The 55,798-nt window shown below is 75.4% G+C and carries 53 protein-coding genes and 1 pseudogene (2 of these 54 cut by a window edge); 31 read left to right on the top strand and 23 right to left on the bottom strand.

All coding sequences use genetic code 11. The features are described 5' to 3' along the window. The 3 genes and pseudogenes from AB0O91_RS15845 to AB0O91_RS15855 all read left to right on the top strand — a co-directional run. Positions 1–72: pseudogene (locus AB0O91_RS15845) on the top strand (glycosyltransferase family 2 protein) (its annotated part extends 606 nt beyond the left edge of the window); the annotation flags it as partial. Further along, a complete protein-coding gene (locus AB0O91_RS15850; protein WP_363432773.1) occupies positions 46–735 on the top strand; it encodes a DUF2064 domain-containing protein in 690 nt (229 codons plus the stop codon). The pseudogene AB0O91_RS15845 and the gene AB0O91_RS15850, both read left to right, overlap by 27 nt. Next, a complete protein-coding gene (locus AB0O91_RS15855; protein WP_363432618.1) occupies positions 732–1,385 on the top strand; it encodes a class I SAM-dependent methyltransferase in 654 nt (217 codons plus the stop codon). Before AB0O91_RS15850 ends, AB0O91_RS15855 begins: the two co-directional genes overlap by 4 nt. Positions 1,386–1,465: 80 nt before the next feature. Here AB0O91_RS15855 and AB0O91_RS15860 read toward each other — a convergent pair whose 3' ends face one another. The 8 genes from AB0O91_RS15860 to AB0O91_RS15895 form a co-directional block, all read right to left on the bottom strand. Continuing rightward, positions 1,466–2,149, bottom strand: coding sequence for a cytochrome b/b6 domain-containing protein (locus AB0O91_RS15860; protein ID WP_363432621.1), 684 nt, complete (start codon positions 2,147–2,149; stop codon positions 1,466–1,468). Further along, on the bottom strand, positions 2,133–2,846 hold the full coding sequence (locus AB0O91_RS15865) for a molybdopterin-dependent oxidoreductase (protein WP_363432623.1): 714 nt from the start codon (positions 2,844–2,846) through the stop codon (positions 2,133–2,135). Before AB0O91_RS15865 ends, AB0O91_RS15860 begins: the two co-directional genes overlap by 17 nt. Before the next feature lie 53 nt (positions 2,847–2,899). Beyond that, positions 2,900–4,282, bottom strand: coding sequence for a glycosyltransferase 87 family protein (locus AB0O91_RS15870; protein WP_363432625.1), 1,383 nt, complete (start codon positions 4,280–4,282; stop codon positions 2,900–2,902). Beyond that, positions 4,266–5,120, bottom strand: coding sequence for an S-methyl-5'-thioadenosine phosphorylase (locus AB0O91_RS15875; protein ID WP_363432628.1), 855 nt, complete (start codon positions 5,118–5,120; stop codon positions 4,266–4,268). Before AB0O91_RS15875 ends, AB0O91_RS15870 begins: the two co-directional genes overlap by 17 nt. A 73-nt stretch (positions 5,121–5,193) precedes the next feature. Next, positions 5,194–5,748, bottom strand: coding sequence for a hypothetical protein (locus AB0O91_RS15880; RefSeq protein WP_363432631.1), 555 nt, complete (start codon positions 5,746–5,748; stop codon positions 5,194–5,196). Positions 5,749–5,753: 5 nt separating this feature from the next. Beyond that, positions 5,754–7,040, bottom strand: coding sequence for a molybdopterin-dependent oxidoreductase (locus AB0O91_RS15885; RefSeq protein WP_363432776.1), 1,287 nt, complete (start codon positions 7,038–7,040; stop codon positions 5,754–5,756). Between the two features lie 314 nt (positions 7,041–7,354). Continuing rightward, entirely contained in the window at positions 7,355–7,894 is a 540-nt protein-coding gene (locus AB0O91_RS15890) for an EF-hand domain-containing protein (protein WP_363432634.1), read from the bottom strand. Positions 7,895–7,973: 79 nt separating this feature from the next. Then, positions 7,974–8,528: a hypothetical protein gene (locus tag AB0O91_RS15895; RefSeq protein ID WP_363432636.1), complete on the bottom strand. Its 555-nt coding sequence runs from the start codon at positions 8,526–8,528 to the stop codon at positions 7,974–7,976. A 241-nt stretch (positions 8,529–8,769) separates the two neighbouring features. Between AB0O91_RS15895 and AB0O91_RS15900 the strand changes: the two genes are divergently transcribed. The 3 genes from AB0O91_RS15900 to AB0O91_RS15910 all read left to right on the top strand — a co-directional run bounded on the left by AB0O91_RS15900 (position 8,770) and on the right by AB0O91_RS15910 (position 11,667). Next, the gene (locus AB0O91_RS15900) at positions 8,770–9,996 is read left to right on the top strand and encodes a phosphodiester glycosidase family protein (protein WP_363432639.1); all 1,227 of its coding nucleotides are present in this window, start codon (positions 8,770–8,772) and stop codon (positions 9,994–9,996) included. A 111-nt stretch (positions 9,997–10,107) separates the two neighbouring features. Then, complete coding sequence (locus AB0O91_RS15905; protein WP_363432642.1) at positions 10,108–10,656, top strand: pyridoxamine 5'-phosphate oxidase family protein; 549 nt, start codon at positions 10,108–10,110, stop codon at positions 10,654–10,656. A gap of 54 nt (positions 10,657–10,710) precedes the next feature. Continuing rightward, complete coding sequence (locus AB0O91_RS15910) at positions 10,711–11,667, top strand: transcriptional regulator (RefSeq protein WP_363432645.1); 957 nt, start codon at positions 10,711–10,713, stop codon at positions 11,665–11,667. A gap of 69 nt (positions 11,668–11,736) precedes the next feature. On the opposite strand, the gene AB0O91_RS15915 is transcribed toward AB0O91_RS15910, so the two are convergent. From AB0O91_RS15915 to AB0O91_RS15930, 4 genes are all read right to left on the bottom strand, one after another. Next, positions 11,737–12,699 (bottom strand): hypothetical protein, encoded by a 963-nt coding sequence (locus AB0O91_RS15915; RefSeq protein WP_363432647.1) that lies wholly within the window; start codon positions 12,697–12,699, stop codon positions 11,737–11,739. 87 nt (positions 12,700–12,786) lie between these two features. Beyond that, on the bottom strand, positions 12,787–13,278 hold the full coding sequence (locus tag AB0O91_RS15920; RefSeq protein ID WP_363432650.1) for a hypothetical protein: 492 nt from the start codon (positions 13,276–13,278) through the stop codon (positions 12,787–12,789). A gap of 127 nt (positions 13,279–13,405) precedes the next feature. Beyond that, entirely contained in the window at positions 13,406–13,918 is a 513-nt protein-coding gene (locus AB0O91_RS15925) for a VOC family protein (protein WP_363432653.1), read from the bottom strand. Further along, entirely contained in the window at positions 13,915–15,141 is a 1,227-nt protein-coding gene (locus AB0O91_RS15930; RefSeq protein ID WP_363432655.1) for an MFS transporter, read from the bottom strand. Before AB0O91_RS15930 ends, AB0O91_RS15925 begins: the two co-directional genes overlap by 4 nt. Before the next feature lie 181 nt (positions 15,142–15,322). On the opposite strand from AB0O91_RS15930, the gene AB0O91_RS15935 reads away from it, so the two are divergent. The 5 genes from AB0O91_RS15935 to AB0O91_RS15955 are packed head-to-tail and all read left to right on the top strand — an operon-like array spanning position 15,323 to position 21,669. Further along, entirely contained in the window at positions 15,323–17,305 is a 1,983-nt protein-coding gene (locus AB0O91_RS15935; RefSeq protein ID WP_363432658.1) for a hypothetical protein, read from the top strand. Further along, the gene (locus AB0O91_RS15940; RefSeq protein WP_363432661.1) at positions 17,302–18,114 is read left to right on the top strand and encodes a protein phosphatase 2C domain-containing protein; all 813 of its coding nucleotides are present in this window, start codon (positions 17,302–17,304) and stop codon (positions 18,112–18,114) included. The genes AB0O91_RS15935 and AB0O91_RS15940 overlap by 4 nt, the downstream gene beginning before the upstream one ends. Next, the gene (locus AB0O91_RS15945; RefSeq protein ID WP_363432663.1) at positions 18,111–19,340 is read left to right on the top strand and encodes a Gfo/Idh/MocA family oxidoreductase; all 1,230 of its coding nucleotides are present in this window, start codon (positions 18,111–18,113) and stop codon (positions 19,338–19,340) included. The genes AB0O91_RS15940 and AB0O91_RS15945 overlap by 4 nt, the downstream gene beginning before the upstream one ends. Beyond that, positions 19,337–20,740 carry a UDP-glucose/GDP-mannose dehydrogenase family protein gene (locus tag AB0O91_RS15950; protein WP_363432666.1) on the top strand — a complete coding sequence of 468 codons (1,404 nt, stop codon included), beginning with the start codon at positions 19,337–19,339 and terminating at the stop codon, positions 20,738–20,740. The genes AB0O91_RS15945 and AB0O91_RS15950 overlap by 4 nt, the downstream gene beginning before the upstream one ends. Further along, complete coding sequence (locus AB0O91_RS15955) at positions 20,740–21,669, top strand: NAD-dependent epimerase/dehydratase family protein (protein ID WP_363432669.1); 930 nt, start codon at positions 20,740–20,742, stop codon at positions 21,667–21,669. The genes AB0O91_RS15950 and AB0O91_RS15955 overlap by 1 nt, the downstream gene beginning before the upstream one ends. Here AB0O91_RS15955 and AB0O91_RS15960 read toward each other — a convergent pair. Together AB0O91_RS15960 and AB0O91_RS15965 are read right to left on the bottom strand one after the other, a co-directional pair. Further along, positions 21,594–22,331 carry a LuxR C-terminal-related transcriptional regulator gene (locus AB0O91_RS15960; protein WP_363432672.1) on the bottom strand — a complete coding sequence of 246 codons (738 nt, stop codon included), beginning with the start codon at positions 22,329–22,331 and terminating at the stop codon, positions 21,594–21,596. The two genes, AB0O91_RS15955 and AB0O91_RS15960, sit on opposite strands and share 76 nt — an antisense overlap. Then, positions 22,328–23,017, bottom strand: coding sequence for a copper homeostasis protein CutC (locus AB0O91_RS15965; RefSeq protein ID WP_363432675.1), 690 nt, complete (start codon positions 23,015–23,017; stop codon positions 22,328–22,330). Before AB0O91_RS15965 ends, AB0O91_RS15960 begins: the two co-directional genes overlap by 4 nt. 202 nt (positions 23,018–23,219) lie before the next feature. Between AB0O91_RS15965 and AB0O91_RS15970 the strand changes: the two genes are divergently transcribed. Then, entirely contained in the window at positions 23,220–24,299 is a 1,080-nt protein-coding gene (locus AB0O91_RS15970; protein WP_363432677.1) for a methyltransferase, read from the top strand. Between the two features lie 48 nt (positions 24,300–24,347). Here the strand turns inward: AB0O91_RS15970 and AB0O91_RS15975 are convergent, their stop codons facing one another. Further along, a complete protein-coding gene (locus AB0O91_RS15975) occupies positions 24,348–24,944 on the bottom strand; it encodes an isochorismatase family protein (RefSeq protein WP_363432679.1) in 597 nt (198 codons plus the stop codon). 72 nt (positions 24,945–25,016) lie between these two features. On the opposite strand from AB0O91_RS15975, the gene AB0O91_RS15980 reads away from it, so the two are divergent. Beyond that, positions 25,017–25,976, top strand: a complete 960-nt coding sequence (locus AB0O91_RS15980; protein WP_363432680.1) for a helix-turn-helix domain-containing protein — start codon at positions 25,017–25,019, stop codon at positions 25,974–25,976. Positions 25,977–26,051: 75 nt separating this feature from the next. Here AB0O91_RS15980 and AB0O91_RS15985 read toward each other — a convergent pair whose 3' ends face one another. Continuing rightward, positions 26,052–28,049, bottom strand: a complete 1,998-nt coding sequence (locus tag AB0O91_RS15985) for an alkyl sulfatase dimerization domain-containing protein (protein ID WP_363432683.1) — start codon at positions 28,047–28,049, stop codon at positions 26,052–26,054. 616 nt (positions 28,050–28,665) lie between these two features. Between AB0O91_RS15985 and AB0O91_RS15990 the strand changes: the two genes are divergently transcribed. The 6 genes from AB0O91_RS15990 to AB0O91_RS16015 all read left to right on the top strand — a co-directional run bounded on the left by AB0O91_RS15990 (position 28,666) and on the right by AB0O91_RS16015 (position 34,569). Then, on the top strand, positions 28,666–29,748 hold the full coding sequence (locus tag AB0O91_RS15990) for a substrate-binding domain-containing protein (protein ID WP_363432685.1): 1,083 nt from the start codon (positions 28,666–28,668) through the stop codon (positions 29,746–29,748). 97 nt (positions 29,749–29,845) lie between these two features. Further along, on the top strand, positions 29,846–31,432 hold the full coding sequence (locus AB0O91_RS15995) for a sugar ABC transporter ATP-binding protein (protein ID WP_363432687.1): 1,587 nt from the start codon (positions 29,846–29,848) through the stop codon (positions 31,430–31,432). Then, positions 31,432–32,460 (top strand): ABC transporter permease, encoded by a 1,029-nt coding sequence (locus tag AB0O91_RS16000; protein ID WP_363432690.1) that lies wholly within the window; start codon positions 31,432–31,434, stop codon positions 32,458–32,460. Before AB0O91_RS15995 ends, AB0O91_RS16000 begins: the two co-directional genes overlap by 1 nt. A gap of 100 nt (positions 32,461–32,560) precedes the next feature. Continuing rightward, complete coding sequence (locus AB0O91_RS16005) at positions 32,561–33,064, top strand: hypothetical protein (RefSeq protein ID WP_363432692.1); 504 nt, start codon at positions 32,561–32,563, stop codon at positions 33,062–33,064. Then, positions 33,061–33,450 carry a transcriptional regulator gene (locus AB0O91_RS16010; RefSeq protein WP_363432694.1) on the top strand — a complete coding sequence of 130 codons (390 nt, stop codon included), beginning with the start codon at positions 33,061–33,063 and terminating at the stop codon, positions 33,448–33,450. Before AB0O91_RS16005 ends, AB0O91_RS16010 begins: the two co-directional genes overlap by 4 nt. A 78-nt stretch (positions 33,451–33,528) precedes the next feature. Then, positions 33,529–34,569 carry a glycosyltransferase family 4 protein gene (locus tag AB0O91_RS16015; protein ID WP_363432696.1) on the top strand — a complete coding sequence of 347 codons (1,041 nt, stop codon included), beginning with the start codon at positions 33,529–33,531 and terminating at the stop codon, positions 34,567–34,569. A gap of 58 nt (positions 34,570–34,627) precedes the next feature. Here the strand turns inward: AB0O91_RS16015 and AB0O91_RS16020 are convergent, their stop codons facing one another. Then, a complete protein-coding gene (locus AB0O91_RS16020) occupies positions 34,628–35,860 on the bottom strand; it encodes a glycosyltransferase (protein ID WP_363432698.1) in 1,233 nt (410 codons plus the stop codon). A 248-nt stretch (positions 35,861–36,108) separates the two neighbouring features. Continuing rightward, the gene (locus AB0O91_RS16025) at positions 36,109–37,107 is read right to left on the bottom strand and encodes a LacI family DNA-binding transcriptional regulator (protein WP_363432700.1); all 999 of its coding nucleotides are present in this window, start codon (positions 37,105–37,107) and stop codon (positions 36,109–36,111) included. A gap of 268 nt (positions 37,108–37,375) precedes the next feature. Between AB0O91_RS16025 and AB0O91_RS16030 the strand changes: the two genes are divergently transcribed. The 7 genes from AB0O91_RS16030 (at position 37,376) to AB0O91_RS16060 (ending at position 47,019) form a co-directional block, all read left to right on the top strand. After that, positions 37,376–38,671, top strand: a complete 1,296-nt coding sequence (locus AB0O91_RS16030) for an extracellular solute-binding protein (RefSeq protein WP_363432702.1) — start codon at positions 37,376–37,378, stop codon at positions 38,669–38,671. Between the two features lie 4 nt (positions 38,672–38,675). Beyond that, the gene (locus tag AB0O91_RS16035; RefSeq protein WP_363432704.1) at positions 38,676–39,638 is read left to right on the top strand and encodes a sugar ABC transporter permease; all 963 of its coding nucleotides are present in this window, start codon (positions 38,676–38,678) and stop codon (positions 39,636–39,638) included. A gap of 4 nt (positions 39,639–39,642) precedes the next feature. Beyond that, positions 39,643–40,515: a carbohydrate ABC transporter permease gene (locus AB0O91_RS16040; protein WP_363432706.1), complete on the top strand. Its 873-nt coding sequence runs from the start codon at positions 39,643–39,645 to the stop codon at positions 40,513–40,515. Continuing rightward, positions 40,512–42,416: a DUF5107 domain-containing protein gene (locus tag AB0O91_RS16045; RefSeq protein WP_363432708.1), complete on the top strand. Its 1,905-nt coding sequence runs from the start codon at positions 40,512–40,514 to the stop codon at positions 42,414–42,416. The genes AB0O91_RS16040 and AB0O91_RS16045 overlap by 4 nt, the downstream gene beginning before the upstream one ends. 132 nt (positions 42,417–42,548) lie before the next feature. After that, positions 42,549–44,771 carry an RICIN domain-containing protein gene (locus AB0O91_RS16050; RefSeq protein WP_363432710.1) on the top strand — a complete coding sequence of 741 codons (2,223 nt, stop codon included), beginning with the start codon at positions 42,549–42,551 and terminating at the stop codon, positions 44,769–44,771. Between the two features lie 298 nt (positions 44,772–45,069). After that, positions 45,070–46,311 carry a chitinase gene (locus AB0O91_RS16055; protein WP_363432713.1) on the top strand — a complete coding sequence of 414 codons (1,242 nt, stop codon included), beginning with the start codon at positions 45,070–45,072 and terminating at the stop codon, positions 46,309–46,311. A gap of 231 nt (positions 46,312–46,542) precedes the next feature. Continuing rightward, on the top strand, positions 46,543–47,019 hold the full coding sequence (locus tag AB0O91_RS16060) for an SPW repeat protein (protein ID WP_363432716.1): 477 nt from the start codon (positions 46,543–46,545) through the stop codon (positions 47,017–47,019). Positions 47,020–47,090: 71 nt separating this feature from the next. Here the strand turns inward: AB0O91_RS16060 and AB0O91_RS16065 are convergent, their stop codons facing one another. Together AB0O91_RS16065 and AB0O91_RS16070 are read right to left on the bottom strand one after the other, a co-directional pair. Beyond that, entirely contained in the window at positions 47,091–47,801 is a 711-nt protein-coding gene (locus tag AB0O91_RS16065; RefSeq protein WP_363432718.1) for an SDR family oxidoreductase, read from the bottom strand. After that, positions 47,798–48,769 (bottom strand): oxaloacetate decarboxylase, encoded by a 972-nt coding sequence (locus tag AB0O91_RS16070; protein WP_363432720.1) that lies wholly within the window; start codon positions 48,767–48,769, stop codon positions 47,798–47,800. Before AB0O91_RS16070 ends, AB0O91_RS16065 begins: the two co-directional genes overlap by 4 nt. Positions 48,770–49,143: 374 nt before the next feature. Between AB0O91_RS16070 and AB0O91_RS16075 the strand changes: the two genes are divergently transcribed. Then, positions 49,144–50,088, top strand: a complete 945-nt coding sequence (locus tag AB0O91_RS16075) for a glycerophosphodiester phosphodiesterase family protein (RefSeq protein WP_363432722.1) — start codon at positions 49,144–49,146, stop codon at positions 50,086–50,088. 90 nt (positions 50,089–50,178) lie between these two features. On the opposite strand, the gene AB0O91_RS16080 is transcribed toward AB0O91_RS16075, so the two are convergent. Then, positions 50,179–50,814 (bottom strand): hypothetical protein, encoded by a 636-nt coding sequence (locus AB0O91_RS16080; RefSeq protein ID WP_363432723.1) that lies wholly within the window; start codon positions 50,812–50,814, stop codon positions 50,179–50,181. Positions 50,815–51,254: 440 nt separating this feature from the next. On the opposite strand from AB0O91_RS16080, the gene AB0O91_RS16085 reads away from it, so the two are divergent. The 3 genes from AB0O91_RS16085 (at position 51,255) to AB0O91_RS16095 (ending at position 54,217) form a co-directional block, all read left to right on the top strand. Then, entirely contained in the window at positions 51,255–51,935 is a 681-nt protein-coding gene (locus AB0O91_RS16085; protein ID WP_363432725.1) for a YoaK family protein, read from the top strand. 212 nt (positions 51,936–52,147) lie between these two features. Next, the gene (locus tag AB0O91_RS16090; protein WP_363432728.1) at positions 52,148–52,789 is read left to right on the top strand and encodes a universal stress protein; all 642 of its coding nucleotides are present in this window, start codon (positions 52,148–52,150) and stop codon (positions 52,787–52,789) included. A gap of 135 nt (positions 52,790–52,924) precedes the next feature. Next, positions 52,925–54,217, top strand: a complete 1,293-nt coding sequence (locus tag AB0O91_RS16095; RefSeq protein ID WP_363432730.1) for an MFS transporter — start codon at positions 52,925–52,927, stop codon at positions 54,215–54,217. Between the two features lie 219 nt (positions 54,218–54,436). Here the strand turns inward: AB0O91_RS16095 and AB0O91_RS16100 are convergent, their stop codons facing one another. Both AB0O91_RS16100 and AB0O91_RS16105 read right to left on the bottom strand, forming a co-directional pair. Further along, positions 54,437–54,925 (bottom strand): universal stress protein, encoded by a 489-nt coding sequence (locus AB0O91_RS16100; RefSeq protein ID WP_363432732.1) that lies wholly within the window; start codon positions 54,923–54,925, stop codon positions 54,437–54,439. Positions 54,926–54,928: 3 nt separating this feature from the next. Further along, positions 54,929–55,381 carry a universal stress protein gene (locus AB0O91_RS16105; protein ID WP_363432735.1) on the bottom strand — a complete coding sequence of 151 codons (453 nt, stop codon included), beginning with the start codon at positions 55,379–55,381 and terminating at the stop codon, positions 54,929–54,931. A gap of 315 nt (positions 55,382–55,696) precedes the next feature. Here AB0O91_RS16105 and AB0O91_RS16110 point away from each other — a divergent pair, with 315 nt between their 5' ends. After that, positions 55,697–55,798: the 5' end (the start) of a universal stress protein gene (locus tag AB0O91_RS16110; protein ID WP_363432737.1), read on the top strand. 444 nt of this gene lie beyond the right edge of the window; the window shows 102 of its 546 coding nt (coding positions 1–102); the start codon lies at positions 55,697–55,699; the stop codon falls past the right edge of the window.

The raw sequence follows: 55,798 nt of genomic DNA on the forward strand, positions 1-55,798 counted from the left end.
AAGGTCACCGGCACCCTGCGCGGCACCCGCCAGGCGGTCCGCGACATGCGGGCGGTGCTGGCCGCGCCGCCGCCCACCCTGCTGGTGATCGCCAAGGCGCCCGTCCCGGGCCGGGTGAAGACCCGGCTCACCCCGCCGTTCACCCCCGCCCAGGCGGCCGACCTCGCCGGGGCCGCGCTCACCGACACCCTGCACACCCTCGCCACCGTGCCGGCCGGCCGCCGCCTGCTGGTGCTGGACGGCGAGCCGGGCCCCTGGCTGCCGCCGGGCTGGGAGGTCGTCCGGCAGTGCGGCGGCGGCCTGGACCGCCGGCTGGCCGACGCCTTCGCCCACGCCGCCCGGCGGGCCCCCGACGCGCCCGCGCTGCTGGTCGGCATGGACACCCCGCAGCTGGCCGCCGCCACCCTGTCCGAGCCGCTGTCCGCCGCCCGGCGGCCGGGCACCGACGCCTGGTACGGCCCGGCGGCCGACGGCGGGTTCTGGGCCCTGGGCCTGGCCCGGCCGACCCCGCAGCTGGCGGCCCGGCTGCTGCACGACGTGCCGATGTCCACCCCGGGCACCGGAGCGGCGCTGCTGGACCGGCTGGCGCGGGCCCGGCTGACCGTGCACCGGCTGCCCGAGCTGACGGACGTGGACACCGCGGACGACGCCCGGCGGGTCGCCGCCGAGGCGCCCGGCGGCCGGTTCGCGGCCCGGCTCCGCGACCTCACCACCGCGCCGGAGGTGGCGAGTTGACGGTCGCCGCACCCTGGGTGGACGACCCCTTCGCCGAGGCCGTCCGGACCGGCCGCGGCCCGCTGTGGCTGCGCCGTGAGGACGGTCGGCGGCTGCACCTGGACATCGAACGCTGGTGCGCGCCGGCCGACGGCGCCGACCACAGCCTGCTGCTGCGCTGCGCGGGCCTGGCCGCCCCCGTGCTCGACCTCGGCTGCGGCCCCGGCCGGCTGGTGGCCGCGCTGCTCGCCCTCGGCGTGCCCGCCCTCGGGGTGGACGTGACCGGGGCGGCGGTGGACCGCACCGTCGGCCTCGGCGGCCCGGCGCTCTGCCGTTCGGTCTTCGACCGGCTGCCCGCCGAGGGCCGCTGGGGCGCCGCCCTGCTCGCCGACGGCAACCTCGGGATCGGCGGCGACCCGGACGCCCTGCTCCGCCGGGCCCGCCAACTCATCGCCCCGGACGGGCTGTTGCTGGTCGAGGTGGAGGCGGAGGAGGTCGACGAGCGGACCGTCGTGCGGGTGGAGGGAGCGGACGGCCGGCTCGGCCCGGCCTTCCCGTGGGCCCGCCTCGGCCTGCGCGCCGCCCTGCGCCGGGCCCGCGCCGCGGGCCTGGTCGAGGCGGAGCGCTGGACCTCGTACGGGCGCCGCTTCCTCGCGCTGCGCCGGGTGTGAGGCCGGGCGGGCCGCTCACGGCCCGCCGGCCCCCTCACGTACGGCCCGCCGGCCCCCTCACGTACGGCCCGCCGGGCCGCTCACGGCTCGTCGGCGGCCACCGCCCGCGGCTGCCGGTCCGCCGCCGGCCGGGGCTCCTCGTCCGTCGCCGGTCGCACCGCCTCCTCGGGGGCCAGCCACTGCGGGTGCTCCCGCTCGGCCCAAGCGCGCTCGACCAGGCCGGTGCGCATCCCGAGCCGCGACTCCCCGTCCCGCCAGGCCATCCGGACGTGCCCGGCGAGCACGACGGCGATGGCCGCGGCCAGCCAGTCGTGCACGAAGGTCGCGCCGGTGCGCCAGTCCGGCGGGGCCAGCCGGGTCAGCCACATCAGCAGCCCGGTGCCGACGATCACCAAAATCGCGCCGAGCGTCCACTGGGCGTACAGCTTCTGGCCCGCGTTGAACTTCCCGGCCGGGCGGTACGCGGCCCGGGCCCGCACGGCCCGCAGCCACTGCCCGTCCACCGGGGTGAAGCGGCTCAGTCGGGAGACGTCCCTGCGCACCGCCCGGGAGGCCAGCCCGAGCAGCAGCGGCACCGGCAGCGCCAGGCCGCACCACACGTGGACGGTGACCACCAGCGGCCGGTTGCCGACCAGTTGGGCGAGCGGCGCGAGGTAGAGGCAGGCCGCCGTGGCCAGGCAGACGCCCATCAGCACGGCGGTGGAGCGGTGCACCCAGCGCGCGGCCCGGGTGAAGCGCAGGACCGGCTCAACTCGTCGGTGCATCGGCCCGCCCGTTCGAACGGCCGACCCAGGCGTCGACGTCGTACCCGTTGACCTCCCAGTACCCCGGCTGGACGGCGTCGGTGACGGTGATCCCGGAGAGCCACTTCGCCGACTTGTAGAAGTACATCGGCGCGACGTACAGCCGCACCGGCCCGCCGTGCTGGTGGCTGATCGGCTTGTCCTGCATGCTCAGGGCCACCAGGACGTCGTCGCGCCGCGCCTGCTCCAGGGTCAGGCTCTCGCTGTACGCGCCGTCGAAGCAGTCGAAGCGCACCGCCCTGGCGCCCGGCCGCACCCCGGCGGTGTCGAGGAGGTGCGCCAGCGGCACGCCCTCGAACGGGGTGTCCGGCACCCGCCAGCCGGTGACGCACTGGACGTCCTTGACCAGTCGGCGCTGCGGCATGGCCCGGAGGTCGGCCAGCCGGTGGGTGGCCGGGCGGTCCACCAGGCCGCCGACGGTCAGCCCGTAGGTCGTCGCGTCCCGCTCGGGGACGGAGGTCACCACCGAGTAGTACCGGAAGCCGTTGTTGCCGGGCAGCAGGCCGCTGAGGCCGCTCGGGTCCCGCTCGGCCAGGCTCGACTCGGCCCGTTGCAGGGCCGGGCCGGCGGCGACGCCCACCGCGCCCAGCCCGAGCAGCCCCAGCACGACCCGTCGGCCCACCGGAGTCCCCTTGGGGTGTTCCACTTCTTTCGTCACGCGCCGATTCGAGCAGGTCGGACCGGGCCGCGGCCAGTCCCGGGGGCGTACCGTCAGGCTTTCGTCATCTCTCGTGGCCCGGCGGCGCGCACCGGTTCCGCGCCGAGCAGCCCGCGCAGCCCCGCCACCACCAGGACACCGGCGAGGGCTGCCCCGTACGCGGCCCGCTGGACGTCCTCGCCGCCCGCCAGGTACAGCACCTGCCCGGCCGCCGGCACGGCCAGCCACTCCCAGCGCCCGTCCAGCGCGACCAGCGCCACCACCAGCAGCCCGTACCAGGGGTAGCTGGGCGCCACCACCAGCAGGGCCGTGCCGGTCACCAGCAGCGCGCCCTGCCACGGCCGGGCCGGGTCGCCGCGGCGCAGCACCCACAGCACCACCGCCGCCAGCACCACGGCCGCCGCCCACGGGGCCCACCGGTCGGGCAGCAGCACCCGCAGCAGGCCGAAGCGTTCGAGGTGGCCCTGTTCGTAGCCCTCCTCCCGCAGGTAGCCGGGCAGATAGCCCAGGACGCCCGGGCCGGAGGCGACCACGTAGGGGACGTACACCAGCACGAAGGTGCCGAGCGCGGAGCCGAGCAGCAGCAGGTCGTGCCTGGTCGGCCGCCGGGCCAGCAGCCCGGAGACCGCCCCGGGCAGGGCGAGGGCCGGCAGCAGTTTGGTGGCGACCGCCGCGCCGAGCAGCGCTCCGCCGGCGCCGGCCCGGCGGCGGGCCGCGCAGCCCAGCCCGGCCACCATCAGCAGCGCCCCGAGGGTGTCCACATGGGCGTCGTTGACCGCCCAGACCGTCACCCCCGGGCACCAGGCCCAGAGCGCCGCCCGGCGGCGGCGCCCGCCGACGGCGAGCAGCACGCCGGTGGTGGCGACCGCCAGCAGCGCACCGCCGGCCTGCACCCCGCGTACCCCGCCGCCGAACGGGTGCTGGACCAGGAACCACGCCTCCGCGACCGGTGGGTAGATGGTGTGCACGGCGGGCCGGTTGATCCGGACGCAGTCCCCGGCCGCGGTCCGCCGCTCGTCCCAGCCGGCGCAGTCGCCGCCGACCGGGAAGAGGCCGGGATCGCGCAGCCGCAGCAGCGCCGGGTCGTCCGGGGTGTGGGCGTACGGGGAGATCCCGGCCGCCTGGACCCGCCCGTCCCACACGTACCGGTAGGCGTCGTCGCTGGTGCGCGGGGGCGCCAGCAGCCCGGCCCCGGCGACCAGGAAGCTCCCGGCCAGCACCAGCGGCACCACCCGGCGGTCGGGCACCCGGCGGAGCGTGAGCAGCGCGAGCCCGAAGGCCACCGCGTCCAGGAGGTACCAGGCGTTCAGCCGCGACCGGTCGCCGAGCGTCCCGCCGACGGTCACGGTCGACGCGAGGAGGACCGTCAGGACGGCGAGGGCGAGCGCGCAGGGCAGGGTCCGGGCGGGCGCGGCCCGGTCAGGCGCCCGGGACACCGGGCAGCCCGGTCGCCAGACCGTCCAGGGCGTGCGGGCAGGCGCACTCCCGTTCCAGGGGCATCGCCTCCAGTGCCTTGAACAGCACGGTGCGCAGCCGGTCGACGTTGCGGGCGAAGACCTCCAGCACCTCGGTGTGGGTCACGCCGTCCCCGCTCTCCACTCCGGCGTCGTGGTCGGTGACCAGCGCCAGGGAGCTGTAGCAGAGGCCGAGTTCGCGGGCGAGGACGGCCTCCGGGTGGCCGGTCATGCCGACCACCGACCAGCCGTTGGCGGCGAACCAGCGAGACTCGGCCCGGGTGGAGAAGCGCGGGCCCTCGATCACCACCAGCGTGCCGCCGTCCACGGGCTCCCAGGCGGACTCGAGCGCCGCGTCCAGCAGGACCCGCCGCCCGGCCGGGCAGTACGGGTCGGCCATCGACACGTGCACCACCCCGGGCACCGAGCCGTCCGGCAGCGGCTGCCCGTCGTAGAAGGTCTGCACCCGCCCGGAGGTGCGGTCCACGAACTGGTCCGGCACCAGCAGCGTCCCCGGCCCGTACTCCGCCCGCAGGCCGCCCACCGCGCACGGCCCCAGCACCTGCCGCACGCCGAGCGAGTGCAGCGCCCACAGGTTGGCGCGGTAGTCGATCCGGTGCGGCGGCAGCCGGTGGCCGCGCCCGTGCCGGGGCAGGAACGCCACCCGGCGACCGGCCACCTCCCCGACGAACAGCGCGTCGCTGGGCGGACCGTAGGGGGTGTCGACCCGCACCTCCACCACGTCGTCCAGCAACGCGTACAGCCCGGAACCGCCGATCACACCCAGCTCGGCCCGCGGGGCGTCCTGACGCACCGTCATGTGCACCACCTCTCTTCAGGGGAACGCCCGACCACTGTAGGAGCGGGCCGGGACGGATCGTCCAGGTACGGCCTTACGAATCGCGAACGTCGCGGCTGTGGCTGTGGCTGTGGCCCCGGCCGCGCCGGGGCGGGCGGGCCCGGCGGATCCTGAACGCCAGGGCGACGGCCGAGAGCCCGAAGAGCACCCCGGTGACGGCGAGCCACCGCCCGAGGTAGACCCCTTCGGAGAGCCCGGTCGCCCCCGGGTACGGCACGGAGAGGTCGAGGATCAGCGGGAACCAGACGAGCAGCAGCAGGCCGGACAGGACTGCCGGCACCCGCAGGTGGTTGATCCAGGTCCGCGGTGCGCTCCCGGCCGGCGCCCGGCGGCGGCGCAGCACGGACCGGGCCGAGAGGTCGGCGATCGAGTAGAGCGGGAGCAGCACCAGGTCGTGGGCGACGGCCGCGCCGACGAACCAGACCGCCACCGCGAGCGGGCGTTCGACGACCAGCCGCTGGACGGCGTAGCCGGTGAGGGCGAGCGAGGCGAGCAGCGCGAGCAGGTGCAGCGGGCCCGCGCCGTACCAGGCGGCGAAACGCCGTCCCCGGCCCGTCGTCCCGTCCGTCGTCTCCGGTGTGTCCGGCATGTGCCTCACGTCCTGAAGGTCAGTCGGCCGACCCACTTGGTGTTGTTCACACCCGGGTTGGCGGGGACGATGATCCGGGCCGGGTAGCCGTGGTCCAGCCCGAGGTCGACGCCGTTGACGTGCAGGGCCAGCAGCGAGAGCGGGTCCCGGATCTGGTTGCCGCGCAGCACCACGGAGGAGTACGGGCCGGGCGGCTGCACCGAGTCCACCAGGACGTCCGCCGCGTCGGGCACCCCGGCCAGGGCCGCGAGGTCGGCGAGCCGCAGCCCGCTCCAGTGCTGGTCCTCGGTGGACCAGCCCTCCACGCAGGCGATCGGCAGCAGGGCCGGCCACTGCGGCATCGCCAGCAGCTGCTCCCGGGTGAACACCCGCACCGGCCCGGCCCCGTACAGCTCCAGCCGCCAGTCCGGGCCGACCATGGCCGGTGAAACGCCCACGGACGCCGCCGTCTTGTTGACCTGGAAGCCGTTCGGGCCCTTCTCCGGCGCCCGGTTGTGCGGCGCCAGCAGCGCGGTGCCGCGCAGCCGGCCGCCGATGCTCTGGCCCGCGGTGACCACCAGCAGGGCCAGCGACCCCGCGCCCACCAGGGCGAGCGCCCCGCGCCGGGCGATCGTCGGCGCGGCGGGGGCCGTCGCCACCAGGCCGTCGGCGTCCGGGGGTTCGGGCCGGGTGCCGGCCACGCCGGTGCGCAGCTCCCGCCAGAACGGGCGCGAGCGCAGGGCGCGGACGAGCCGGCCGGACTTGAGCCCGACATGGACGGCGAACGCGGCGATGAACACCCACGCCCCGTAGAAGTGCAAGGTGTAGAAGGACCCCGGGAAGACGTAGTGGAGCTGGATGTTGAGGATCCCGGTCACGAACTCGAAGACGGCGCCGCCGACCAGCATCAGCAGCGACAGCCGCTCCAGCCCGTGGGCCGCGCTGCGCACCGGCGGCCACGCGAACAGCTTCGGGATCACCGACCACAGTTTGGCGAGCACCACCGGCACCAGGACGACGCCGAGCGTCACGTGCACGCCCTGGGTGAGCCGGTAGAGCCAGTAGGGCCGGGTCGGCCAGTCGAACAGGTAGAAGCCCAACAGGCCCTTTTCCGGGGTCTGGTCGTTGAGCGGGCCCAGGTCGGGGTTGTAGGCGGCGTAGGACAGCGCGCCGGTGACGAACAGCACCGGGATCCCGACCAGCAGCACCAGCCCGAACACCGAGGTCAGCCACGGGCCGCGGATCGGGCTGCGCCAGAACCCCGGCCGGAACGGCCCGGGTGGGGCGGGCAGCCGCCCGAGTCCGCCCGCCACCGCGGCCGGCAGCGCTGCCGCCGCCCGGCCGAACCGCCGAACGGACCCCCTCAACCCTCGTTCCCTCCCCGGCAGTTCACTCGCGCGCTTCGCCGCCACCGCCGACCACCTCCGCCCGTCCGGAAACCCCTGCCGCACGCCGGGGGCTCTCCGCACCACCGCACCAGGCCAGTTGGCCGCGACTCGCGGGACAGCCAACCACCCGGCCCGGACCCCTCCCCCGGACACCACACCCGACCGGGCCCCGGATCACCCGGACGGCGGTGTCCCACCCGGGGGTGGCGACCCTCCCCCGCCCTCCGGCCCCGGCCGCGTCAGTAGAGGACCGTGCCCATCGGCGAAGGGGCGCCGGTGACGTAGGCCCGGATCGCGGCGAGGTACTCGTCGCGCCGGACGTACCCGTCCTCGTCGGTGTCGAGGAGGTCGAAGGCGGCGCGGGCATTCTCGGGCCGGTTGCCGAGGACCTCGCGCAGGGTGGCGAACTCCTCGCGGGTGACGGCCCCGTCGCCGTCGCCGTCACCGAGGTCGAACAGCGCGGCGAGGGCGTCCTTGCAGATGTCGTCGAACTTCTCGCCGTCGACCCAGCCGTTGTACTGGTCGAAGGTCAGGAAGCCGTCACCGTCGGCGTCCATCGCGGCCCAGGCCTTCTCACCGGTGACGCGGGCGGCGATCACCAGCGGGTCGTCGTCGGCGCGGCCGCTGGCCTGCTGGGCCCAGTCGATGCGCACGAAGTAGTCGTGCCGGGAGACGGTGCCGTCGCCGTCGGTGTCGAGCATCGCGTAGATGCGGGCCCGGTGGGCTTCGAGCTCGGGGTCGGGGGCGGTGGTGTTCGGCTGCTGCTGGTCGAGGGACATGCGGGGCCCTTCAGGGGTCGACGGCCCGGTCATCCGGTGGGATGCGGGCGGGGTGTGCGGGGAGCGGGTGGGCGGGGGCTCAGTGGGTGAGGCGGACGATGTTGGTCGAGTCGACCTTCTTCTCGCCCGCCGGGGTGCCGCAGCCGGTGCCGGTGCTGGTGCCCACCGAGTGCAGGACGTCACCGGCGAAGCGCGCGCTGTCCTTGCTCACGCTGCCGCTGGAGACCAGGGAGGCGGTGCCCTGCACCTTGGTCACGTCCGTGGCATCGGACCGGAGGATGGAGGTGGTGCCGTCGGACCAGTGAACCGTGGTCGTGGAAGTGTCACGGTGCTCGTCCCCGGTGCACTCCTCCCCGGGCGCGGTGATGGTGTGTTCGAAGGTCCCGGTGCCGCTGGGGATCCCGGCGGCGTCGACGCAGGTGAGGGTGCCGGTCATCCGCAGGGTGTCGGGCTGGGTGGCGTTGCCGCCGTTCGGGTCGACGGCGGTGTCGAAGGAGCCGTGCGAGAGCTGGACGCAGGTGGCGTCCACGGTCCCGGAGCCGGCACGGGTGGCGCGGACGGCGTCGGTGGGGGCCGCGCCGGCCACCAGGAACGGGGAGGCGGCCAGCAGGGCGGCCAGCAGAACGGTCTTCATCAGGGTGCCTTTCCTCCGGCGGGCCCGATCCCGACCCGCGGTGTGCGCAGCGAGCGGTCGCCCCGTCGGCGGGTGCGGGCCGGACGGCCCCGCGGTGCGACCGACGGTTCAACGATCTTGGAGTTGCGGAGGACACTGCGGGAGCGCGGTGGATCGCCGACGGTGTACAGCGGCGGAAGAGTGGGTGAAGCCGGGCCCGCACGGCAGCGGGCCGGCTGCGGCAGGCCCGAACATGACAGGCATGGATCGTCTCCTGCGGTGCGTCGTCGCCCTGGTGCTGGCCGTGGTCCCGGCCGGCCTGCTCGCCCCGTCGGCCCGGGCCGGGACCGACGGGAAGTGGGCGCCGCTCGCGCCCGGGGTGGGCTACCGGGAGCTGACGGTCCGTACCCCGCACGGCGAGGCGCGGGTGTACGCCGTCCGCGCCGACCTCCGGCAGCCGGGGGTGCGGGCGGACCTGCTGTTCCCCGGCGCGGTGGCCGCCCGGGCGCCGCTGACCCGGCTGGCCGGGGCGCGCGGCGCGGTCGCCGCGGTGAACGGGGACTTCTTCGACATCTCCGAGGAGCAGCACCCGGGGGTCGAGGCCACCGGGGCGCCCTCCGGCCCGGCCGTGTACCGGGGCCGGGCGCTGAAGGCCGCGGTCCCGGAGGCCCAGCGGTTCGGCGAGCGGCCGCCGCCGGGCGACGACGACCGCGACGTGTTCGGGGTGGGCGTGGACGGGGTGGCCCGGCTCGACCGGCTGGAGCTGGACGGCCGCCTGTGGACCCCGGACGGCGACCACCCGCTCGGCGGTCTCAACCAGTACGCCCTCCCGGTCGGATCGATCGGCGCGTTCACCGCCGACTGGGGCGGGGCCTCCCGGGCCCGGGCCGTCTGCGGGAGCGACACGTCGCGCGCGGACCCCTGCAGCACGGACACCTGGGAGGTGACGGTCCGCCACGACCGGGTGGTGTCGGCCTCCCCGACCCCGGGCGGCGGCCCGATCCCCGAGGACAGCACCGTGCTGCTCGGCCGGGAGGCCGGCGCCCGCGTGCTGGCCGGGCTCCCCCTCGGCACACCCGTCGTCGTGACGCACCGCCTCGCCGCGACCCGGCCGGTGCCGCTCGCCTTCGCCCTGGGCGCCTACCCGGTGCTGCGCGGTGGACGTCCGGTGCCGGGGCTGGACACCACCCGCGCCGAGCCGCGCACTGCGGTCGGCCTGGCGGGCGGCGGGCGGGTCGTGGTCCTGCTCTCCACCGACGGGCGCGAGGGCACCTCCACCGGTCTGACCGTCGCCGAACTCGCCCGGGTGGTCGGCGACCTCGGCTGCCGGGACGGCGTCTTCCTGGACGGCGGGGCCTCCGCCACCCTGGCCGCCCGGGACCCGGCCACCGGGGTCCTCACGGTGCGCAACCGCCTCGACCACGGCCGGGAACGGCCGGTCCCCAACGGCATCGGCCTCTTCGCCGGGACCGACCGGCCGTCCGACTGATTCGGCGGAAAGACGACAGCAGGTGTCGGGTATCCCCGGGAGAGTGGGGTCGCCGGTCCGTGCCGTGGGGTTGCGGGCCGGGACGGACGACCACACGGACAAGGACCCGACATGCGCGAGACACCCGATGACCTCCGGCGGCTGCAGGCCCTGCTCGACGCCTCGCGGGCACGGTCGACGGCACACCTGCGGTCGATCATCAGCGACGACCGGACACTCACCGCCGAGCAGCTCACCGGTGTGCTCACCGGGATGTGCACGCTCGCGCTGTCGACCGTGACGGCGAAGGGCGAGCCGCGGATCAGCGCGGTGGACGGGCACTTCCTGCGCGGGAGGTGGCACTTCGGGACGGCGCGCGGGGCCGCCAAGGCCCGGCACCTGGCGGCGCGGCCCGCCGTCAGCGCGGCGCACCTGCGCGGGGAGGACCTGGGGGTGTTCACCCACGGCACGGTGGAGGTGCTCAACCCCCTGGACGGTGAACCGGCGGCGGACTGGCCGGAGTTGCTGGCGTACTTCCAGGAGTTCTACGGCGCGGACGCCTTCGACTGGGAGCGGGACGTCGTCTACTACCGGCTGCACCCGTCGTGGACGGCCGTGTTCGCACCGGACCTCGACCGGCTGACCGGTACGGCCGAGGGGCCGGCGGGCGGACGGGGCTGACGTGCCGCGAGAATGGCCTCGTCACACGGCGGGAAGCGGACGGAAGGGGACGGCGTGCGGGCGAGTCGGACGATCGCGCTGCTGCTGCTCCTCCAGTCCCGGCGCGCGCTGACCGCCGCGGAGCTCGCCGCCGAGCTGGAGGTCTCCGAGCGCACCGTGCAGCGGGACGTCGCCGCGCTGGCCGAGGCCGGGGTGCCGGTGTTCGCCGAGCGCGGCCGGGGCGGGGGCTACCGGCTCGTCGACGGCTACCGCACCCGCCTCACCGGCCTGGAGCGCGCCGAGGCCGAGGTGCTCCACCTGGCCGGACTCCCCGGCCCGCTGCGGGACATGGGCCTGGCCGGTCCGGCCCTGGCCGCCCGGCTGAAGGTCGCGGCCGCCCTGGGCGAGGCCCCCGCGGCGGCGGCCCGGAGGTTCCACCTCGACGCCCCGGCCTGGTTCCGGGAGGCCGGGCCCCCGCCGCTGCTCGCCGAGGTGGCGCGCGCCGTGTGGGAGGAGCGGGTGCTGCGCGGCCGGTACGCGGCGCGCGGCGGCACCCGGGAGCGGCGGTTGGAGCCGTACGGCCTGGTGCTGAAGGCCGGGCAGTGGTACCTCGCGGCGCGCGGCCCGACCGGCCGGGTCGGCTCGTACCGGGTCGACCGCTTCGAGACCGCCGAGGCCGGCGCGGAGCGGTTCGAGCGCGACCCGGAGTTCGACCTGGCCGGCTACTGGGCCGCGGCGGCGGCGGAGTTCACCCGCTCGATGCTGCGCGAGCGGGCCGTGGTGCGCCTCAGCCCGCTCGCCGTCGAGCAGTTGCCCGTCCTGCTGGAGGCGACCGCCGCCGCCGACGCCCTCGCCACCGCCGGCCCGCCGGACGCCGAGGGCTGGGTCACCGTGACCCTGCCGGTCGAGTCCTGGGAGATCGGCTACCTCGAACTCCTGCGCCTCGGTCCGGAGGCCGAGGTGCTCCGGCCGCCGGAGCTGCGGGCCCGCCTGGCCGCGGCGACCCGCCGGGCGGCGGCGCTGTACGACTGACCGGCCAGCCGTCGGTCAGGACCGGGGGCCGACCGGCCGGCCTTCAGGATCGGGGCCGATGGCGGTCGGTCAGGACCGGGGGGCCGCGGGCGGCGCGCCGTCGACGGCGGCGCGGTAGAGCGCCCGGGTGGCGGCGCCGAAGTGGGCACTGTAGGACACCTGCGGGGTGTTGCCGCCGGTGTGGTAGCCGCCGATCAGCCCGATCACCGCCCAGCCGTCGAACCAGGGCAGCAGCATCGGCCCGCCGCTCGTCCCGCTGGTGAAGGCGTCGCAGGCGATCCGCGGGAAGGTGCCGGGCTCGGCCGGGTCGTCGCTGGCCCACGCGGTGGTCCAGCTCCAGCAGCCGAGCGGCTTCTCCGCGCCGGCCGGGTAGCCGATCATCCGGACCGGGGCGTGGACGTCGCCGGTGCCGGTGAGCAGCCGGACCCCGCCGGTGGCGTCCTCCAGGAGTTCGCCGTCCCGGTCGGGGCCGGTGACCGCGAAGGCGACGTCGTACTCGGCGCCCGCGTGCGGGCCCAGGTCGTAGTACTCCTGCGCGACGTACACCCCGTCGGCGACGACCGGGAAGATCCCGAACGGCTTCAGCCCGTCGTGGTACTGCGGCACGAACCCCAGGTGGCGCAGCGGGGAGCGGCCCGCGTACCCCTTGAGGCAGTGGCCCGCGCTCAGCACCAGGTCCCGGCCGGGGCTGCGGACCACCGAGCCGCTGCAGGTGCGGCCGGCGCCGGTGGCATCGGTCCAGAAGAACGCCCCGGCCTGCGGGATGCCGTCGAAGCTGCGGCTCGGCGGGATGAACTCCCCCGGCCGCGGCCCGTCCGCCGTGGGCGCGGGGGCGACGGCCGTCGGTGCGGCGCGGTCCTGGTCGGCGGGCAGCGCGGCCGCCATCCGGGCGGGGGTCCAGTAGGCGCCGAGCTCGGTGGCGGCCGCGGCGCCCGCCGGGGCCGCGGCGGAGGCGGCCGGGGCGAGGCCGGCGGACAGCAGGGCGGCGACCGCCAGCACGGCGGCCTGGCGGATCCTTCTGATCCCGGGCATCGTCAACTTCCTCTCACGACGGCGAGGTTGGCATGACCATCGTCACCGCCGGCGCCGGGCCGCGCCCGAAGAGCGGCGGAAACCGGTTCAGTCCGTACGTCCGCCGCGCTGCCGCGTCCAGCGCCGGAGACGAGCCAGGCTCAGCTCGACGGTGTTGACGGAGTCCCGGATCCGGTCCCGGTGCCGGCCGTGGCCGACCAGGTCGCTGAGGTGGTCGCGGACCTCCGCCACCAGGTCGCCGATCAGCACCAGGATGGTCGCGGTGGTGACCTCCTTGCCGGTCACCGAGCCGATGGCCCAGTCCGCCTCGGCCCCGAGCTCGACGAGCAGCACCACCAGGATCAGGACGACCCAGATCGCGGTCCGCTTCAGGAACACGACCAGGTTGACGCTCTCCAGCCGCACCGCGAGCCCGGTGCTCGCCAGCAGCACCACGCCCGCGGCGATGGCCAGCGCCCGCCACGACTGCCCTCCCATGTCGAGCGCGAGCGCCAGCACCACCAGGACCCACGCGGTGCCCTGGATCAACGCCCGCTCGGTGTACGGCGGTGCCGCGGCGTGTTCCCCGACCGTTGCCATTCCGATCCCCCCTGACTGCCCGACGGTTTCCATCGGTGAGTGCAACGCCCGGGGTGCCGGTCGGACAGCGCCGCCGGTGTCAGGATGCCGTCAAGCCGGGCGCGTGCCCGTCGGAACGCGCCCCCGCTCAGCGCTGCTGCGCGCCCCCGGTGCTCTGGTCGGCCGCCGTCGGCGGGGCGTAGAGCTCCAGCTGCATGCCCCAGGGGGCGGTGAAGTAGACCCAGCGGGTGCCCGCCACCGGGTGGCCGGCCTGGATGGTCTGCGGCTCGCCGAGGACCTCGACGCCCCGGGCGCGCAGGAACGCCGCCGCGGCGTCGACGTCGGAGACCCGCAGGGCCAGGTGGTGGCCGCCCCAGTCGCTGTTGGCGGGCAGCGTGCGGCGCTGTCCGGGCGCCTGGTACTCGAACAGTTCCAGTTCCAGGCCGTCCGGGAGGCGGACCACCGCCACGTCGGCGCGGGCGCGCGGGTGGACGCCGAGGTGGCGGCGCATCCAGTCGCCGTCCCGGTCCTCCACCGGCCCGGCCCGGTAGAGCTCCCGGCCGCCGATCAGGGTGGTGAAGAACTCGACGGCCCGGTCGAGGTCCGGCACGGTGTAGGCGGCGTGGTGGGCGCCGAGCAGGCCCGGCAGGGTGGCGGTCACGGCTGGAGCTCCGGGGTGGTCGCAGGGGCGGGGACGGGCGCGGGCGCGGGTTTCCGGGCCCGGTGGATCAGCGCGGCCAGCACGGCGGCCAGCACCAGCAGCAGCGGCACCAGCAGGTACCCGACGCTCGGGTTGATCCGGTCGGACAGCGCGGCGAGCAGCATCGGGGCGGCACCGAACGCCGTCCCGGAGGCGTAGCCCATCCGGCTGGACGCGGCGTCGACGCCGTTGGTCGCGGTGGACAGCACCAGCACGATGGCCATCGGGAACTGCAGGGCCATCCCGAGCCCGCACAGCACCAGCCCGGTCACCGCGACGGCGGGCACGGTCGAGGCCCAGAACAGGGCGAAGCCGACCGCGGACACCCCGAGCGAGCCGATCAGCACCACCGGCGCGGCGAACCGCAGGGTGAACCGGGCGCCGAACAGCCGGCCCACGAAGATCCCGACCACCAGGGCCGAGCCGGCCGCCGTCGCCCCGGCGGGGCTCACCCCGGCGTGCCCCTGGAGGTAGTCGGACTGCCACTGGGTCAGGCACATCTCCACCCCGGCGACCGCGACGATCACACCGAGCGCGGCCAGGAACAGCGGCAGGCTGCCCCCCGGCGCGGGCTCTCCCCCCGGAGCCGGCCGCACCGGGGGCGCCGGTTCGGCGGCCGGTGACGGCCCCTCCGGCAGCGGGGTGCGCAGCACCCGGCCGAGCAGCACCACCGCCAGCACCAGCACCGCCGTCAGCGCGATCCCCGGGCGCCAGCCGAAGCCCGCGTCGACCAGGGCCGCGGTGACCAGCGGCGCCAGCAGTCCCATGCCGGACATCGCGGCGTTGGCCTCGCTGATCGCGGCCGGCCCGGCCGCGCCGTGGTGGTCGCTGAGCGAGGGCCAGATCGCGGTCAGCGTCAGGCAGCCGCAGAACGCGGTCAGCAGCGTCGCGCCGAGCGTCTGCACGGTGCCGTGGGCGAGGGCCAGGGCGAGCGACCCGACGGCCACACTGCCGATCGCCCCCCAGAGGGTCCGGCCGCGCCCGAACCGGGCGACGAGCCGGGGGAACAGCGGCGCGCACAGCAGCATCGCCACCGAGAAGGCGGTGCCGTGCAGGCTGGCGACGAACCGGCTGGTGTGCTGCTCCTCGCGCAGCAGCGGCACCAGCGGGCCGAACCCGTAGAGGAAGTACCCGTACGCGGCGATCTGCGCGTAGAGCAGCCATGTGGTGGCGTCCCTGGTCATTCGAGGCATTGGCCGAAGCTAACCGGCGCCGGCGGCGGGTGTCTGTACGCCGCTGTGGTACCCGGACGGGTACCACAGCCGACCGCCGCTTCGGCCGTGCCGCCGCCCGCGCCCGCCGTGCCAGCATCGCCCTCCTGACCGAGCGGCAGGCCCGAGCGGCAGACCACGGAGGGAGCCCGGGATGGACGCGGTACACGTGAGCGGAGCGGTGATGACCCACCCCCGCCGCGCCGAGCTGGCACGGGAGTTGATCGACCGGTGCCGGCCGGAGGAGCTGGACCTGGTGCTCGACCCGGAGCCGGACGGCCCCCCGACCGGCCTGCGCACCGCCGTCCGGGCGTGGTCCTCGGTGCCCGCCGGCGCCACCCACCACCTGGTCCTCCAGGACGACGCGGTGCTCACCCCGGACTTCTTCGACCACGTCCGGGCGGCGGCCCGCGCGGTGCCCGACGCGGCGCTCGCCTTCTACACCCACTGGCAGTCCCGCAACGCCGCGGCCGTCCGGCTGGCCGTGCTCTCCGGGCACCGCTGGGCGCCCGCGACCGCCGAGTACACCCCGACGGTGGTGCTGCTGCTGCCCGCGGCCGTCGCGGACGGCTTCGCCGGGTACGCCCGGCAGCACGGCGCCACCTGGGCGGACGACGTGGTGATGAGCCGCTACCTGCGCGCCGCCGGGGTGCCCGCCTACCTGGCCGCGCCCAACCTCGCCGACCACGCCGACGTGCCCAGCATGCACGCCAACGGCGGTCACGGGCCGCGCCGTTCGGCCTGTTTCGCCGCGCTGCCGGCCGGCACCTCCTGGGAACTCACCGACGGGGCCGCCCGGTTGGACGCCGTCCCGTTCTTCAAGCACGGCCGGGCCCAGGTCGCCACCCGGCTCCCGGACGGCCGCTGGGCGGGCGTCGAGGCCCGCCGCTACCTGGGCCGCCTGGGCCTCGACCCGGACGGGGCCGCCAAGCGGCTCGGCGAGCTGCTCGCCGCGCCCGGGCCCGACACCGGCGTCCTGGCGGCGGAGCTGGACCGGCCCGCCCTGGAGGCGCACTGGCAGACGGCCCTGCTGATGGGCGTGGTCACCGCCACCCGCACCCGGGCCGCCGCCGAGCCCGACGGCGCGCTCGCCGACCTCGCGCTCGGCACCCTCGGCGCGGGCGGCCTGTGCACCCGCTTCGGCGACGACGGGCTGAACCGGCTGCGTCCCGGGCTGCTGGAGCTCGCCCGGGCCGGGTACGCCGAGGGCTTGGCGGTCGGGGCCCGGCTCGGCCGCGCTCCCGGCGGGGGCGGACCGGCCCGCCCGGCGCGGCCGCACCGGGTCGTGGTCGCCGCCCAAGGCGGCCCGGACGCCGCGGAGTTGGCGGGCGCGCTGGCCCGGGGGCTGGCGGACGGCGGCTGGGAGGTCACCCGGTGGGACGCCGCGGACACCCCCTACCCCGGGGTCGCCCCGGCCGAGCCGGGCACCGGTCTGACGGGCGCCACGGCGCTGCTCCAGGTCCTGGACGGCGACGACCCGACGCCGGCGGCCGCGCTCGCCCGGCAGGCGCGCCGCGCGGGCGTCGGCCGGACGGTGCTGGTCACCGACGGGGCGCTGCCGTCGGCCCCGGACCCCGACGGCGCGACCGTGCTGCGCACCGGACTGGTCTACGGCCCGGGCGTCCGGAGCGGCTCGGTGCTGGAGCGGGCCGTCCGGGACTCGCTGCTGGCCCGGCCGATCCGGGTGGCCGAGCAGCCCGGACGGCGCTGGCGGCCGGTCTTCGTCGACGACCTCACCGAGGCCGTCGACCGGGCCCTGCGGCTGCCCGCCGCCGACCGGCCGCTGGACGTCGGGGGCACCGAGCCGCTCAGCGCCGTCCAACTGGCCGAGGCCGCCGCGGCGGCGGTCCGGCCGGTGCCGGTGGAGACCGTCCCCGACGGTGCGCCGGCCGCCCGCACGGACCCGACGGAGCCGGACGCCGCGACGGCCTCCCCCGACCCGACGGCCTCCCCCGACCCGACGGAAGCCCCGGCCCCGGCGGCTCCGACCGCCCAGGACGCCGCGACGGTGCTCGGCTGGCACCCGCGCACCCCGCTCGCGGACGGTCTGCGGGCCTGGTCCCAGTGGCTGGCGTACGAGGCCGACCCCCGCCCCGCCGACCCCCGCCCCGCCGACGCGCCCGGAGCCGGCCGGTGACCCCGCCCCAGCTGTCCGCCGAGGCCGCCAGCGTCCCCACCCCCGGCGGCGCCAACGAGGACCTGGTGCTCACCGGCCCCCGGTTCGCGCTCGTGCTGGACGGCGCGACCGCCGAGCCCGGCGCCAGCACCGGCTGCGGCCACGACGTCCGCTGGCTGGTCGCCGAGGTCGGTGTCCGGCTCGTCGGCGCGCTGCTGCGCGACCCGGACGCCGAGCGGCCGCTGCGCGAGTTGCTCCACGACGCGCTCACCGAACTCGCCGCCGCCCACGGCCGCACCTGCGACCTGGACAACCCATGCAGTCCCACCGCGACCCTCGCCCTGCTGCGGCTGGCCGGCGGCACCGTCCAGCACCTCGTGCTCGGCGACGCCACGGTCGCGCTGCGGGACCGCGCCGGCGGCGTCCAGGTCGTCACCGACGACCGGCTGGAGCGCCTGATCCACCTCCCCTGGGCCGAGTTGCGCCGCCACCGCAACCAGCCCGGCGGCTTCTGGGTGGCCGGCCCCCGGCCGGAGGCCGCCCGGCACGCGCTGACGGGCAGTGCCCCGGTGGCCGGGCTGGGCACCGCCGCGCTGCTGACCGACGGCGCCGCCCGGCTGGCCGAGCGCTTCGGCGCCACCTGGCCCGAACTCCTCGACCTGCTGGAACAGGAGGGCCCGCTGCACCTGGTGGAGCGCGTCCGCACCGCCGAACTGCGCACCGCGCCCGGTCGCCACCCCGGCAAGCACCAGGACGACGCCACCGCCGTGCTCTGCCGCTTCGAGCCCCAGGAGCACCACCCCGTCCACGCACCCCACGAAGGGCGGTGAGCGCCGTGGAGTACGACGGCCCGACCGAACCGTTCGGGATCGCCTTCGTCGGCTGCGGCTACGTCGCCGACCTCTACGCGGCGACCCTGCCCGACCACCCCTTCCTCCACCTGGTCGGCGTGCACGACCGCGACCCGGCCCGGGCCGCCGCCTTCACCGCCCTGCACGGGGTGCCCGCCTACCGGACGACCGCCGAGCTGCTCGCCGACCCCGCCGTCCGGGCCGTGGTCAACCTGACCAATCCCGGCAGCCACTACGAGGTGACCAGGGCCGCCCTGACGGCCGGCAAGCACGTCTACGTCGAGAAACCGCTCGCCCCCGACCTCGACCGGGCCCGCGAACTGGCCGCGCTGGCCGCCGGACGCGGCCTCCAACTCGCCTCGGCCCCCTGCGGGTTGCTCGGCGACGCCGCCCAGACCGCCTGGCGGGCACTGCGCGCGGGCCGGATCGGTACACCCCGGCTGGTCTACGCCGACCTGGACGACGGCCCGATCCTGCGGATGCCGTTCCGGGAGTGGATCAGCCCCTCGGGCGCGCCCTGGCCCTACCGGGACGAGTTCGAGACCGGCTGCACCCTGGAGCACGCCGGGTACTGGCTCACCTGGCTGACCGCCTTCTTCGGCCCGGTCCGCGAGGTGGCCGCGTTCGCCACCCGGGTCGCGCCCAATCCCCACGTCCCGGCGGGCACCGCGCTCGCGCCCGACTTCTCGCTGGCCTGCCTGAGCTTCGGCAGCGGCGTCACCGCCCGGCTGACCACCAGCATCCACGCGCCGAAGGACTACTCGCTGCGGGTCGTCGGCGACGAGGGGCTGCTCACCGTCGCCGACTCCTGGGACTACGACTCGCCCGTCACCGTCAGCCGTCACCCCGACGGCCCGGCCGAGGCCTGCCCGCCGGTCGCCGGCCCGGAGCGGCGCCACCGCTACCCCGGCACCCACTCGATGGACTTCGCCCGGGGCATCGCCGAACTCGCCGTCGCCGCGAGCGGGGCGCGGCCGTCCCGGCTGCCGCTGGACCACGCCCTGCACGTCCTCGAACTCACCCTGGCGATCGCCCAGGCCGGGCCCGGCCGCGTGACCCGGCCCACCACCACCTTCGCGCCCGTGGCGCCCCTGCCGTGGGGCCTCGGACCCGGCGAACCGGCCGCGGCCGGCACCGCCGCCGACACCGCCGACACCGCCGCCACCGCCGCCGCCACCGCCATGGAGAACGGAGCACCGCGATGAGGAGACAGCTGCCACCGACACCGCCCGCGGCCGACCGGCCCCGGCTGTCGTTCGTCGGCACCGGCTACCTCGGCACCACCTACGCCGCCTGCTACGCCGAACTCGGCCACCGGGTGGTCGGCCTGGACACCGACCCGGCCAGGATCGCCGCACTCGCCGCCGGCGACCTGCCCTTCCACGAACCCGGCCTGGCCGACCTGCTGCGGCGCGGGCTGGACTCCGGCCGGCTGAGCTTCACCACCGATCCCGCGGTGGCCGCCGCCGGGGCCGAGGCGCACTTCCTCTGCGTCGGCACCCCGCAGCGCGCCGACGGCACCGGCGCCGACCTCGGCCAGGTCGCCTCCGCCGTCCGCGCGCTCGCCCCGCACCTGCACGGGCGCACCCTGGTCGTCGGCAAGTCGACCGTCCCGGTGGGCACCGCCGAGTGGGTGGAACGGCTGCTGCGCAAGCACGTGCCCGACGACGCGGACCCCGAGGTCGCCTGGTGCCCGGAGTTCCTGCGGGAGGGACGGGCCGTCGAGGACGTGCTGCGCCCGGACCGGATCGTGATCGGCGCACGCGGGCCCTGGGCGCGCGACACGCTGGCCCGGGTACACCGGGGCGTATACCGGCTGGCCGAGCAGGAGGGACGCGAAGTCCCCACCGTGCAGACCGACTTCGCCACCGCCGAGCTGGTGAAGTCGGCCGCCAACGCCTTCCTGGCGACCAAGATCTCGTTCATCAACGCGATGGCCGAGCTGTGCGAGGCGACCGGCGCCGACGTCGCCGGGCTCGCCGAGGCACTCGGCCACGACGGCCGGATCGGCCCGCGCTTCCTGCGCGCCGGGGTGGGCTTCGGCGGCGGCTGCCTGCCCAAGGACATCCGTGCCCTCCAGGCCCGCGCCCACCAGCTCGGGGCCGGTGCGGCGGTGCGCTTCCTGCACGAGGTGGACCTGATCAACCAGCGCCGCCGCGAACGCGTCCTGCAGCTGGCGGGGGAGCTGTTGGACTGCCTGGCGGGCCCGGCCGGCCCGGAACTGGCCGGCGCCCGGGTCGCCGTCCTGGGGGCCGCCTTCAAGCCGGACTCGGACGACGTCCGGGACGCCCCGGCGCTGGCGGTCGCCCGGATGCTGCACGGCGCCGGCGCCGAGGTGCGCGTCTACGACCCGCTCGGGCGGGACAACGCGCGCCGCAGCCACCCCGAACTCGGCTACGCCGACGGCCTGGAGCAGGCCTGCGCCGACGCCGACCTGGTCTGCGTGCTGACCGAGTGGCAGGAGTTCCGCGACGCGGACCCGGCCGCCCTGGCCCACCTGGTGAACGGACGGATCGTGATCGACGGCCGCAACTGCCTGGACCGGCGCGCCTGGCGCGCGGCCGGCTGGACGTACCGCGGCCTCGGCTGGAGGGAGACGGCGTGATGGCCGAGAAGCTGATCCTGGTGACCGGCGGAGCCGGTTTCGTCGGCGGCCGGTTGATCCGCCGACTGGTGGAGGCGGAACCGCGGGCCGAGATCGTCTCCGTGGACAACTACTTCACCGGCTCGCCCGCCCGGCACGTCGACCACCCCCGGGTGCGCTACCTGCACGGCAACACCGCCGACCTGGGCACGCTCTGGCCCGACCAGGGGCTGCGCCCGCCCGCCCTCGTCTACCACCTGGGCGAGTACTCGCGGATCCCGCAGTCCTTCCAGGAGCCGGAGCGGGTCTGGGAGTTCAACCTGCTGGGCACCCGGGAGGTGGTCCGGTTCTGCCGCCTGCACGGCGCCCGGCTGGTCTACGCCGGCTCCAGTTCGAAGTTCGGCAACGACGGCCGGGACGAGCACCTCAACCCGTACGCCTGGACGAAGGCGAAGAACATCGAGTACATCCGCAACACCGCGGACTGGTTCGGCCTGGACCACGTGATCACGTACTTCTACAACGTGTACGGCCCCGGCCAGATCGCCTCCGGCTCGTACGCCACCGTGATCGGCATCTTCGAGCAGCAGTACCTGGCCGGGCTGCCCCTGACGGTGGTCGAACCGGGCACCCAGAGCCGCGACTTCACCCACATCGACGACGTCGTCGAGGGCCTGCTGCTGTGCGCGGAGCGCGGCTCCGGGGACGGCTACCTGCTCGGCCGCGGCGAGGAGCACCAACTGATCGAGGTGGCCAGGATGTTCGGCGGCGAGATCGCCATGGTCCCGGCCCGCCGGGGCGAGCGCACCAGCGGGCGGGCGGACGGCTCCCGCTCCCGGGAGCTCGGCTGGGAGCCGAGGATCTCCCTGCCGGACTACATCGCGGAGTTCGTCACGGCCCGCGGGCCGGCCTCGACCTCCTGCTCGCCCGCCGGGCTCACGATGCCGTAGCGCAGCGCGATCGCCACCGCCAGGGTGCGGTTCTGGCAGTTGAGCTTGGCCAGCACCATGGTCACGTGGCGCTTGGCGCCGTGCACCGAGATGCCGAGCCGGGCGGCGATCTCCTTGTTGCTCAGCCCCTCCACCAGCAGGCCCAGGGTCTGCCGCTCCCGCCCGGTCAGCGCGCCGCCGGCCACCCCCGGCAGGGCGCCGGCCGGGCGGACGGCGGAGCGGTCGCGGGGCGGGCGGGGCAGCGGGCGGCCGCGGGCCGGGGGCCACGCGGGCCGCAGTACCAGGCGGCGCAGCGAGTCCGACAGCAGCGCGGTGGTCACCTGCTCCAGCGGCAGGTAGCCGTCCGCCCCGGCGGCCTCCCAGGCCTCGGGGCTGCGCGCGGCGGCGGCGTCCAGCAGCACCAGCAGCCGGCCGTCGCCGCGCGGGGCGGCCAGCAGCGCCCTGGCCCAGGGCGCCGCCTCCGCGACGCACACCAGCGCCACCACGTCGGCGTCCCACAGTTCGCCGACCGGCCCGAGCCGGTCCGGCGCCCGGGCCGAGGCCTCGGCCACCAGGGGCAGCGCGGCCAGCATCCCGGTGATGCCGTGCCGGTGCAGCTCGCTCTCCGCGACGACCGTCACCGCGAGGCCGTCCCCCGCGGTGCCCCCGTTCGCCGCGGTCACGAGCCGGCCGCCAACAGGTCCCGCCAGTGCCGGACGGCCGCCGGGTCGACCGGGCGGTCCCAACGGCCGTCCGGGCGGGCCCGGGTGCCGACGTGGAAGGCGTCGATCCCGCCGGCCCGCAGCGGTGCGACGTGCCGTTCCCGCAGCACCCCGCCGGCGATCAGCCGCGGGCCGGTGCCCGCGCGGGCGGCCCGCTCGGCGAGCAGCGTCGGGGTGCCCTCCTCGACGCCCTGCGGGCCGCCGGAGCTGAGCACCGAGTCCAGGCCGGGCAGGGTGCCGATCGCCGTCCAGGCCGCGGCCCGGTCGGCGGCGAAGTCGACGGCCTTGTGGAAGGTCCAGGGCCGTCCGTCCAGCACCTCCAGGACGGCTTCCACGGCGGGCAGGTCCACCGCGCCGTCCGGTCCGAGGAAGCCCAGCACGAACTCCTCGGCGCCGGCCCGCAGCAGCTCCCGGGCGCGCTCCCGGAGCAGCCGCGGATCCCCGGCGGCGAAGCCGTCCGCCTCCCGCAGCATCACCCGCACCGGCACGTCGACGGCCGCCCGCACCGCGCGCACCGTCCCCGCCGCCGGCGTGGTCCCCCAGCGCGCCATGTCGGTCACCAGTTCGATCCGATCCGCGCCCCCCAGCACAGCCGCCCGGGCGTCCAGCTCGTCCAAAGCGATGACTTCAAGAATTGGTCTAGACATGGGAAGAGCATGACACAGCCCGCCCCAGCGGGCCGAGGTGTTCACACGGCTCTTCCACCCTGCCGACAGCCCCAACTGACCCACCGTCACGGCAACCGGACAACCGTCGCCGAAGAGCGGACAACGCGGGCCGCACCGGCTTCGACCCGGCCCGCGGTGGGCAGCGTCCCGGGCGGGGGAACCCCGAACCGAGGAGGACACCATGCACCAGGACGGTCTGCACCAGGACGGAAGCCCGCGCCCCGGCAGCGGCGGACCCGGGGACGCCGGCCCCGACGACCGCTACCGCCGGTCCAACGCCTTCCTCGTCGACGAGGTCCTCGGCTTCCTCTACCCCGCCGCGCTCCGCGCCGCCGCCGACGTCGGCGTGGCCGACCACCTCGCCGACGGCCCCCGCACCCCCGCCGAACTCGCCGCCGCCACCGGTACCGACGCCCGCAACCTGTACCGGGTGCTGCGGCTGCTCGCCACCCGCGGCGTGGTGGCGGAGGACGAGGCGGGCCGGTTCGCCCTGACCGAGGCCGGGCAGGCCCTGCGCAGCGACGTCCCGCACTCCGCGCGCACCGCCGTCCAGATGCTCAGCGACCCCGCCATGTGGCGGCCCGCCGGGGAGTTGACCCGCTGTCTCACCGGGGGCGGCTCGGCCTTCGACGAGATCTTCGGCATACCCTTCTTCGACCACTTCGCCCGGGACGCGCGCACCGCCGCCGTCTTCCACGACGGCATGGCGGCGATGTCCGACGCCGAGAACGCCGTCCTCGCGGCCGCCTACGACTTCCCGTCCACCGGCACCGTCGTGGACATCGGCGGCGGCCACGGCGGCCTGCTGCTCGAGGTGCTGCGCCGCAACCCCGCGCTGGCCGGCGTCCTGTACGACCGCTCCCACGTGCTGGCCGGCCACCGCCTGGGCTCGGCCGGGGAGCTCGCCGGCCGCTGGACCCTGGCGGAGGGCGACTTCTTCGCCGCCGTGCCGCCCGGGGACGTCCTCCTGCTCAAGCGGATCACCCACGACTGGGACGACGCCAGGTGCGTCACCCTGCTCGAGCACTGCCGCCGCGCGCTGCACCCGGGCGGCCGCGTCCTGGTGCTGGACGCCGTGGTCCCGCAGGGCAACGCCCCGCACCAGTCCAAGGCGCTGGACCTGATGATGCTGGCCTCCCTCGACGGGCGGGAGCGCTCGGCGGAGGACTTCGCGGAACTCCTCGGGAAGGCCGGCCTGCGGCTGTCCCGGGTCGTCCCGACCCCGACGGTGCTCTCCGTGGTGGAGGCCGTCCCGGCCTGACCCGCTCGCGGCGGCCGGGGGCCCGACTGCCGGGGCCCCGGCCGCTGTTCAGGCCTTGGCCGCCGCCAGCACCGTGGCCGTCGTCACGACCTTGGCGAAGCGCTGGGCGTGCAGGGTGGTGGCCGTGGCCCGCGCGAGGTCGGCAGCGGCCACGGTGGTGCCGTCGGGGCCGGTCATGTCGAAGGCGTGCATGGCGTCGGTCGGGAAGATCGCGTCGTAGCCGAGGTTGCCGGCCATCCGGGTGGTGGTCTCGCAGCACACGTTGGTGATCATCCCGCTGACCACCACCTGCCGGACGCCCCGCTGCTGGAGCCAGGCGTGCAGGTCGGGGGTGCCGTAGAAGGCGCTGTTCACGGTCTTGGTGATGTGCAGTTCCGGGGTGATCGCGGCGACGAAGTCCCGGAGCGGGTGGCCGGGCGTACCCGCGGCCAGCGGCCCGGCCGGGGCGGTGTGCTGCACGGTGACGATCGGGCGCCCGGTGGCCTGCCAGGCGTCGATCAGGTCGGCCATCCGCAGTTCGGCCTCCGGGTTGTCGCGGGGGCCGAAGTAGTCGTGCCGGTCGAAGCCCTGCTGGACGTCGATCAGCAGCAGCACGGCGTCGGGGTCGAGGGTGAGCGGGGCGTCGAAGGCGTCGGTGTTCGTCATGACGTTCATCCTGGTCGGCGCCCGAGGCCGGGCGTGAGGGGCGGGAATGCCACCCATCGATATATTCCTGCCATGCGAACGGTGGGCTGTGTGATCTTCGACGGTGTCCGGGCCTTCGACTACGCGGTGATCGGCGAGGTGTGGGCGGAGCGGTCGCCGCGCCCCGGGCTGCCCGCCTTCGAGCTGCGGGTCTGCGGACCGCAGGGCGCCCGGGTGCGGCTGGGCGGCGGCCTGGAACGGGTGCCCGATCACGGGCTGGACGCGCTCGCGGACTGCGATCTGGTCATGGTCCCCGGCGTCCAGGACCCGACCGCCGCCGCCGACCCCGCCGTGCTCGCCGCACTGCGCTCGGTCCGCGCCCGCGGGGTGCCCGTCGCCTCGCTCTGCGCGGGCGCCTTCGTGCTCGCCGAGGCCGGTCTGCTGGACGGCCGGGAGGCCACCACCCACTGGTCGCTCGCCGCCGAACTCGCCCGCCGCCACCCGGCGGTGACCGTCCGCCCCGAGGTGCTGTTCACCGGCGGCGACGGCCTGTGGACCTCGGCCGGGGTGGCGGCCGGCATCGACCTCTGCCTGCACCTGGTCCGTGCCGCCCACGGCCAGCAGGCCGCCGCCGCGATCGCCCGGTCCATGGTCACCGCGCCCTTCCGGGCCGGCGGCCAGGCCCAGTTCATCCCCAGCCCGGTGCCCGGATCCGCGGTGGACGACCCGCTGGCCGGGGTCCGCGCCCGGATCCTCGCCGACCTCGACACCCCGTGGACGGTCAGCCGGATGGCCGCCGACGCCCTGATGTCGGAGCGCACCTTCGCCCGCCGCTTCACCGCCGCCACCGGCACCACCCCGCTGCGCTGGCTGCTCGACCAGCGCATCCTGGCCGCCCAACGGCTGCTGGAGGAGTCCGACCTGCCGGTGGACGCCGTCGCCACCCGCTGCGGCTTCGGCTCGGCGGTCTCCCTCCGCCCGGTCTTCACCTCCCGGGTCGGCGTCGCGCCCCGGGAGTACCGCCGGGCGTTCCGCGGCCGGGAGGACGGCTAGGCCGACGCCCGCACGCCCGCACGCCCGGGCGGCGGCCGGCGCATGCTGCCGACCGCCGCCCGGGTGGGCCGGGGATCAGGGGGTGGTCAGCCCGAACCAGTACTCGAAGGTGTCAAGCAGCGCGTTGAGGGTGTCGAGGGGTTCGATGGTGCCGCTGGTGACGGTGAGTTCACCGGACTGCACCAGCTGCTGCGGGGTGGCCTCCCCGATCGCGAGGTTGTTCAGGCCGTCCCGGGTGACGGTGTAGGAGGCGTCCGTGTCGTGCGGCGCCGGCCCGGGAGTGTAGACCAGGACTCCGTTGCGCACCCGGACGGTGCAGTGGCCGGGGTCGTCGGCCAGGCCGCCGCTGATGTGGAAGCCGAGGGTGAGGGTGTGCGCGGCCGCCTCGGGTCCGTTGAGCCGGATGCCGACGTAGTCGAAGAGCATCTCCAGCGTCATGGCGGCCAGCGTCGGTGCGGTGATGATCTGTTGGGACGGCAGCCCCGGGGTGCCCTCGGCCGGCCGGGTGCGCAGCTCGTGGGCGGCGGCGAGGTAGAAGTTGCGCCACGGCCCGCTCTCGGCCTGGTAGCCGAGCTGCTCCAGGACGTCGGCCTCCAGGGTGCGGGCGTCGGTGTCGGTCGGGTCGGCGAAGACGGCGTGGCTGAGCAGTTCGGCCGCCCAGCGGTAGTCCTCGGCGCTGGTCGCGTTCTCGAAGGTCTTCCGGGCGACGTCCACCACCTTCGCGGCACCGCCCATCGCCTCGACGTAGCGCGGCCCGGCCTTCTCCGGGGGCAGGGTGTGCAGATGGGCGGCGTTGCCGTCGTACCAGCCCAGGTAGCGCTGGTAGACCGCCTTGCTGTCGTGGTTGACGGTGCCGTAGTAGCCGCGGTTGAACCACTGCCCGGTCAGGCTGTCGGGCATCTCGCCGTCGAGGTCCTCGCCGATCTCGGTGATCGTCCGGCCGTGGTTGGCCAGCCGCAGCGACTGGTCGTGGAGGTAGCGGTACAGGTCCGCCTGGCTGGTGAGGAAGGAGACGATCGCGTCCGGCGCCTCGTCGGTGTTCCAGCGGGGCCAGAAGTGGCTGGCGAACAGCGTCGTCGCGCGCTCGCCGTACCACTCGATGGACTGGTTGAGGTACTGCGACCAGGCCTTGGCGTCACGGACCTGGGCGCCGCGCAGGCTGTAGAGGTTGTGCAGGGTGGGCGTGGCGTTCTCGGCCATGCAGACGGCGCGGACGTCGGGCAGGTAGAAGTTCAGCTCGGCCGGGGCCTCGGTGCCCGGGGTGAGCTGGAACTCCAGGTTCACCGGCCCGAAGGTGACCACCTTGCCCCGCTCCGCGACCTCCGTGGTGACGGTGAAGGTCGGGGTCAACAGGCCGGACGAACCGGTCGAGTTGGTCTTGCCCAGCCCGGCGTCGACCTGTCCCTCGGCGGAGCGCTCCAGCAGCGCGCCGTACATGAACAGGGCGCGGCGCTGCATCGCGTTGCCGGCGTAGACGTTCTCGCTGACGGCGTGCTCCAGGAACCCGTCCGGGGCGATGACGTCCACGCCCTCCGGCAGCACCCCGCCCTCGAAGAGTCCCAACACCCCGCCGTAGTGGTCGATGTGGGAGTGGGTGAAGATCACCGCGCGGATCACCCGGTCCTGACCGCGGTGCGCCCGGTAGAGGTCGAGGGCGACCTTGGCACACTCCTCGCTGACCAGCGGGTCCACCACCACGATCTCCCGGGAGTCCCCCGTCGGGTCCTCCAGGAAGCTGATGTTGGAGAGGTCCATCCCGCGGACCTGGTAGACGGCGTTCGCCACGACCTCGTACAGGCCGGTGTTCATGTTCAGCAGCGCGTTGCGCCACAGGCTGGGGTTGACGGTGTCCGGCGCCTCCCCGGTCAGGAACGCGTACGGGCCGAGGCGCCAGGCGGGGAACTCGCCCCCCTCCCGTTCCACGGTGAGGTCCGCGGGCAGGGCCTCGATGAGCCCGCGGGCCGCGAGGGCGGCCTCCGGGTCCTGGTCCGGCGACGGGACGCTGATCGCGGCGTTCAGATCCGCCGTCAGCGAGGTCGCCGGCTGGGGCTTGCGCTGAGTGGAACCGGTCAAAGGACTTCCCTTCGTACGGCCGGGCGGGCCCGGCGCGGCTCTCCCCCGTGGTGACGGACCGCTCCACTCACGGACAGGCACCATGTGGGCGCGTTCCGTAATCGGTCCGGGCACGGATCATGTCAGGCCGTGACGGGCGTCACCAGGCCGCGAACCGGCCACCGCCCGCCTCGATCGCGCCAACACGGGCCCGAACTCCCAGGCCCGGACGGCGGAAAGGGTTCGCCGATCCGCCCGGGTGCACGACGGGGCGCGCGCAGCACGTCACCGACTCCCCCCGTGCGCCGGGGCCCTCGCCCCCGTCGCATGGTCCGCGACCCCGGCAGCCGCCGACCGCCGCCGGGGTGGGCCCCGTCGCCGAGCGGGCGTCAGGGCGCAGCGGGAGGCGGCGGGAAGCGGCCGCAACCGGACAGAATCAAACAGGGCCGCGCCCGCCGAGGTGACGCCCCTTCCGTCCCATCCGCAACGGGCCCCGGCGGGTACCACGAAGGCTGCGTGGGATTCTGTTCGTAAATGTTGACTCCTGGGCAACTCCGCTTCATATTGGCCGTGTTCACGCAAAGGCACCTTCCCTCTCCCTCGGCCCCCCGCGGGCCGGGATCCCCGAGGAGCCGGCATGTCCCCTGTGGCCCGGACGCACCGCCCGTCCCAACGCCCGCCGTCCGCCCGTCCGCTCACCGCCGCCGCACTGGGCCTCGCCGCCGCGCTCGCGCTCACGGCCTGCTCCACCGGCCAGGAGTCCGCCTCCGGTGCCGGCTCCGGCTCGGTCGCCCCGGTGAGCGGCAAGATCTCGATCACCTACCTCCAGAAGCAGGGCGACCAGGAGTACTTCGTCGGCGAGGCGGCCGGCGCCAAGGCCAAGGCCGCCGAACTCGGCGTCGACCTGCGGGTGGTGGACCTCGGCAGCGACGCCAACAAGACCGTCGGCGAAGTCCAGTCCGCCGTCGCCCAGAAGAGCAACGGGCTGATCGTCGTCGTCCCGGACCCGGCGGTCGGCCCCCAGGTCGTCCAGTTGGCCAAGGACGCCGGGGTCGCCCTGCTCACCTCGGACGACCAGGTCTGCGCCACCGGCCCCGACCCCGCCACGTGCGCCAAGGCCGACCTGGTGCCCCGGGTCGGCTTCTCCGGCGCCCAGATGGGCGCCGAGGTCGGCAAGCGGGCCGCCGAGGAGTTCACCAAGGCCGGCTGGAACCCGGCCGACACCCGGACCGTCTCCGCCTGGCAGCAGGACGTCACCGTCTGCGGCGACCGGGTCAAGGCCGCCAAGGACGCCTTCGCCGCGACCGTGCCCGGCGTGCGGAACATCGACGTGGCCACCGACAACACCCCGACCGGCGCCCAGGACAAGGTCGCGGCGACCCTCACCGCCAACCCCGGCGTCAAGCACTGGGTGGTCTGGGGCTGCAACGACGAGAACGTCCAGGGCGGCGTCACCGCCCTGCAGAACGCGGGCGTCTCCCCCGCCGACATCGACGGCGTCGGCCTGGGCGCCTACCTGGCCTGCAAGGACTGGGGCAGCGGCAAGCCCTCCGGGATGAAGGCCGCGCTGTTCATCAACGGCAAGGACGTCGGCGCGCTCGCCGTCCAGACGCTCTACGACCGGCTGAAGACCGGCAAGGCGATGCCCGCCGAGGCGTTCGCGCCGACGAAGATGGTCGACGCCGCGAGCTGGCAGTCCCTCGGCGTGCCCTGCAGCTGAGGCGTGCCCTGCAACCGGTGCGTGCCCCGCAACCGGTGCGTGCCCCGCAGTCGACCACGCACCGACCGACCGGATCCCCGCCGTCAGGGAGGCCGCGATGACCCACCACTCCCCCGCCCCGCCGTCCGGAGGCACCGGCCTCGCCGCCGAGGGCATCGGCAAACGCTTCGGCCCCGTCCGGGCCCTGGACGACGTCACCCTGCACTTCCCGCCCGGCCGGGTCACCGCCCTGATGGGCGAGAACGGCGCGGGCAAGTCCACCCTGCTCCGGATCCTGACCGGGGACCACCGACCGAGCGAGGGCACGGTGACCCTGGACGGCGCCCCGCTCGCGCTCTCCTCCCCGATGGACGCCCGCCGGGCCGGGATCCGGATCATCCCGCAGGAGCCCGAGATCGTCCCGCACGTGTCCGTCGCCGAGAACGTCTACGCCGGATCCCTGCCGCGCCGCACCGGCCACCGCCTCGACCGGCGGCTCGACCGCACCGAGCTGCGCCGCCGGATCACCGCCGACCTGGCCCGGCTCGGCTTCGCCAAGGTCCTCGACCCCGACCTGCTCGGCTCCGAACTCACCCCCGCCCAGCGTCAGTTGGTGGAGATCCTGCGCGCCCTCACCGGCCGGGTGCCGGCCCGTGCGATCGCCTTCGACGAGCCGACCTCCTCCCTCTCCGACCAGGAGAGCGAGGCACTCTTCACCCTGATCGGGCGGCTGCGCGAGGAGGGGATCGCGATCGTCTACGTGTCCCACCGGATGAAGGAGGTCTTCCGGCTCGCCGACCGGATCGCCGTCCTGCGCGACGGCGCCCTGGCCGGGGTCGTCGACGCGGCCGGGGCCGACGAGGCCGGGATCGTCCGGCTGATGGTCGGCCGCGACCTGTCCGCCCTGTTCAGCCGGGAGCCGGTGGCCACCGACCGGGTCGTCCTCGACGTCCGGGGCCTCACCACCGACGCCGTCCACGGGGTCGACCTGCGGGTGCACGCGGGCGAGGTGGTCGCGCTCGCCGGGCTGATCGGCGCCGGCCGCTCCGAACTCGCCCTCGCCCTGGCCGGGGACGCGCCGATCCGCTCGGGCGCCGTCCTGCTGGACGGCGCGCCGCTGCGCCTGCGCGGCCCGCGCGACGCCATCGCGGCCGGGATCGGCCTCGCCCCCGAGGAGCGCAAGGCGCAGGCCCTGCTGCTGCACCGCACCGTCCGGGACAACACCGCCCTGGTCAGCTACCCGGCCCTGCGCCGACGGCGGTTCGTCCGGCGGGCGCAGGAGCGCGCGCTCGCCCAGGACTACGCCGACCGGCTGCGGGTCCGGACCCCCTCGATCGAGGCCGAGGTGCGCACCCTGTCCGGCGGCAACCAGCAGAAGGTGGTGCTCGCCCGCTGGCTCGCCCGCCGCCCCCGGCTGCTGATCCTCGACGAGCCCACCCGGGGCGTCGACATCGGCGCCAAGGCCGAGATCTACCGGATCATCGCCGACCTGGCCCGCGAGGGCGTCGCGGTGCTCGTGGTCTCCTCCGAACTGCCGGAGGTGCTCGGGCTCGCCGACCGCATCGTGGTGATGCAGAACGGCCGGGTGACCGGTGAACTCGACCGTGCCGAGGCCTCCGAGGAGGCCGTGCTCGCCCTCGCCATGGCCGACGACCTGACGGCCCGATCACCATCGGACCCCAACTCCCCGACCGGAGCCGCCTGATGAGCGCCACCGCCGTCCCCGACAACGGACCGGGGCAGGCCCGCCCGGCGCGCCGCGCGCTCGCCCGGCTCGCCTCCCTCGGCGGGCAGAACCTCAGCCTGCTGGGCGCGTTGATCGCCGTCCTCGTCCTGTTCGGCTGGCTCAACGACAACTTCCTGAGCTGGGAAAACATCCAGGTCATCACCGAGGCCGTCACCATCGCCGGCCTGCTCGCCGTCGTCCAGACCGTGGTCATCATCTGCGGCGGCCTGGACATCTCGGTCGGCTCCCAGGCCGGCCTGGCCTCGGTGACCAGCGCGATGGTCTTCACCTCCGCCGGGTCGAGCGCCCCGCTGGGGATCGGCGCGGCCCTGCTGATCGGGGCGGCCATCGGCCTGCTCAACGGCGGCGTCATCGTCTACGGCCGGGTCAACGCGACCATCGCCACCCTGGCCGGGCTCGCCGCGTACAAGGGTCTGGCCCAACTCGTCTCGGGCGGACGCGCCCAGGGCTACGTCCTCGGTGATCCGGTGTTCGTCTTCCTCAGCCGGGGGAAGATCGCCGGGCTGCCCACCATGGTCTGGCTGCTGATCCTGGTCGCCGCGGCCGTCCACGTCCTGCTCACGTACACCGACATCGGCCGCAACGTCTACGCGATCGGCGGCAACCCCACCGCGGCCCGGCTGGCCGGGATCGACCTCAACAAGTACCTGATCGCCGCCTACGTGCTCACCGGCACCGTCGCCGCACTGGCCGGCGTCCTGCTCACCGCCCGCACCGGCTCCGGCCAGCCGGTCTCCGGCAGCGAGGGCCTGGAGCTGCAGTCCATCACCGCGGCCGCGCTCGGCGGCTGCGCGCTCAAGGGCGGCAAGGGCGGCGTCGGCGGCACCCTGCTGGCGGTGGCGCTGCTGGGCGCGCTGCAGAACGGGCTCACCGTCGAGGGCATCAACTCCTTCTGGCAGAACGTCGCCCAGGGCACCCTGCTGGTGGTCGCCGTGGTCGCCCAGCAGCGCCGCAACCGCGAGCGCGCCATCGGCCTGCCCGGCTGAGCGGCGCCGGGCCCGGATTCACCCTTTCGCGTACTTGCCTGACAGGAAAGCAGGGCTTACTTTCCTATCAGGAAAGCAAACGTCCGAAGGGGAGTACAGCATGAGCACGCCCAACCCCTCCGAGGCCCGGGACGCGCTGGACCGCGCCCGCCGGGCCCGTCTCGCCGCCACCGAGTCGCTGCGCGCCCCCTGGTGGGTGTGGGCGGCGTTCGGTGCCGTCATGGCCTCGTTCCTCGCCGCCGACGACTTCGGCCCCACCGCGCGGAGCGCCGCCTCGCTCGGCCTCGGCGCGCTCACCGTCGCGTGGGTCGTCGCCGGGCGGCGCAGCCCCCGGGTGGCCGCCGTCTCCGGCACCCCGCACCGCAGCGCCCTGCCCGGGTACGCGGGGCTCCCGGTGGCGCTGGTCGTGCTGGTCGCGGTCCTCATCGGGTACGGCACCGGCCATGCCGTGCACGGTCTGCTGACGGGCGCCGACATGCCCGCCTGGATCCGCGAGCACCCCTACACCACCGCCGCGCTCCCGTACGCCGTCCTCTACGTCGCCGCGGGACTGCTGGCCGGCGCGGTGCTGCGGCGGCTGGCCCGTCGCACGGCGGCCCGGTGAACCCGACCGGACCGGCCGCCGGCCCCCTGCCCGGCCTGGACCAGCTCCTGCTGGATCCGACCCGGCTGACCATCGTCTCCCTGGTGTCGGCGGCCACCTGGTGCGAGTTCGGCTTCGTCCGCGAACACGCCGGGCTGAGCGACTCGGCCCTGTCCAAGCAGCTCACCACGCTCGGCGGCGCCGAACTCGTCGAACTGCGCAAGGGCCGGGTCGGGGCGCGCCGCTGCACCTGGGTGCGGGCCACCGACCTCGGCCGGGAGCGGCTGCGCGCCCACGTGGCCGCGCTCCAGCGGATCGCCGACCGTGCCGGACCGGCCGCCGCGGAGGGCCCGACCGGCGGCGGCCCCGACAGCGACGGCGGCTCGGGGACCGATCAACCGCTGTAGTACCGCAGTACCGCCCGGCGCCCCGACGGCCCCGGCGTTCGACGACGGGCCCCGGGGCCGACTCCCTATCGTGGTCGGATGATCTCCCACGTCTGGACGCCGTCCTCGTTCTGGACCCCGCCGCTTCCGCTGCTCCCGGGCAACGGCGGCACGGAGACCTTCACCCTCGGCCAGTGCCGGGAGTTGACGCGCCGGGGCATCGACAACCAGGTGGTCACCTTCCGGCTCGGCGAGCAGGACGGCCGGTCGCGGGCGCCCGACGTCCGCTTCACCGGCTACCCGACCCCGGAGGACGTCGGCCTGCTGGCGGGCGAGGTGGTCCTGGCCACCGAGCCGCTGCGGCTCCCGACCGTGCGGGCGCCGCACGTGATGATGCACAACCTCCCGCTGGTCGGCCGGGACACGGCGTTCTACCGGGACGGCTACGCGGGTCACCGGCTGCTCGCGCCCAGCTCCGCCGCCGCCCGCGGCTGGGCCGCCTTCCTGGACCTCGACCCGGCCGGGATCGGCGTGGTCCACCCGTTCGCCGGCGCCGAGTTCGCGGCCGAGCCGGTGCCGGAGCGCGGGGCCGGCCCGGTACGGGTGCTGTTCGCGGGGCGGCTCGGCCCGGAGAAGGGGGTCTACACGCTGTTCGAGGCGCTCCACTCCTTCGCCGGGGACGGGGACTTCGCGTTCACGGTGGTACTGACCGGGGCGCAGGACGCCGCCTATTCCGTGGTCGAGCCGCTGGTGCGGGCCCACCCGATGATCGAGGCGGTGGCACCGCGCACCTCCGCGCGGGAGATGGCGCGGCTGCTGGTCACCCAGGACGTCCTGGTGATGCCCAGTCACAGCGCCCTGTGGGTGGAGCCGTTCGGCACCCTGTCCGCCGAGGCGCAGCACGCGGGCTGCCGGGTGGTGGCCAGTGACCTGGGCGGCCTGCCCGAGTCCGACTGCGGGGGCCTGGTGCTGTGCCGCCCGGACGACCCGCTGGCGCTGGCCCGGGCGATCCGCCGGGCGGGCGCGCTCGGCCGCCTGACCCCCGCCGAGCGCACGGCCGCCGCCCGGCACCGCACGGTGGCGCACTCCGTCGACGAACTGCTGGCCGTGCTGGGCAGCGGGCTGCCCGTCCTCGGCTGACGCGCCGCGGGTCCTGCGCGGGCGAGCGGAGCGGCCCGAACTCCCCGGGCGCAGAAGGTCACTCCACCCCTGCCGCGGCGGCCACCCGGTGGTAGACGGCCAGGATGTCCCCGGCCCAGCGCTCGGCGCCGTAGACGCCCGCGGCCCGCTCCCTGCAGGCCTGTCGCCGCTCGGCCGCCCCCGAGGTCAGCACCTCGACCAGGGCCGTCGCGAGCGCGGCCGGATCCCTCGGCGGCACCAGCACCCCGACGCGCGGGTCGGCGACGCTCCAGCGCAGGCCGCCGACCCGGGTCGCGACCACCGGCGTGCCGCAGGCCATCGACTCCACCGCGACCAGCCCGAAGGGCTCGTAGTGCGAGGGCACGGCCGTGACGTCCGCGGCGCTGTAGTAACGGGCCGTGGCCGCGTGCGGCACCGGTCCGCGCAGCTCCACGCTCCCCGCCAGCCCGTACCGCTCGACCAGGGCCGCCAGCGGGCCGGGGCCGTCCCGCCGCTGCGGCGCCTCACCGCCCACCACGACGAGAACCGCCTCGGGGAGCGCCCGGCGCACCAGGGCGAAGGCCCGGACGAGGTCCTCCCAGCCCTTGCGCGGCTCGAGCCGCCCGACGAACAGGACCACCGGGGCCTCGGCCGGCAGGCCCAACTCGGCGCGGGCGAGGGCGGGGTCGCGCGGCGCCAGGAGGGTGGTGTCCACGCCCGGCGGCACCATCTGCAGCGCGTGTCGTGGCGTCCCCAACAGCCGCTGCAGGTCCGTGAGTTCGCCGGTGCTGCTGGCCACCACGGCGGCGGCGCGCAGACCGATGCGCCGTTCGGTCCGGTGCCTGGCCGCGAAGTGCTCGCCCGCCTCGTCCGCCGTGTCCCGGCCGATCGCCGCCCGGCGCACCGCCCCCAGGGAGTGGTGGGTGTGCACCAGCGGCACCGGGTGACGGTCGGCCAGCCGCAGGGCGGCGACGGCGGAGTACCAGTAGTGACTGTGCACCACGTCGTATCCGCCCGCCTCCTCGTGGAGTCGGACGACACCCTCGCAGAACTCGTCCAGGACCTCGCCGAACCGCTCGCGCGGCAGCGGGCCCACCGGTCCGGCCGGCACCCGGACGGTCCGTGCGCCGGGGGCGATCGGCTCCCGCCGGGCGAGCCCCCGGTCCGCCCAGCGGGTGACGACGTCGACCGTGCAGCCGGCGCCGCCCAGCCGTCGCGCCAACTCCCTGACGTAGACGTTCTGACCGCCGCAGAACTCCCCGCCGGGGGTGGCCAGCGGGTCGGCGTGGTCGGAGATGTGCAGGACGCGCATGATGCCACCTCGGCGGGACGGGGTCGGTCGGTGTCCTCGGACGGGCGTCAGGGCCGCTCGCGGCCGACGTTCTCCTCGAACCACCGGGCCAGGCTAGCCAGACCGGACGTCCTCGGCGGCCGGAATCCCGCGATCCTCCGTGCCCGCGGCCCGATCCGGCCGAGTGCGACGCCGTCGTCGGGCCGCGCGCCCCCGGTCCCACATCCCCGGTCCCCCAGTCCCCAGTTCCGGTCCCCGGTCCGCGGAGCTCAGCGGGCGGGCGGCGCCGTGCTCCCCCGGACGATCAGCTCCGGGCGCATCAGCTGCACCGAGTTGGCCGGGGTGCCGGTCTTGGTGAGGGCGCGCAGCAGCAGTTCGGTGGCCTGCCGGGCCATCTCCCGCTTGGGGATGGCCACCGTGGTGAGCGCCGGGTGGCTGTGCTGGACCTCGGAGATGTCCTGGCCGATCAGCGAGAGGTCGTGCGGCACCGAGCGGCCCGCCGCCCGGGCGGCCTCCAGGGCGCCGAGGGCGAGCACGTCGTGGGTGGCGAAGACCGCGGTGGGTCCCGGGTCCGCGGCGAGCACCGCCTGCGCCGCCGCGTAGCCGCCCGCCGGGGTCGGCGCGGGGGCGTAGCGGACCGCGTCGTCGGGGACGGTGAGCCCGTCCGCGGCGAAGGCCCGGCGGAAGCCGGCCACCCGCGCGGCGTGGGCCGGGCTGGCCAGCACGGCGACCCGTCGGTGGCCGAGTTCGCGCAGGTGGCGACCGGCCAGGTAGCCGGCCCGCTCGTAGTCGATGGTGACCACCGGGAAGCGGTCCGGCGCCTCCGTCTCCCAGGCGCAGAGCACCACCGGGAAGCGGGCGTCGGAGAGCAGCGGGAGGTGGCCGAGGAGGTCCTGGTCGCCGGCGATCAGCAGCGCGTCGACCGAGCGGCTGGTCAGGCCGGCCAGGTGCCGCCGGGCCCGTTCGCCGTCCAGCCGGGTGGTGCAGAGCAGCAGGTGGTAGCCGGCCTCCTCCAGGACGTCCTCGACCTCCTCGACCATCTCCCCGTAGAACGCGCCCGCCACGGTGGGGACGAAGAACCCGACGGTCCTGGTGCTGCCGGTGGCCAGGGAGCGGGCGACCAGGTTCGGGGTGTAGCCGAGCTCCTCGATCGCCGCCCGCACCCGGGCGGCGGTGGTCGGGCGGACCGCGACCCGGCCGGTGATGACGTTGGAGACGGTCTGCTTGGTGACCCCCGCCCGCTCGGCCACGTCCTGCATCGTCACCATCGGCGTTCCCTCGTATTTGACCGGTTAAGGAGAGCAGCTCGCAAGGTAGTCACGCGGCATCACCTCGTCAAGCCGTCCGCTCCCTAAGAACGTTGGCCCACCGGGCACGGAGCGTCAACGGATGATTCGCGTCCCGGATTTCTTCGACCCACCTCTTGTTTTACCGGTCAAAGCCGCACTACGGTTCCGAGCCAGTCGGCGGCCCCGGTGCGACGGGCCCGCCGACCGCAACCCCGCGCGACTCCCGCGCCTCGGAGAGGACACACTCATGGGCAGAACGACGATGCCGTCCCAGCGGGCGGCCGGTGCGGCCCTGGCGGCCGCGCTGGTCGCGGGCCTGACGGCCTGCGGCAGCGGCTCCGGCGGCGGGAACGGCGGCAACGGCTTCACCTACTGGTCGATGTGGCGCGCCGACGAGCCGCAGGCGCAGGTGCTGAAGGGCGCGATCGCCGACTTCACCGCCGCGACCGGCGTCAAGGTCACCGTCAACTGGACCGGTCGCGACATCGCGAAGAAGATCGGCCCGGCCATCTCCGCCAACCAGGCGCCCGACCTCTGGGACGAGTCCAACGACGTGGTCTACGGCTCGGTCGCCGCGGCCGGCCAGGCGCTGGACCTCTCCCCCGTGCTGGACCTCCAGGTCCCCGGCGAGAACGTCCCGGTCTCCGCCGTCGTCCCGGCCAAGTACCTGGAGGTCCTGCCCAAGGACCCGGCCGGCCGGAACCACTACCTGATCCCCTACTACCTGGCCACCACCGGCATGTTCTACAACGCCGCCGACCCCGACCTCACCGCCGCCATGCCGACCCCGCCCGCCGACTGGGCCGGGCTGCTCACGGTGTGCGACGCGCTCAAGGCCAGGGGCAAGGCCTGTCTCGCCTCCGAGGGCGAGGACCCGTGGACCAACGGCCTGTACTTCGACTACCTGCTGAACGCCGCCGGCGTCGACTTCAGCAAGCTCTCCGCCGACAGGTCCGGGGCCCTCTGGGACGACCCGGCCGTGCTCAAGGCGGCCCAGGACCTGGAACAGCTGGTCAAGGGCGGCCACCTGATCGCCGGCTACGACGCCACCAAGTACCCGGCCCAGGAGACCAACTGGGCGAGCGGCAAGGCGGCCTTCTACATGGACGGCAGCTACGTCACCGGCGAGGTCGCCAAGCAGATCCCGGCCGGCTGGAAGTTCGGCTCCATCCTGCCGCCCGGCGCCAAGGCCCCGGACATCTCGCTGTTCGGCTTCTCGATCCCCAAGCGGGCCAGGAACGCGGCCGCCGCCGAGAAGTTCATCGCCTTCTTCCTGCAGAAGAAGCAGGTCTCGGGCATGGCCACCACCGCCCTCAACCTCACCCCGCGCACCGACGTCCCGGCCCCCGCCGGCCTCGAGGACGCCCAGAAGTCGCTCGCCGCCCCGACCGTCCGGCTGCCCTACGACGGCGTGGCCGGCGACTGGTCGGCCAAGGTGTTCGAGCAGAACTTCCTGGACTTCTGGCACGGGAGGACCGACGCCGCCGCGTTCACCGCCAAGTGCAAGGCCGACCAGGTCGCGTACTGGAAGACCCAGGGCTGAGCCGGTGGCGACCACCCTCCAGCACCGACCCCGCACCCCGGGCCTGCGCACCGCCACCGCCCGCCGGCAGCGCGCCGTCGGCCCCCACGAACGCCAACAGCGCCGGATGTTCTGGCCGTTCACCGCCCCCGCGCTGCTCGCCTACGCGGTGCTGTTCCTCGCCCCGGTCGGCTACGCGGTGTGGACCAGCCTGTACAAGTGGGACGGCATGGGCGACATGCAGTGGCGCGGCCTGAAGAACTACCAACAGCTCTTCGACGACCCGGTGTTCCGCACCTCGCTGGTCAACACCCTGGAACTGATGGCGGTCGGCGGCGCGATCACCTTCCTGATCAGCTTCCTGCTGACCCTGGTGCTGCGGGAGATGAAGGGCCGGCTCTTCGCCCGGTCCGTGCTGTTCTTCCCCTCCCTGGTCAACGGCATGGTCTTCGGCATCGCGGCCGGCTTCCTGTTCTCCCCCTCCGGCCCGGTCAACCAGGCCCTGGAGTTCCTCGGGGTGACCACCCCGCCGAAGTGGCTCTCCACCACCAACCTGTTCCCGATGGTCCTCGGCACCGTGATCTGGACCGCCACCGGCTACTACACCTCGATCATCATGGCCGCCGTCGACCAGATCCCGCCGTACCTGTACGAGGCCGCGGAGCTCGACGGGGCGAACGCCTTCCAGCGCTTCCGCCACGTCACCCTGCCCTGCGCCTGGGACGTCATCTCGGTCTGCGCGGTGCTCTGGACGGTCAGCTCGGTGAAGATCTTCGAGCTCATCCTGCTCTTCGGCGGCAGCAGCAACCGCTTCCCCCCGGTGGACAGTTGGAACACCGCCATGTACGTCTACGCCGAGGCGTTCCCGCGGGCGACCGTCCCCCGGCTGGGCGTGGCCACCGCCGCCGCCGTCGTCACCCTGCTGATGGTCACCGTGGTGACCGTCGTGCTGCGCCGGGTGCTGCGCCGCGACCCGATCGAGTACTGACCCGATGACGCTGCTACGAAAGGCCACCACCGTGCCCGGCACCCGCCGATCGGCAGGCCCGGCGGTCAGGATCGGCACCGCGGTCGTCCGGACCGTCGTCGCCGCCAACCTGCTGCTGCTCCTGTGGATCCTCCTCACCTCGCTGCGCGACGGCCCCGACATCCTCAAGCACAACTTCGCCCTCCCGGACGCCCTGCGCTTCGACAACTACCGCACCGCGCTGGACGAGGGCGGCTTCGCCCAGGCCGCGCTGAACAGCGTCGTCGTCGCCGTCTGCTCCTCCCTGCTGGCGATCGCCCTGGCCGCGCCCTGCGCCTACGCGCTGGCCCGGCGCCGCTCCCGCACCTCCTCCTCACTCTCCCTGCTCTTCGCCCTCGGCCTCGGCGTGCCCGGCCAGGTGCTGGTGGTGCCGCTGTTCGTCGGCCTGGCCAAGGTCGACCTCACCGACAGCGACCTCGGGCTCGGCCTGGTCTACGTCGGCCTGGCCATGCCCTTCACCGTCTTCCTGCTGACCGGCTTCTTCTCCGGCATCCCGCGCGCCCTGGAGGAGGCCGCCGTCCTGGACGGCGCCGGACCGCTGCGCACCTTCCTCCAGGTGGTGCTGCCGGTCGCCCGCGGCGGGCTGATCACCGCCTTCCTGCTGCAGTTCATCACCGGCTGGAACGAGACGCTCTTCGCGATCGTGCTGACCAACAGCCAGAGCCAGGTCACCCTCCCGGTGGCCCTCTCCTCGTTCGTCGCCTCCCAGCAGTTCAACGGCCTGGACTACGGCACCACCTTCGCCGGAGTCTGCATCATCCTCGCCCCGATGATCGCGCTGTTCTCCTGGATGGGGACCCGGATCATCCAGGGCATGACGGTAGGGATCGGAAAGTGACCTCCAAGACCTCCAGAACCTCCACGCTGCGCCCGGACCTGCTGCGGATCGACGGGACCGCCGACCCGGTCGCCGGGGTGCTGCCGATCCTGCACGGCCTGACCCCGGCCACCGCCGACGGCGTCGGAGTGGACGAGGAGATGCGCCGCAACCTCGCCTACGGCGCCCCGCCCTCGCTGCTCCCGTACACCCGGCAGGGCGACTACGACCGCCGCCGCGGCGGGCGCGAACTGCCGTCCGTGGTCCTGGAGAACGAACTCCTGACCGCGACCTTCCTGCCGTCCCTGGGCGGCCGGCTGTGGTCGCTGGTGCACCGCCCGAGCGGCCGGGAGCTGCTGCACCGCAACCCCGTCCTCCAGCCCGCCAACCTCGCGCTGCGCGACGCCTGGCTGGCCGGCGGGGTGGAGTGGAACCTCGGCACGACCGGGCACTGGCCGCTCACCTGCGAACCCCTGCACGCCGCCCGGCTCACCGCCCCGGACGGCACCCCGGTGCTGCGGATGTACGCCTACGAGCGGCTGCGGCGGGTGGTGCTGCGCCTGGACGCCTGGCTGCCCGGCGGCTCGCCCGTCCTGTTCGTCCACGTCGAGCTGCACAACCCCGCCCCGCACACCACCCCGGTCTACTGGTGGTCCAACATCGCCGTCCCCCAGGACGCCGGCACCCGGGTCGTCGGCCCGGCGGACCACGCCTTCCACTGCGACTACGTCAGCGACCTCACCCGGGTGGACTTCCCGCACCTGGAGGGCACCGACCGCAGCTACCCCGGCCGCACCGCCCGCGCCGCCGACTACTTCCTCGACCTGCCGGAGGGCGAACGCCGCTGGATCGCCGCACTCGACGCCGACGGCACCGGCCTGGTCCAGGCCTCGACCGACCGGCTGCGCGGCCGCAAGCTGTTCTGCTGGGGCACCTCGACCGGTGGCTGGCAGTGGCAGGAGTGGCTCTCCGGCCCGGACGCGGCCTACCTGGAGATCCAGGCCGGCCTGGCCCGTACCCAGCTGGAGCACCTCCCCATGCCCGGCGGCGCGACCTGGTCCTGGACCGAGGCGTACGGGCGGCTCGACGTCGACCCGGCGGCCGTGCACGGCAGTTGGGCCACCGCCCGGGACACCACCGGTGCCGCCCTCGCCCGGCTGCTGCCGCCCGCCGAGCTGGCGGCGGCCCACCGGCTCGCCGCCGGCTTCGGGGCCCCCGTCGAGCAGTTGGCCGAAGGCTCCGGCTGGGCCGCCCTGGAGATCGAGGCCGGCGAGCTGCCGCCCTCCGCCCTGCTGCCGTTCGGCACCCCCGGCGCCGACCAACTCCCCTGGCAGCGGCTGCTCGCCACCGGCACCCTCCCGGTCAGCGACCCGCCCGCCGCCCCGGTCACCGGCGCCCACTGGCGCAACCGGCTGGAGCAGCACGCCGAGGACTGGCACGCCCGCTACCAGCTCGGTCTGCTGCGCCTCGCCGACGGCGAACCGGACGCCGCCCGCGCGGCCTTCCGGCAGTCGCTCGACGAGCGGCGCACCCCGTGGGCACTGCGGGCGCTGGCCTTCCTCGCCGCCGATCCCCAGGAGGCCGCCGACCTGCTGGCGGAGGCGCACCACCTGCGGCCGGAGCTCCGGGAGTTGACCGTCGAGGCACTGGACGCCCTGCTGGCCGCCGACCGCGCCCGGCAGGCCCTGGCCGTCATCGAGGCGCTGCCCGGGGCGACCCGCGACCACGGCCGGATCCGGCTCGCCGAAGCCACCGCCGCCCACGCCCTCGGCGACGACGAACGGGTGCGCCGCCTGCTCGCCGAGGGCATCCGGGTCGACAACATGCGCGAGGGCGAGGTGTCCCTGGACACCCTCTGGCTCGCCGTCCACCCCGACCTGCCGGTGCCCCCGCACTACGACTTCCGCATGTCGGACGGCTGACCCCGCCCGCACCCCGCACCACCCCCACGAGCCGGTCGGGGCCCCCACCCCGACCCGCCGGCGCCCACCCCCCGACGCCGGCCCACCCGGGGCCCACCCCCAACCGGGGCCCCGAGACCAGAAGGAGTCCCTGTGTCAGCTCCTCGACGAAAAGCACTCGGCGCGGTGACGGCCCTGACCATGGCCCTGGTCGGCGGCACCACCCTCGCCGCCCCGACCGGCGCCTCGGCGACGCCCTCCGCCCCCTCCCCCTACACCGTCACCATCGGCTCCACCGGCCCGTACAACTACGCCGACGACACCCCCGCCACCCCGTACATCGACAAGGACGGCACCTTCCACTTCCAGGAGTCCCACTCGCTCTACGGCGCCACCGACTCCCGGCAGTGGAACTTCTACACCGGCGGCAACTTCGAGACCGCCACCCCGGACTCCGGCCTCGACAACGCCGTCGACCCGGCCAACCCGAACGACCGGAACAACGACACCACCTGGCGCTGCAACCACAGCCCGACCGGCGTCAACTCGACCTCCACGCCCACCGGTTCGGGTTACTCCCAGCCCAACTACTGCGACCTGGTCGGCGTCTGGGTCGACCCGGACACCGGCGACTGGCACGGCCTGGTGCACAACGAGTTCACCCCCCGGCCGTTCGGGGACGGCCTGCACTACGACGCGATCGACACCGCCGTCTCCCACGACCAGGGCCACACCTGGACCATCTCCGGCCACGCCATCACCTCCCCCTACAGCACCACCCGGGGCGACAACGCGGCCTTCCCGAACCAGACGTACAACTACGGCGACGGCGACCAGCGGCTCTTCGTCGACACCGCCTCCGGCTACTTCTACGTCTTCTACGGCTCCCGGATCGTCCCCAAGGCCGGCGTCGGCGGAAGCAACGGCGGCCTGGCCCACGTCGCCCGCGCCCCGATCTCCGGCAAGATGGCGGCCGGCACCTGGCAGAAGTGGTACGACGGCGCCTGGACCCAGCCCGGCACGGGCGGCCTGGAGAGCAACATGGTCCCCGCCACCACGGCCGCCCCCAGCGGCTACACCCCGGTCGCCCGGGACTACAACCCCGCCAACACCGGCTCCGTCGACCAGCAGGTCGCGGCCGGGGTGCTGCCCGCCAAGTCGCCGCTGTTCATCATGAACGTCTCCTACGACGCCTACCTCGGCCTGTACATCGGCGAACCCGAGGTGGTCTCCGGCACCGCGCCCCAGCAGTTCTACGTCACCGACGACCTGGCCACCCAGCGGTGGCGCCTGGCCGGCGACTCCGGCAGCTACACCTCCGGCTCCTGGTACCGCTGGATGCTGGACAGCGCCAACCTCACCAGCACCACCATCATCGGCAAGACCTTCCGCTCGTACTGCTCGATCGCCTGCGCGAGCTCGGACGGCGAGTACGCCGATGTCACCGTCGACTCCACCACGCCCGCCGCCGCACCCTTCGACCCGGCGAGGACCTACCGCATCGCCAGCGGCGACGGCCGGGTCCTGGCCCAGACCGCGAGCGGCTCCGCCACCACCTCCACCGCCGCCCCCACCGGAGCCGCCCTGGAGACCTGGACCTTCACCGGCAACGGCGACGGCTCCTACCGGATCGCCAACGCCGGCAGCGGACGGCTCCTCGGCGTCGACGCCACCACCACGGCGGGCCGCGCCTGGGGCGCCCGACCCACCGTCACCGCCCCGGCCACCGGCACCGCCGCCGTCGGCCAGCAGTGGTTCGTCCTGCCCGACACCACCGGCACGGGCGGCTACCGCCTGGTCAACCGCTACAGCGGACTCGTCCTCGGCCTGACCACCGACCACGGCGGCACCGCCGAGACCACCGCACCCCGCAACTGGACCGACACCACCGGCAGCGCCGTCGGCGGCGGCCGCACCGCCGGGCAGCAGACCCTCACCATGACCGCCGTCGGCACCGCCCCCGCCACCCTCGACGGCACCCACACCCTCACCACCGGCGGCAAGGCCCTCGACGACCCCGGCCACAGCACCACCCCGGGCACCCGGCTGATCACCTGGACCGCCAACGGCGGCGCCAACCAGAACTGGCAGTTCACCCGGCAGCCCGACGGCTCCTACCAGCTCGCCAACGCCGAGTCCCGCCTCTGCGCCGACGACGAGGGCGGCGCCACCGCCCCCGGCACCGCCGTCATCCAGTGGACCTGCACCGGCAACGACAACCAGCACTGGGCGGCCTCCCGCCTCCCGGACGGCGGCTACACCCTCACCAACGTCCACACCGGCCTGCTGCTCACCACCGCCTCCGCCGCCAACGGCGCTGCGGTCACCCAGCAACCGGACACCGGCTCCCCGCTCCAGCACTGGACCGTCGGCTAGGCCCGGTCCGTTCCCGGCCACCCCACCGGCCGCCGCCCACCCCCGGGCGGCGGCCCTCGCCGTCCCCGACCCGCACCCCGCGATCCGCCCGATGGTCCGGACGGGGGAACGGCGGCCGCCGCCCAGCGGTTCGGGCGGCGGCCGCGGAGCGGGCGTTCGTACTGTGCTGCGGCAGGTTCCCAACTCCCGTCGCGCGGGCGCTCCCCCTCCACCGGCCGCACTCCGGCGGTCGGCAGCGGCGGTCCGGTGGGGGTCGGAACCGTCGTGTGTCCCGGTCGGTCCGAACATGAGGACGTCGATGCGCCGCACCACCCAGCCGGCCTCGGGCCTCGTTCCGTTGCTGCTCGCCGCCGCCACCGTGCTGGCCGTCCCGTCCCCCGCCCACGCCGACACCCTGCCGGGCCCGGGCTTCCCCCCGCGCTACACCGCCCCGTTCCTCGGCACCTGGGGTTCGGGGGACGCCCTGACCGAGGCCCACCGGGCCACCGGCCTGGACCACTTCACGCTCGGCTTCGTCCTCAGCGACGGCGGCTGCAACGGCGCCTTCGACGGCACCATCCCGGTCACGGAGGAGGGGTGGCCGGACGCGGTGAGCCGGCTGCGGGCCGGGGGCGGCGACGTCATCGTCTCCTTCGGCGGTGGCTTCGGCACCGAGCTCGCCCAGGTCTGCGACTCGGTGGACTCGTTGAAGGCCGCCTACCGGCGGATCGTCGACGCGCTCGACCTGACCAGGATCGATTTCGACGTCGAGGGCGCCGCGGTGGACGACGCCGCCTCGGTCGATCGCCGCGACCGGGCCGTGGCCGCCCTGCAACGCGAGTACGCGGCCGCCGATCGTGCCCTGCACGTGCACTACACGCTCCCCGTCAACCCCGACGGCCTGTCACCCGACGCCGTCCGGCTGCTGCGCAACGCCAGGGAGCGGGGCGTCACCGTCTCCGTGGTCAACATCATGACCATGGACTACGGCCCCGACCTGGACATGGGCGCCACGGCCGTCGAGGCCGCCGACGGGCTCCTCGGACAGCTGGCGCAGATCTGGCCCGAGAAGACCACCGCCGAGCTGTGGGGGATGCAGGGCAACACCCCGAGGATCGGGGTGAACGACTTCACCAACGAGGTCTTCTCCGCCGAGGACGCCAGGACCCTGGCCGCCTTCGCCGACGCCAAGGGCATCCAGTTGCTCGCCTTCTGGTCGGTCGACCGCGACCGGGCCTGCCCGACCGACGGCGAGCTCAGCGAGACCTGCAGCGGCGTGCCCCAGCAGCCGGCCGCGTTCTCGCACCTGCTCGGCCGGGCACGGCCCCGACCCGTTCCCGACCGGTGGCCGACGGCCTGCTCCGGCCTCGGCCCCTCGTTCCCGGCCTGCACCGGCCCGCTCACCCCGCCCCCGGGGGCCCCGTTGCCCTTGCCCTTGCCGTTGTTCGCGACACCGGGGCGGCCCGCCCGCACTCCGGCGGACGGCTGGTGCGGCGACGGACGGACCCGGAGCGTCTGGGCCCGGCGGGTGCCCTCCTGCCCGCCGCCGCCCGGCCCCTGAGCGCCCGCCACCCCACGGCGGCGGAGCGGTCCGGGGGGGCCACCGGGCGGTGGGTGGTGGGCGTCGGCTCCCCCACCCCGTCGGCCGGTCGGGGGAAGCACCGCACCGGACGGCCGTCCTAGCGTCGGTCGGGACGGCGCGGCGCAGGGCGTCCGCCGCCCCCGGGCGGAGAACCACCGCACCGCGGAGGCCACTTCAGCTGCACAGCTCAGAACGAAGGAGGCGGGTCGCATGTCCGACCTCTCCCACCACTCCCAGGACCTGTCCGACCACCCCGACGTGTCCGAGATGCGGGCCAGGTACGCCCGCGTCCTGGACGGCCCGAAGGCGAGGGCGGTGGCGGGCGCACTCACCCTCACCGGGCTCTACCTGGCCGTCTCGGGCTGGGTGGTCCACTTCGACGCGAGCAACCGCGCGCTGACCACCACCAACCTCGTCCTCGGCATCGCCGTCGCGCTCCTCGGCATCGGCCTGTCCGTCGCCCCGGACCGGATGCCGGCCCAGGCCCGGGCCGCCGTCCCGGCCGGGGTGTTCCTGGTGATCTCGCCCTGGGTCGTCACGGCCGGGCACCACGCCTCGGCCGGAATGATCTGGAACAACGTGCTCATCGGGGCGCTGAGCTGCGTGCTGGCGATGACGGCGGCCGGACTGGTCGGCCACGCCACGGACGACGGCCCGGCCCGTCGACGGCCCGCCCACCGGTACTGACGTACGCCGGCCGCGACGAAGGGGCCCGGGCCGCCCGGCAACAGGCCGCCCGGGCCCCTCCCCGTCCACCTTCAGATCTCCTGGCCGGTGGGTCGGACCGTCACGGCAGTGATGTCGACGCCGGGCGGCCGGGTCAGGGCCCAGACGATCGAGGCGGCGGTCTGGTCGGCCGTCAGCATCGGGGCGTCGTCCGGTCGGGGCGTGCCGCCGGGCCGGTCCCAGTAGTCGGTGTCGACCCGGCCGGGGGCGACGAGGGTGACGCCGATGCCGGATCCGGCCACCAGGCGACGGGTGTTCTCCGCCAGGGCGGTCACCGCCCACTTGGTGGCGCCGTAGAGGTTGCCGGGCATGGTGACCTGCCCGGCGACGCTGCCGACCAGCACGATCCGGCCGCGGGTGCGGGTGAGTTCCGGCAGCGCGGCGTTGATCAGCAGGGCGGGGCCCAGCACGTTGGTGAGCACCATGGCGCGCCATTGCCGGGGGTCGCCGTCGGCCAGCGTGCCGGCCGCGCCGAAACCGGCGTTGGCCACGGCGTTGTCCAGCCGACCGAACCGCTCCACGGTGGCCGCGACGGCCGCCCGCACGTCCGCGGGCTCGCTCGCGTCCCCGGGCACGGCGAGCACCGCCCCGGGGCGGGCGAGGTCCTCGGCGAAACGCCGGAGCCGCCCCTCCCCGCGCGCGGTGACCGCGACCCGGTGACCGAGCCCCAGCAGCAACCGGGCCGTCGCGGCACCGATCCCGCTGCTGGCGCCGGTGATCAGGGTGACCGGGTGGTCCGTCATCGTCCGCCTCCGCGGTGGGTGGGGCAGGACGCCGGGTCCGCCGGCAGCCGGTCGACCGCGGAGGGATCGCTCCGCCCGGCACCGCCGGGGCCGTGGCGGTACTCCCGCTCCTTCGCCCTGATCCGGTCCAGCCCGACGAGCTCGTTGAACTGCCCGAAGTCCACCATCTCCGCCGCCAGGGCCGACACGTCGCCCGTGGCGAGCAGGCCGGTGACGACATCGGTGACGGCACGGGCGATGGTGTACGAGGCGATGGTGGGATAGATCACCATGGAGAAGCCGAGCCCCTGCAACTCCCCGGCGGTGAGCAGCGGGGTGGCGCCACCGGGGATGATGTTGGCCATGGTGGGGATGCCGCGCGCGGCGGTGATCTCACCGGCGATGCGCCGCAGTTGCTTCTCGGTGGTCGGCGACTCGACGAAGACGGCGTCGGCTCCGGCATCGACGTAGCGGTGGGCCCGTGCCATGGCGTCGTCGATGCCGTGCACCGCCAGCGCGTCCGTGCGGGCCGTGATCAGCATCTCCCCGTCGGAGCGGGCGTCGACCGCCGCCCGGATCTTGGCGACCATCTCCTCGACGGGGACCACGCGTTTGCCGTTCATGTGCCCGCACCGCTTGGGCGACGGCTGGTCCTCGACGAACAGGCCCGCCACACCGGCCCGTTCGAGCTGCCGCACGGTCCAGGCGACGTTCGTGGCATCGCCGTAGCCGTTGTCGGCGTCGGTGAAGACCGGGATGTCCACCGCGTCGACGGTCCGCCAGGCCGCGTCGACCATCTCCTTCGCGCCGAGCACCTCGAGGTCCGGAAGCCCCAGCAGCGCCGCCGAGTTGGCGTAGCCGCCCAGACCCACGGCCCGGAAGCCGGCCCGCTCGATGATCCGCGCGCACAGCGGGTCATGGGCGACGGGCACCAGCAGGATCTCCGGGGCGGCCAGGTCCTCGCGGAACAGGCGACGCCTGCGGGTCACCGCGGCCGTCCCGGCGGGCCCTTCCGCTCCGGACCGGCCCGGTCCGGCACCGCCGGCGACGGCCTGCGCAGCACCGTATCGACTGTCACACATCACAACCTCCCAGGGGACGAACCGCCGGCGCCCGTGTACGCACCGGTCCTCCTCGAGCCTGCCGCCGGGACGGGGCGGCACGGGTCGGCCGATCGGACCCCGTGCCGGATGAACGGCCGCGGCGGGCGGGGCCGCGCGCGTGACACGCGGGCCCTCCCCCGGTGCGGGGCCCGATCGGCCGACCCGCCGGGCCCCGCTCCCCCGGCACCCTTCGACGAGGACCCGGCCCACAGGCGGTGCCGGCCGTCCCCACCGGGAGGTTGTGATGAGTGGAGGTTGTGATGAGTGACCGACGAAACGTGCGCGCCCGGGCCGCTTCCGGCGCCCTGCCGCTGGTGATCGCCCACCGCGGCGGCGCCGGCGAGGCACCCGAGAACACCATGGCCGCCGTGCACACGGCCCTGGACGCCAGCGCCGACCTGCTGTGGCTCAGCGTCCAGTTCAGTGCGGACCGGGTACCGGTGCTCCACCGGCCCTCCCGGCTGGAGGAATTGACGGACGGCACCGGCACGGTGGGCGAGCACACCGCCCGCACCCTGACCCGCCTGGACGCCGCCCACCACTTCCGGCACCCGAACGGCACCGTCCCCTACCCCCCGCACGACCCGCTCACCGCGCTGCCCACCCTGGAGGCGGCGCTGTGCGCCCTGCCGCCGTACCTGCCCGTCGTCCTGGACCTGAAGTCCCCCGCCCGGCCGGCTCCGGCCGGTGGGCCCCCGCCGCTGACCGCGCTGCTGGACCGCCTGGCGGGCGAGGGCGTGCCCACCTGGTCGCGCATCCTCTTCTACTCCACCCGGGACGCCGACCTCCACGCCCTGCGCGCCCACCCGGACGCCCGCACCTTCGAGCCGCGCGGCACCACCCGCACCCGGCTGCTGCGCGCACGCCTGAGCGGCGGCTTCCCCCACCCGCCGGCCCCGGGGACCTGGGCGGGCTTCGAACTGCGGCGGGACCTCACCGTCGGCGAGTGCTGCGCCCTCGGCCCCTGCTCCAGCAAGGTGCCGGACGCGATGCTGTGGAACCGGTCGGCCGTCGACGGGTTCCACGAACTCCCGGACGTCACCGTGGTGTTCTTCGGCATCGACACCCGCGAGGACTTCGCCACCGCCGCCGCTCTGGGGGCCGACGCCGTCCTCACCGACGTCCCGGCGGCCATGGCGGCCTACCGCAGCGCCCTGGCGGCCTCCCCCGCGCGCGGCTCCGCTCCGACCGGGGCCGTGCGCTGAGACCCGCCCGGCGCCTCCGTTCAAAGGGGGGCCGGGCGGGTCCCGGTGCACGGTCGTCCCGCTGCACGGTCTTCTCAGTGCTCGGTCGTCTCAGCGCACGGTCACGGTGAAGACCGGGGAGGTCACGGAGCCGATGGTCATGCGCAGTTGGTTCACCCCCTTGATGCCGAGCTCCACCCGCATCCGGTAGCCGCCGTGGTGGTCGGTGTGCACCGAGGCGGGCAGCGGGACGAACCTGCCGTGCTGCTCCTGCTGCAGCGTGACGGTGCTGCCCGGGGCGATGCCGCTGGTGGTCCCGGAGACGTGGAACGGGTGCCAGGCCTGCACCGACTTCACCGACGGGACGGCCGTGACGGCCGTGTGCACCGCGGACCTGTGGGCCGGCGCGACGCAGGCGGGGCCGTGCCGGTGGTGCCCGTGCGGGCAGGGACCGCAGCGCGCCGCGTGCCCGGCGGGGGCGCCGCCGGGCTCGGCCGGCACCGCGTTGCCACCCGTCCCGATCGGGACCCAGCGGCCGTCGATCCGCACGTAGTGGATCTGGGCGTCGGTCGGCCCGGAGGTGCTGCCGCCACCGCCCGCTCCGGCAGCGGCGGGCCGCGCGGCGCCGGCCTGCGGGTGCCCGCTCTGTCCGGTGGTCGTCGCCGCTGCGGAGCCGGCCAGGCCCAGGGTGGCGGCGACCGCCGCACCGGCGGCCGCGAACCGCATCGTCCTGTGGTTGCTCCCCATGAATGCGCTCCTCTCGGGGAGGGCGGCGGCCCGCCGCCGCCCGGCCGACCGTGCCGGGGCGCGGTCGGGTCCGGGCGGACGGGTGCCGTCGCTCGGGGTGTGGAACGGAAGGCGGATCCGGGTCGCGGCGCTCGGCCGGTGCCCCCTCCGGGCGCACTCCCCCGGCGCCTCGCACCGGCCGGACACCGAAGCGATCCGGTCCGTCGCCCCCAGCCTGCCGCTTCCCCCGCCCCGCGGTGTCCGCCGTTCGGTCCATGCGGGGGAGGACCCCCGCTCCCCCGGCCGGGGCCCGCTTGCGACCGGGCACTGCGCCCCGGAAGGTGGGCCCATGACCGAGTCCCGACCCGTCCGCCGGGTACCGCCGAGGCCCGCCCCCGCGGCCCGGGCCGACGGGGCGTAGCGGCGTGCGTCCGCCGCCCGGACGGCCGTGGTACCGGTCCGTGCTGCGCAGCGATCCGCTGCCCGGCGCGCTGGTGGTGCTGACCGTGATGACCGGCATGCTGGACGCGATCAGCTACCTCGGGCTGGGCAAGGTGTTCCTGGCGATGATGACGGGCAACGCCATCTTCCTCGGTCTGTCGATCAGCGGGGTGACGGGCTTCTCGACCCTGCGGGTGCTGCTGGCCTTCGCGTGCTTCGCCACCGGGATCGTGCTGGGCACCCGGGCCGGGCGGGTCGCCGAACGACGCGCCCGCCGGCACTGGTTCTTCCACGCGATGGCGGTCGAGCTCCTGGTGCTCGCGGTCGCCACCGGGCTCGCCTTCCTGGTGCCCGCCGCCGGCACGCCCGCCCGGACGGTGGTCATCGCCCTGCTGGCGCTCGCCATGGGCGCGCGCTGCGCCACGGTCCGTCGCCTCGCCGTCCCCGACCTGCCGGTGACCGTCGGGCTGACGGGCACGCTCATCGCCCTCGTCCAGGACTCCCCGCTGACCGGCGGGGCCGACGCGCTCGCGCTGCGCAAGGCCGGTGTGGTGCTGGCGATGCCCCTGGGGGCGGCCCTCGGCGGCCTGCTGATGACCGCGTTCGGGCTGGGCTGGTCGCTGCTGGCGGCGCTCGGCCTGGTGCTGCTCGTCACGGCAGGAGTGTGGTGGCACCCGGCGGGCCCCGCGAGGCGCGGCTGACCGCCGGCGGTCCCGCACGGCCGGACCGCACCGCGGGGCGGACCGGCTCCCTCGGCGGGCGATCGTTGTCCCCCGGCGGATCGGCCGATCCGGGGACCTTGTCGCCGCTCCTCCGTCCATAACGTGGACGGCGGCCCCGCGGACGGCGATCGCCCGACGGCGAACCCTCCCCCGGGGCCGCTCACGACGGAACCGCACGACGGGAGAGAACGATGTCGGTACTGGTGAAGCGCGTGGTGGTCGGGGTGGACGGCTCGCCCGGCAGCCTGGCGGCACTGGAGCGGGCCGCGCACGAGGCGATCCGCCACCACGCCCAGCTGTGCCCGGTCCTGGCCTGGGACCTTTCGGGCGGCGAGGCGCTGCACTCCTCGCAGCCGACCCTGTTCCCCGCCTTCCTCGAAGTGCCCCGACGCGCCGAACGGGAGGCCGAGAAGCGGCTGGCCGAGGCCTGTGACGCCGTTCTCGCCCGGATCCCGGACGAGGTGAACGTCTGCCCCCAGGTCCTCAGGGCGGACCCCGGCCCGGTCCTGGTCGCCTGCTCGCGGCACAGCACCGACCTGCTCGTGCTGGGCGTGGGCGACCACGGGCTCCTGCACCGACTGCGCCGCCGCTCCGCCCGCCGGCACTGCCTGCGGCACGCCCGGTGCCCGGTCCTCGTGGTCGCCGGTCGCGGGCACGGCTGCCGCGCGTCCGGGAGCGAGGGCGGTTGCCGCGCGTCCGGGAGCGAGAGCGGCTGCCGCGCATCCGGGGCCGGGAGCGGGCGAGGCGACCGCGGGCTCACCCCACCGGGCGGCGACCGGGCGACGGCCCTCTCCTCGGCGCGCGAGCTACCGATCCCGATGCGACTGCGGTAGACCGACCCGCCCACCGGCACCGACCGCGGCGATGGGGCCCGGGTCGCCTGGCACAACAGGCCACCCGGGCCCCGCCGTGTCCGGGGGCACCGTCCCCGCACTTCCGAACCCCCCACCCCGACCGCTGGAGCAGTCGTGCTCAACGCCTACCGTGACCTCTTCGCCGTCCCAGGAACCCGCCTGCTGGTGACCGCGGGCCTCGCCGCCCGCGCGCCACGCGCGATGGTGGGCCTGGGGATCGTCGGCATGGTGTGCCAGCGCACCGGGAACTACGCGCTCGCCGGGGCCCTGTGCTGCTGCTACTCGCTCTCCGTCGCCGCGGCCGGCCCGCTGGTCGCCCGCGCCGTCGACCGCCACGGGCAGCGCAGGGCGGCCCGGGCCACCACCGCGGCCGGTTCCGGCGCCCTCGTGGCCCTGCTGCTGTGCAGCGCGCTCGGCGCACCGCTCTGGACACAGTTCCCGTGGGCGGTCGTGGCCGGTGTGCTGCCCAACGTCGGCGGGATGATGCGGGCGCGCTGGCAGGCGCGCTACCGCGAGGGCCCGCGCCTGCACACCGCGTTCTCGATGGAGTCGGTGGCCGACGAGGTCAGTTTCGTCATCGGCCCGATCCTCGCGCTGTCGCTGGCCACCCAGGTGTTCCCGGAGGCCGGGGTGGCGGTCGCGCTGCTCTGCACGCTGGCGGGCACCTGGGTGGTCACGGCCCGGCGCGGCACGGAACCGCCGGCCCGGCCCGTGGAGGGGGCGCACCGGGGCTCGCTGCTGGTGCGCCGTCCCGGGCTCTCCGTGCTGGTGCTCGTGTTCTGCGCCTTCGGCGCCGTCTTCGGCGCGATCGAGGTGATCACCGTCGCCTTCGCCACCGCGCACGGCCACCGGGCGGCGGCCTCCTTCGCCCTGGCCGGGTTCGGCGTGACCAGCGGTACGGCGGGCCTGGTGATGGGGGCCTGCCGGGGGCGGTTCCTGACGCCCCGTCATCTGACGGTCGGGCTCGGCGTGCTGGCCCTGAGCCTGGTTCCGCTGCTCGTCGTCGGATGCCTGCCGGTGCTGGTCGCGGAGCTGCTGCTGACCGGGCTGTTCATCTCCCCGAACGTCATCATCGCCAACGCCCTGGTGGAGCGGATCGTCCCGCAGTCCCGACTCAACGAGGGCCTCACCTGGCTGCTGTCGGGCACCAGTCTCGGGGTGTCGCTGGGCTCGCTGGTCGGCGGTCTCGCGGTGGACCGGGTCGGCACCCCCACGGCGTACGCGGTGCCGGTGGCCTTCGGCCTGGGCAGCGCCCTGATCGCCGCCGCCGGCTGCCGGCTCCTGGGCCGGGCCGTGCGGCGGCCGTCCCGCCCCTGCGCGGGGACGGCCCCGGACCGGGCGGCCGTTCCGGACCGGGCCGCCGTCACCGACGCCGAGGAGGACGTGCCGAGCCCGGCGGCCCGCTGAGCCCCGACGGGCGGCGCCCGCCCGACCGCGTTCGGAAGCGGTCCTCAGCGCACGCCCGTGCTCCCGCTCAGCGGCACCGCCGCCGTCCGCACGGCGACGGGCACGACGGCGAGCACGACGGCGAGCACGACAGCGAACACGACGGCACCCGGGGCGATGTGCCCCGGGCGCCGTCGTGCCCGGCGGGCCGTCTCCGGCGGTGCCGGTCGGCCGGACCCGTCACGCGGGCCGCTGCCCCGCCTCCGGGACCACCACCACCTGGCAGCCGGCGTGCTTCATGCAGTGCCTGGCCGTGGGGCCGATCCGCGGCCCGAACACCCGGCGGCGCCGGGTCCCCAGCACCAGCAGGGCGGCGCCCCGCGACCGGCCGGTCAGTTCCTCCTGGGTGTTGCCGAGCAGCAGTCGCCGGCGGACCGGTACGGCGGGCCGGTCCCCGACCACCTCCGCGACGGTCCGGGCGAGCGTGCGCCCCGCCGCCGCCTGTTCCGCCCGGACGTCCGGCCGGGCCATCGCCGCGCCGTACATCACCGGGTAGAGCCAGCAGGTCACCGCCTCCACCTCGCCGCCGGTCGCCCAGGCCTCCTCGACCGCCCAGGCCAGCGCCCGCCGCGAGGCCGGGGAACCGTCGACCCCGACCACGATCCGGCGCCCTCCCGTGGGGCGGGTGCCCGGCGCGGCGTGCCCGCGTCCCGTCTCCGTGGACCTCATGGCTCACACCTCCTCGGCCGGCGCGACCAGCACCGGGCACGTCGCGTGCTGCACGCAGTGCCGGCGCACCGGGTGCCGGTGCAGCCAGGCGGGCTTGCGGGCGCTCGTGCCGACGACCAGCATCGTGTGGTCGTCGGTCGCGCAGTCGACCAGGACCGCGCCCGGCTCGCCGCGGATCACCTCGGGTTCGACCACCAGGCCGGGGAAGTCGTCGGCCAGCGCCTGTTCGCAGGCCTGGGCCAGCCGGAACTCGGCCGCCTCCACCCAGATCCGCCGGTACGCGGGCGGCGACGGCCAGCGCCGTTCGAGGCCCTCGCCCTCCGGCGGCGCGAACACCAGCACCGGCCGCAGCACGGCGCCGCGGCGTTCCGCCTCGTCCGCGCCGAGCCGCAGGGCCGCCCGGCCGGCGGCCGAACCGTCCACCCCGACGATGACCTGCTTCACCTCTGTGACCATGGCTGTTCAGCCTCTCTTCCGTGCTCTGTGGACACCCTCCACGCTAGGAAGCGCAGGCCCGCGCCGAAGTCCTCCGATCGGTGGTCGGGACGGGTGACGGCCGGCCGCCGGACACCCACGCCCCGGTCGCCGCCTCCCCCGGCGACCCCTGTCCGCTGCCACCGGCGACCGGCGGCGCCGACGTCCTCCGGCCGGTCCGCCGATCGGCGGACCGGACCGGGCCCGTCGGATTCCTAACGTGGTGGGTGGCCCCCCGGTCCGGGGCCGCAGCCGAGTGCAGGGGCAACCCCTGCCGGAGTCCGAGGAGGACGAGAGATGTCGATGATCGTCGAGCGCGTCGTGGTCGGTGTGGACGGTTCCGAGGGGAGCCTGGCGGCCCTGGAGCTGGCCGCCGAGGAGGCGGCCCGCCACCACGCG

Source organism: Kitasatospora sp. NPDC089797 (assembly GCF_040684795.1).
Lineage (GTDB): Bacteria > Actinomycetota > Actinomycetes > Streptomycetales > Streptomycetaceae > Kitasatospora.

Bases quoted from the DNA above. Each gene is read 5' to 3' on its own strand.
- AB0O91_RS15850 (WP_363432773.1), top strand. From the start codon at position 46: ATGCGGGCGGTGCTGGCCGCGCCGCCGCCCACCCTGCTGGTGATCGCC.
- AB0O91_RS15970 (WP_363432677.1), top strand. From the start codon at position 23,220: ATGCACCAGGACGGTCTGCACCAGGACGGAAGCCCGCGCCCCGGCAGC.
- AB0O91_RS16090 (WP_363432728.1), top strand. From the start codon at position 52,148: ATGTCGGTACTGGTGAAGCGCGTGGTGGTCGGGGTGGACGGCTCGCCC.
- AB0O91_RS15860 (WP_363432621.1), bottom strand. From the start codon at position 2,149: ATGCACCGACGAGTTGAGCCGGTCCTGCGCTTCACCCGGGCCGCGCGC.
- AB0O91_RS15875 (WP_363432628.1), bottom strand. From the start codon at position 5,120: ATGACGGTGCGTCAGGACGCCCCGCGGGCCGAGCTGGGTGTGATCGGC.
- AB0O91_RS16005 (WP_363432692.1), top strand. From the start codon at position 32,561: ATGAGCACGCCCAACCCCTCCGAGGCCCGGGACGCGCTGGACCGCGCC.
- AB0O91_RS15890 (WP_363432634.1), bottom strand. From the start codon at position 7,894: ATGTCCCTCGACCAGCAGCAGCCGAACACCACCGCCCCCGACCCCGAG.
- AB0O91_RS15995 (WP_363432687.1), top strand. From the start codon at position 29,846: ATGACCCACCACTCCCCCGCCCCGCCGTCCGGAGGCACCGGCCTCGCC.
- AB0O91_RS15905 (WP_363432642.1), top strand. From the start codon at position 10,108: ATGCGCGAGACACCCGATGACCTCCGGCGGCTGCAGGCCCTGCTCGAC.
- AB0O91_RS15880 (WP_363432631.1), bottom strand. From the start codon at position 5,748: ATGCCGGACACACCGGAGACGACGGACGGGACGACGGGCCGGGGACGG.
- AB0O91_RS16080 (WP_363432723.1), bottom strand. From the start codon at position 50,814: ATGGGGAGCAACCACAGGACGATGCGGTTCGCGGCCGCCGGTGCGGCG.
- AB0O91_RS15900 (WP_363432639.1), top strand. From the start codon at position 8,770: ATGGATCGTCTCCTGCGGTGCGTCGTCGCCCTGGTGCTGGCCGTGGTC.
- AB0O91_RS16015 (WP_363432696.1), top strand. From the start codon at position 33,529: ATGATCTCCCACGTCTGGACGCCGTCCTCGTTCTGGACCCCGCCGCTT.
- AB0O91_RS15990 (WP_363432685.1), top strand. From the start codon at position 28,666: ATGTCCCCTGTGGCCCGGACGCACCGCCCGTCCCAACGCCCGCCGTCC.
- AB0O91_RS15930 (WP_363432655.1), bottom strand. From the start codon at position 15,141: ATGACCAGGGACGCCACCACATGGCTGCTCTACGCGCAGATCGCCGCG.
- AB0O91_RS16100 (WP_363432732.1), bottom strand. From the start codon at position 54,925: ATGAGGTCCACGGAGACGGGACGCGGGCACGCCGCGCCGGGCACCCGC.
- AB0O91_RS15975 (WP_363432679.1), bottom strand. From the start codon at position 24,944: ATGACGAACACCGACGCCTTCGACGCCCCGCTCACCCTCGACCCCGAC.
- AB0O91_RS16030 (WP_363432702.1), top strand. From the start codon at position 37,376: ATGGGCAGAACGACGATGCCGTCCCAGCGGGCGGCCGGTGCGGCCCTG.
- AB0O91_RS16055 (WP_363432713.1), top strand. From the start codon at position 45,070: ATGCGCCGCACCACCCAGCCGGCCTCGGGCCTCGTTCCGTTGCTGCTC.
- AB0O91_RS15980 (WP_363432680.1), top strand. From the start codon at position 25,017: ATGCGAACGGTGGGCTGTGTGATCTTCGACGGTGTCCGGGCCTTCGAC.
- AB0O91_RS15895 (WP_363432636.1), bottom strand. From the start codon at position 8,528: ATGAAGACCGTTCTGCTGGCCGCCCTGCTGGCCGCCTCCCCGTTCCTG.
- AB0O91_RS16020 (WP_363432698.1), bottom strand. From the start codon at position 35,860: ATGCGCGTCCTGCACATCTCCGACCACGCCGACCCGCTGGCCACCCCC.
- AB0O91_RS16040 (WP_363432706.1), top strand. From the start codon at position 39,643: ATGACGCTGCTACGAAAGGCCACCACCGTGCCCGGCACCCGCCGATCG.
- AB0O91_RS16065 (WP_363432718.1), bottom strand. From the start codon at position 47,801: ATGACGGACCACCCGGTCACCCTGATCACCGGCGCCAGCAGCGGGATC.
- AB0O91_RS16075 (WP_363432722.1), top strand. From the start codon at position 49,144: ATGAGTGACCGACGAAACGTGCGCGCCCGGGCCGCTTCCGGCGCCCTG.
- AB0O91_RS15950 (WP_363432666.1), top strand. From the start codon at position 19,337: ATGAGGAGACAGCTGCCACCGACACCGCCCGCGGCCGACCGGCCCCGG.
- AB0O91_RS16025 (WP_363432700.1), bottom strand. From the start codon at position 37,107: ATGGTGACGATGCAGGACGTGGCCGAGCGGGCGGGGGTCACCAAGCAG.
- AB0O91_RS16105 (WP_363432735.1), bottom strand. From the start codon at position 55,381: ATGGTCACAGAGGTGAAGCAGGTCATCGTCGGGGTGGACGGTTCGGCC.
- AB0O91_RS16060 (WP_363432716.1), top strand. From the start codon at position 46,543: ATGTCCGACCTCTCCCACCACTCCCAGGACCTGTCCGACCACCCCGAC.
- AB0O91_RS15920 (WP_363432650.1), bottom strand. From the start codon at position 13,278: ATGGCAACGGTCGGGGAACACGCCGCGGCACCGCCGTACACCGAGCGG.
- AB0O91_RS16000 (WP_363432690.1), top strand. From the start codon at position 31,432: ATGAGCGCCACCGCCGTCCCCGACAACGGACCGGGGCAGGCCCGCCCG.
- AB0O91_RS15955 (WP_363432669.1), top strand. From the start codon at position 20,740: ATGGCCGAGAAGCTGATCCTGGTGACCGGCGGAGCCGGTTTCGTCGGC.
- AB0O91_RS15965 (WP_363432675.1), bottom strand. From the start codon at position 23,017: ATGTCTAGACCAATTCTTGAAGTCATCGCTTTGGACGAGCTGGACGCC.
- AB0O91_RS15935 (WP_363432658.1), top strand. From the start codon at position 15,323: ATGGACGCGGTACACGTGAGCGGAGCGGTGATGACCCACCCCCGCCGC.
- AB0O91_RS15915 (WP_363432647.1), bottom strand. From the start codon at position 12,699: ATGCCCGGGATCAGAAGGATCCGCCAGGCCGCCGTGCTGGCGGTCGCC.